Source organism: Variovorax nitratireducens (assembly GCF_051216545.1).
In the GTDB taxonomy this organism is placed as follows: Bacteria; Pseudomonadota; Gammaproteobacteria; order Burkholderiales; family Burkholderiaceae_C; genus Variovorax.
Genome location: NZ_JBPJZO010000002.1, coordinates 498247 through 553059, shown reverse-complemented (window position 1 = coordinate 553059; position 54813 = coordinate 498247). Strand labels below are relative to the sequence as shown.

The following is a 54813-nucleotide window of genomic DNA, read 5'->3' as shown; positions in this document are numbered from 1 at the left end:
ATCGACGACCAGCTGTTCGACCGCTACATCGACTCGACCGACTTCATCCAGCAGTACATCTTTCCCGGCGGCTGCCTGCCCTGTCCGCGCGAGTTCCGGCGCGAGGCGGCGGTGGCCGGGCTCGAGGTGGTGGACGAATTCGCATTCGGCGCCGACTACGCCGAGACACTGCGGCGCTGGCGCGAGAGCTTTCTCGCGCAACGAGGCCAGATCCTGCAACTTGGATTCGATGAAAGGTTCATGCGCATATGGGAGTTCTATCTCGCTTACTGCGAAGCGGCGTTCGCCGGGGCCAACATCGACGTGGTGCAGTACACGCTGCAAAAACGATAGGCGCTCACGCCCTGCTGGCTGGCGCTGCGGCCCTATTTGGTTTGAATGCGGTGGCACAGGCGAGCGTCCAGCCGGGTGCCGAGGTCAGCGCGGCGCTGCCCGGCGCACAGCGCGCGGGCGCGAGCCGGCTCACCGTATGGGGCTTTGAGATCTACGACGCCAGCCTGTGGGTGGCGCCAGGCTTCAGCTCGGCCGAGTGGGCCGGCAAGCCGCTCGCGCTCGAGCTGCAGTACCTGCGCCGGTTCGATGGCGACGACATCGCACGGCGTTCGCTCGACGAGATGCGCCGCGCCGGGCCAATCGCACCGGAGCAGGCCGCGCTGTGGCTGCGCGCGATGACCCAGGCCTTCCCCGATGTGAAGAAGGGCGACCGCTTGACCGGCATCTACGAGCCAGGCGCCGGCGTGCGCTTTCTCCACAACGGGCGCACCACGGCCAACGTGCGGGATCCGCAGTTCGCGCAGCGCTTCTTCGGCATCTGGCTCGGGCCGCAAAGCTCGGAGCCGGCGCTGCGCGAGGCGTTGCTCGGCAAATGACCACCACGCCGTTCAGCCGCCTCGACGGACTGCGTTACGGACTGCTCGGGCTGCCGCTGGCTTTCGTCGCGCTGCCGCTGTACGTGCTGCTGCCGAACCACTACGCACGCAACTTCGGCGTGCCGCTGGCGGCGCTCGGCCTGGTACTGCTCGGCGCGCGCCTGGTGGACGCGCTGATCGACCCGCTGCTCGGGCGCCTGAGCGACCGGCTTCACGCACGTGCCCCTTCGGCCGTGCTTGCCTTCGCGGCGGGTGCCGCGGTGTTGCTCGCGCTCGGCTTCGGCCTGTTGTTCTTTCCGCAACTGCTGGTCGACACCTCGCGGCACGGCCTGCTGCTGGGCACGGCCGCTGTGCTGTTGATGCTGAGCTACGCGGGCTACAGCGCGCTCAGCATCACCCACCAGGCCTGGGGCGCGATGCTGGGTGGCGATGCCGTGCAGCGCAGCCGCATCGTCGGCTGGCGCGAGGGGCTGGGGCTGGCCGGCGTGGTGGTTGCATCGGTGGTGCCCACGCTCGCGGGCTTGCCGGCCATGGTCGGCCTGTTCGTTCTCCTGCTTGCGGCCGGATGGGCGCTGTGGACGCGCGCGCCGCGGCCGCGCACGCCCGCCGGTCACGCGGCGGCCGATTTGCGGCTGCCGTTCCGGCGGCCTGCGTTTCGCCGGCTGCTCGCAGTGTTCGTGCTGAACGGCATCGCAAGTGCAATCCCGGCAACGCTGGTGTTGTTCTTCGTACAGGATCGCCTGCAGGCGCCCGAGTCGCTGCAGCCCGCGTTCCTTGGCAGCTACTTCGTCTGCGCAGCCTTGTCGATTCCGTTCTGGCTGCGCATCGTGCCGCGGCTCGGCCTGGCGCGCACCTGGCTGGCCGGCATGGCGCTGGCCATCGCGGTTTTCGCGGCCGCCAGCGGCATGGGTGCGGGCGACGCGATGCCGTTTCTCGTGGTGTGCGCGCTTTCGGGTGTCGCGCTCGGCTCCGACCTCGTGCTGCCCGGCGCACTGCTGGCCGGCGTGCTGGCCGATGCCGGCGAGCCCCAGCATGCCGGTGCCTACTTCGGCTGGTGGAACTTCGCCACCAAGCTCAATCTGGCGCTGGCCGCGGGGCTGGCGCTGCCGCTGCTGGGCCTGGCGGGCTACACACCCGGCGCGCGCGATGCCGGCGCATTGCAGGCACTCACCGTCGCCTACTGCCTGCTGCCCTGCCTGCTGAAGCTGCTGGCCGCTGCGGCCCTGTGGCAGTTGCTGATCCGCGGCACACCCCATTCCCTGCCCCTGAAAGTCTCTCCATGACAAGAAGAAGCTTCTTCGCTGCTGCCGCGGCCGTGGCGCTGGCTGCCGCACTTACCGGCTGTGCCGCGCCACAACCTTCGGACTACGCGGCCGAGCGCCCGGTGCTCTCGCTGCAGCGCTATTTCAACGGCAAGCTCGAAGCGCACGGCATGTTCCAGGATCGCAGCGGCAAGGTGGTGAAGCGTTTCGTGGTGCAGATGGACTGCCGCTGGAATGGCGACGAAGGCGTGCTCGACGAAGCCTTCACCTACAGCGACGGAAGCACCGGCCGCCGTGTGTGGAAGCTCAAGGCGTTGCCGGACGGCCGCTTCACCGGCACGGCCGACGACGTTGTCGGCGTGGCGCAGGGCGAGCAGCGCGGCAACGCCTTCCACTGGAACTACACCCTCCGGCAACCCGTCGGCGACAAGGTCTACGAAGTGCAGATGGACGACTGGATGATTCTGGTCGACGACCGCGTGATGCTGAACCGCGCCGAGATGAGCAAGTTCGGCGTCACGCTCGGTGCGGTCACGCTTTCGTTCACCCGGCGATGAGGCTGCTCGCCGCTTTCAACCCGCCGCTGGAGGACTGGCGCGGCAAGACGGCGTGGATCGTCGGCGCGTCCTCGGGCATTGGCCGCGCGACCGCGTCGGCGCTGCTCGCCCGCGGCGCCTGCGTGGCGGTGTCGGCGCGCAACGGCGAGGCGCTCGAAGCACTGGCCGCGGAGCACCGCGTCGCACCGGGCGAGCGCGCCCGCGTGCAGGTGCTGCCGCTCGATGTGCGCGATGCCGCAGCGGTGCATTCAACGCACGCGCAACTCGCCGCCCAGGGGCCGGTCGACCTGGTGCTGTATTGCGCCGGCACCTACCGATCGCTGCGCGCCGATGCGTTCGATCTCGACGTGATGCTGGCACACCAGCAGACCAACTACGTGGGCGCACTCAACGTGCTGGCAGCGATCCTGCCCGATGCGATTGCCCGCGGCAGCGGCCACATCGCGCTGACGGCCAGCGTGGCCGGCTTCCGCGGCCTGCCGCAAAGCCTGGCTTACGGGCCGACCAAGGCCGCGCTGACCAATCTGGCGGAAGTGCTGTACGCCGATCTGCACGATCGCGGCATCGGCATCAGCGTGATCCAGCCGGGCTTCGTGGAAACGCCGTTGACGGCGCAGAACGATTTCGAGATGCCGGCGCTGATCGCACCCGCCAAGGCGGCCGACGAGATCCTGAAAGGCTGGGCCCGCGGCGACTTCGAGATTCACTTTCCGAAGCGCTTCACCGGCTGGATGAAGCTGCTGCGGGTGCTGCCGTACCGGCTCTACTTTCCGGCGGTACGGCGCTTCACCGGGCTCTGACGGCGCAGGTCAGCCCGGTTGCGTGTCGGCGAAGCTGGGGCGCGTCAGCAGCTTGTCGTGCAGCCGCGCCAGATTGCTGTGCTTGGCGTGCCAGTCGATGTCGGGGAAGCGGAACGCGATCCAGCCCAGCGCGCAGCCGACTGCGATGTCCGACAGGCTCAGGTGGATGCCACTGCAGAACGGCTTGTCGCCCAGGCCCTTGGCCATGGCGGCGATGCCGGCGTCGACCTTGGCGCGCTGGCGATCCATCCAGGCCTGGCTGCGCTCGCCCTCGCCCCGGCCGGCCCAGCTGGCTTCGAGGCGCCAGAGAATGCCCGCATCCATCACACCATCGGCCAGCGCCTCCCAGGTCTTGACCTCGGCGCGCTCGCGACTCTGCTGCGGAATGAGTTTGCCGACCGGCGACAGGGTATCCAGGTATTCGACGATCACGCGCGAGTCGAACATCGCCTCGCTGCCTTCCATCACCAGGCAGGGCACCTTGCCCAGGGGGTTCGACTGACCGATCGTCGTGGCGTCCGACCAGACGTCTTCCTTGACGAACTGGTAGTCCAGCCGCTTTTCGGCCATGACCACGCGCACTTTGCGCACGTATGGACTGGCGGCAGATCCGATCAATTTCATTCGGGCTCTTCCCTCGGGTAACTTCGTTATAGCGCTTTGATTCTAGGGGAACCGCCCCCGGCCCGGCCGGCTCCGGCGCGCCGACGAGGGGGAAACGCCACAGCCGGCACCTAAAATTGAAAAATGAGCTTCTCCACCGTTTCCGCCCTTTCCCCACTTGATGGCCGCTACGCCTCCAAGCTTGGCGCGCTGCGCCCCCTGATGAGCGAGCAGGGCTACATGCACCGGCGCGTGCAGGTCGAGGTGGCCTGGTTCATCGCGCTGTCGGACGCCGGTTTTGCCGAGTTCAAGCCGCTCACCGGCGGCGCGCGCAAGTACCTGATGGGCCTGGTGTCCAACTTTTCCGAGGCCGACGCGCTTGCGATCAAGGAGATCGAGAAGACCACCAACCACGACGTGAAGGCGGTCGAGTACTGGATCAAGTCGAAGTTCGACGCCCGGCCCGAGTTGCTCGCGGCCTCCGAGTTCGTGCACTTCGCCTGCACCAGCGAAGACATCAACAACACCAGCCACGCGCTGCAGATCCAGTCGGCGCGCGACAAGGTGATGCTGCCCGCGCTCGACGGCATCATCGCCACGCTGCGCGATATGGCGGGCAAATTCGCCGAAGTGCCGATGCTGGCCCGCACCCACGGCCAGACCGCCAGCCCGACCACGGTCGGCAAGGAAATCGCCAACGTCGCGGTGCGACTCGCCAAGGCGCGCACGACCATCGCCGCAGTGGCGCTGCTGGGCAAGATGAACGGCGCGGTCGGCAACTACAACGCGCACCTTGCCGCCTGGCCCGAATTCGACTGGGAAAGCTTCAGCCGCAAGGTGATCGAGACGCCGGCGCCGCTGGGCCTGGGCCTGACCTTCCAGCCCTACAGCATCCAGATCGAGCCGCACGACTACATGGCCGAGCTGTTCGACGCGTTCGCGCGCACCAACACCATCCTGATCGACTTCTCGCGCGACATCTGGGGTTATGTGAGCCTGGGCTACTTCAAGCAGCGGCTGAAGAAGGGCGAGATCGGCTCGTCGACCATGCCGCACAAGGTCAACCCGATCGATTTCGAGAATGCCGAGGGCAATCTCGGCCTGGCCAACGCCGTGCTGCGGCACCTGAGCGAGAAGCTGCCGATCAGCCGCTGGCAGCGCGACCTGACCGACAGCACGGTATTGCGCAACATCGGCGTGGCCTTCGGCTACACCGCGCTGGCCTACGCGAGCCTGGCCACCGGTCTCGGCAAGCTCGAGCTCAACGAGCAGGCGCTGGCCGACGACCTCGACCGTTCGTGGGAGGTGCTGGCGGAACCGATCCAGACCGTGATGCGCCGCTTCGGCGTGCAGGGCGCCTACGAGCAGTTGAAGGAAGTGACGCGCGGCAAGACCGTGACGGCCGAGGCACTGCACGGCCTGATCCGCTCGCTCGAGATTCCCGAGGCCGAAAAAGAGCGCCTGCTCGCAATGACACCCGGCAGCTACACCGGCAAGGCGGCCGAGCTGGCTCGGCGGGCCTGATGGCGCTCAAATCGACGATCTTCAAGGCCAACCTCGCCGTTGCCGACATCGACCACGGCTACTACGCCGACCATGCGCTGACGCTGGCGCGGCACCCGAGCGAGAACGACGAGCGGATGATGATCCGGCTCGTCGCGCTGGCGCTCAACGCCTACAAGCTGCAGGACGTGGTGCAGGGCGACGGCACGCTCGCTTTCGGCGCCGGCCTCTCGAACGTCGACGAGCCCGACGTCTGGCTGCGCGATTTCACCGGCGAAGTGAAACTCTGGATCGAGGTCGGCCAGCCCGAAGACAAGCCGATCACCAAAGCCTGCGGCAAGGCCGACCAGGTGATCGTCTACTGCTTCAGCCACGCTGCCGGCATCTGGTGGAAGGGCATCGAGAACAAGCTGACGCGGCCGCAGAACCTGCAGGTGTGGCGCGTGCCGAGCGAGATCTCGCAGGCGGTGGCCGCGCTCGCCGAGCGCAGCATGCAACTGCAGGCGACGATTCAGGAAAACACGCTGACGCTCGGCAACGGCGCCGAGAGCATCGACATCGAGCTGGTGAAGCTCAAGTAGGCAGCTCGGGCTCCGACGCGGCCTCGTCGTCCGGCCAGGTCTGCTCCGCCTCGCGGGCGCGCTCCGCGTACTTGTTGAAGCGCCAGGCTGTGTCTTCCATCGTGATGCGCCGCCAGGTGCTGCGCTTCTCGGCCGGCGACATCGCGGGCCAATGCTGCACCTCGTCGAAGCTGCGTCCGCAGCCCTTGCATTCGTTGTCGCCCTGGCTGGTCGAGCAGATCGCGATGCAGGGCGTGTCGGGGGTGGTCTGGTACCAGGCCAGCCACGCGGCCCAGGCTTCGGCCGGAAACCCGACTTCGTCGACCTCGTCTTCGCGGTGGTAGACCATCAACGCGTAGACCTCGGCCAGCGCGCGGATCTCGGGCGCAAGCGTGATGCCGTCGGGCGACGGCTTCTGTTCGCGCCAGAAATTGATGGCGGCCTCGATATCGGTAATGTGGATGGCGGCCATGAACAGGGTTGAGCAGCGGACGGGCATCATAGTCCGCACAAGTCCCGATGAATTCAAAGGTCATTGACGCTATTAAAAACATAGCACCAAATGCCCGCTGGCTGGATCCTTCCGCCGTTTTTTCTTTGTAAAAAAGGGAAAACCCACTGTTGCCATACACGACGGGCCGATGCTTTAATCCGCGCACGAAGGGGAGTAGCTCCCGTCCGTTGCGTGAGGCAGCGGGTATCGCCAGGTCGTCAATACGAAGCAAAACACTTCCGGCCTGCCGGGCAATGCGCTGCGCGCGTTGTTGAGCAAGACCTTCGATTTGAACCTGCGCAGGTTAGATCGAAGCGATTGCAAGTCCCCGGAACTTTCCGGTCCTCAGTCAGCCGCTTCGTCCACCTGCACCGGATGAATCGAAACGAACAGAGGAACGTATGGAACAGTTCATGACCCCAGAATTCTGGGTCGCAGTCGGTCAGATCATCATGATCGACATCCTGCTTGGTGGCGACAACGCCGTGGTGATCGCGCTGGCATGCCGCAAGCTGCCGCCGGCGCAACGCACCAAGGGCATTCTGTGGGGCACCGCCGGCGCAATCGTGCTGCGCGTGATCCTGATCTTCTTTGCGCTGACACTGTTGGCCATCCCGTTCCTCAAACTGGTCGGCGCCATCCTGCTGCTGTGGATCGGCGTCAAGCTGCTCGCCCCGGAGCACGATGACCCGCACGGCAACATCCAGGGCAGCGACAAGCTGTGGGCCGCCGTCAAGACCGTGATCGTGGCCGACCTGGTGATGAGCGTGGACAACGTGATCGCGATCGCCGGGGCTGCGCAGGGCGCGGGCCAGGGGCATCAGATGCCGCTGGTGATCTTCGGCCTGCTGGTCAGCATTCCGATCATTGTCTGGGGCAGCCAGCTGGTCATCAAGCTGATGGACCGTTTCCCGATCATCATCACGGCCGGCGGCATGCTGCTGGGCTGGATCGCGGGCACCATGGCGGTGTCGGATCCGGCGTTGTCGAACCCGGCTGCCTGGACTTGGGTGCCGAAGGTTCCGCAAACCGACACGGTGAAGTACGCTGCCGGCATCGGCGGTGCGGTACTGGTGCTGTTGATCGGCAAATGGGTCGTCGCGCGCCGCCCAAAGCCCGAACCCACGGCTGCGGCCTGATATCGTTAACCACCCGAGGAGCGCATCATGGAAAAGATCATCGTGTACGTGGACGACGCGGCTTATGCGCGCGAGCACATCGCGAAGCTCCTGCCCGCCGAGTTCGCCGCCAGCGGTGCGCACCACTGGGTTCTGGTGGCCTGCCCGCCCCGCATGACGCACCGCATCAGCAAGTGGGTGAGCCACAGCGCGCGCGAGAACTGGCGCGCCAAGTGGTTCAGCAAGGCGCTGAGCGAAATCACGCCGACCCTGTGCCGGCCGGGCGACCAGCTCACGCCGTTGCTGGCAAAGGGCCGGCTGACCGAGCTCACGCAGCAGCTGAAGCTCGAACATGGCGCGGCCAAGGTGATCGATGCACGCCGGCCCAAGATCGGTGTGGACATGGAGCCGGTGGCGCCGGATGTTCCGCCGGCCGGCAATTCCGGCTGGGCCCTGCCGGGTGCGGTGATCGGGATGGGCGCGCTGCTGGTCATGGCCAACGAGCTGACCGAGTAATAGACATAAACAACAGTCCACGAAAACGGGCGCCTCAGGCGCCCGTTTTGCTAAGCTGCTGCCGATGCGACTGATCCTCAAATGGCTGCTGAGCGCGCTGGCGCTGCTGGCAGTCACCTATCTCTACAGCGGCGTTCAGGTGAGCAGCTTTACCTCGGCGCTGATCGCGGCCGCGGTGATCGGCCTGTTGAACATGATCGTGCGGCCGGTGCTGGTAGTGCTGACGCTGCCTGTCACCGTCGTCACGCTCGGGCTGTTCCTGTTCGTCATCAACGCGCTGATGTTCTGGGCCGCCTCGGGGCTGCTGCAGGGCTTTAACGTGACCGGCTTTACGGCTGCGCTGATCGGCTCGCTGATCTACTCGCTGCTGGGCCTGATCATCGAAACCGCGCTCGGCGGCGTGTTCAAAGCCAGCTGAGTCCGCGCTTCAGTACAGCGGCTTCTTGTCTTCCGCCAGCTGCTCGCGTACCCGCTGATCGATCTCACGCGCCCGGCTGTCGATGATCGAGGCCTCGTAGTGGTCGACCGGGGTTCCCGGCAGGCGCATCAAGTCCTGCGCCGCCTTGAAGCGGTCGCGCGCGCCCGGGTAGTCCAGGATCGCAACGTTCGCCTCGGCATCGGAACGGATCGCGCGCACCGGCTCGTTCTGCGCGTTGTAGAGGCTGCCCAGCATGCGCCAGACCCCAGCGTCGCGCGGGTGCGTGGCAACCCAGTCGCGCACCGGCGCCACCATGGGCGCCGCATTGCGCGTGGCAATGGCGGTTTGGGCCGACAGCATCATCTCGGGCCGGTCTTTGGCCTTGGCATCGAGCAGCGCCACGGCGCGCGCCGGCTGACCGGACGCGAGTTCGATCTCGGCAGCCAGCAGCCGGGCCAGCCGCGCAGCCGGGGCGTCAGACGCAGTGCGCTCGCGCAGGCGCACCGCCAGCTCGCGGGCCGGGCCGAGGTCGCGCAAATGGGTGGCCGAGAGCGCGGCCGCGTAAAGCGTGGCCGCCTGCTGCGCGGGCGCGCTTTTGGCGAAATCGCCGGAACCCGCGGCCTGCACCCAGAGGCGCAACACGTCGACACCGGGGCGCGACAGCACCCGGGCCCGGGCCGAGACCATGGCGTGATCCATCACCAGCGGCATGGCGACATCGGTGCCGGGCTGCAGTTGAAAGCGGCCCTGCATGTCGGCAATGCGCTCGCTATTGAGCGGATGGCTGCGCAGGTAGGGGTAGGAGCCGTTGTCGTTAAGGCGGGCCGCGTACTGCAGCTTGTCGAACAGGGCGGCGGCGCCTTGCGGCGCAAAGCCAGCCTGGGTCATCACGCCGAAGCCGACACGGTCGGCCTCGCGCTCCATGTCGCGCGAGAAGTTGAGCTGGTTCTGCACTGCCAGCGCCTGGGTGCCCATCACCATCGCCTGGCCGACATCGCCGTTCTTGCTTTTCGCGGCGGCCAGCATGCCGAGCACCATGGCCGCGATCAGCACCGGCATGTCGCGCGACTGCTTGCCCAGCATGCGCGCGATGTGGCGCTGGGTGACATGCGACAGCTCATGGCCGAGCACGGTGGCCAGTTCGTCGCGGCTGCCAATCACGCCGACCAGCCCGAGGTTGACACCCAGGTAGCCGCCCGGCAGAGCAAAGGCATTGATGTTGCGATCCCGGCCGAGCAGCACCGTCCAGGCGAAGCGCTCGTCGAGTTCGGGGGTGAGGTCGCCGCGCACGCGGGCGGCGGCCAGCAGCTTTTGCCAGACGTCGTTCACGTACTCGACCAGCACCGGGTCGTCGATGTAGTCGGTGTCGCGGTAGAGCTCGCGCACGATGCGGTCGCCAAGCAGGCGCTCGGCACTGGCCGTCATTTCACCGTCGCCCATGCCGGGCAACAACTGGGCTTGCGCCGGTGGCGGCACCAACACCTGCGCCGCTATCAAAACAGTAGCACACAGCGACCGCAGGACGGGCGCCCTGGCTCGATTTAGCTTGGAATCGTGGATCAAGCGCGACACTCCTCGTCAGTGGCTCGGCCCCGTATGATGCGCGAGACTTCACAATGTTCAAGCATTAGCCGGCGGGCCGCTCCCCGGACGAACACCGGATCGGATCGCGCGGAGATTTCCCCATGAGCTCACTCACCCATTTCGACAGCCAAGGCCAGGCCCATATGGTCGACGTGGCCGCCAAGGCGGCCACCCACCGCGTCGCGGTCGCCAGCGGGCGCATCGAAATGCTGGCCAGCACGCTGGCGCTGATCGAATCCGGCAGCGCGAAGAAGGGCGACGTGCTCGGCATCGCGCGCATCGCCGGCATACAGGCAGCCAAGAAGACCAGCGACCTGATTCCGCTGTGCCACCCGCTCGCGCTGACGCGCGTGGCGGTGGCTTTTGCGGTGGCCAGCGGCGGCGTCCCGTACGTGGCCTGCACCGCCACGGTGGAGACGGTCGGGCCGACCGGCGTCGAAATGGAAGCCCTGACCGCCGTTCAGGTCGCCCTGCTCACGATCTACGACATGTGCAAGGCGGTGGATCGCGGCATGACCATCACCGATGTGCGGCTGCTTGAAAAGCACGGCGGCAAGTCGGGCAGCTTCACGGCGCCGGTGGTGCATCCGCCGGCTGGCCTCTGAGCCAGATCATTGCCTGGCATGCGGCCGGTCATGTCGCAGCCCGCGTTGCACCGGTGGTGCTGCGACTGCGCGCTACTTCATGCACTTCGAGGGGTTATTGCCCGTGGAAGTTAATGAACCTGTACTCGTCTTGACATACGAGCCGCAGACATCGCCACTCATCGCGCCGGTCGGTGCCGCAGTTATGGTGTAGGTGGCAGCGGTGACCGCCAGCGTGATGTTGTAACGCGCAGTGCCGCCCGCAGGTACGGTCGTAAATATGGCCGAGAACGCTGAGTTTGTCGTGCCAGTAACTGTGCCGCTGTAACGGTTGTTCTCGGTGTAGTAACGCTCAAGCCAGCCCTCCGCCTTGAGCATTTCAGCACGCGCTTCCGCACGATTCGAGCGCTTCACATATTCACCGTATCCCGGCAATGCAATCGCCGCGAGAATCGCGACGACCGCCACCACGATCATCAGCTCGATCAAGGTGAAGCCAGTTTGTCGCCCCGACACATTTGGATGGGAGTGCATGGCGTTGTTCAACGGTTACGGAAAATTTCGCGCCAGGTCAGGCGTCCATCGGTACAGGCGCCACAGCGCTCGACTGTCTTCAGCGTGCCATCTCCTGCCGAAATGATGGAACGGAACAGGCACTGGCCCGAACAGGCAGGGGGCGGCGGCGTCGGTGGTCCGCCCGGAACTGGAATCGCAGGGGTGGACGCAGGCACTCTGAATTGCCCGCCGCTGGAGCCTTCGAAATAGTTCAGGTTGCTCATGCCGATTGCACCGCTCGTCGTGACGCCCGGTACGGCGTTTGGAATCGGCGTGCCGTTGATGGGGTTGATCGCCATGTCGAAAGATGTTCCGTCAAAACGGCATCCATCCGATGTTGCCGAAGGCGCCAGCGAACGGATATTGACGCGGTTGGTATCTTCCGCAAAGGGATTGAAGACAACGCCTTCCGAACTCACCGGCAAGTTCGCATACCACCCGAGCGCACCTCCGGTATAGCTCACCGGATTGGATGTGAGATACCGAACTCCAGACACGGTGGTGATGGTCTGCTGCACCAAGCCCGTCTTGCCGGTAGTCAGCGTCGATGTGGTGCCCGGTTTGTCGTAGATGCCATAGATCGTATTGGTGTAGACCGACGACATCGGATAGTCATTGCTCTCCAGTGCCTTGCCAGTTGCGAAGAGCAATTGATAGCCGCCCTGCGGATGCGGGAACGGCACCACGGGCGTCGTGATCGGCTGTGACACGGTCGTCGTGCCCACAACCGTGGTGGCCTTGTAAAGCGGAACGCCCACACCACCGGTGGTGTTGGCAATCCTCCAGTTGGCCGGGTCTGCATCGCTGACATCGAACTTCCAGACATTGCCCTTCAGGTCGCCGGCGTAGATACGATCGATCACACCATCATTGTTCGTGTCGATGGCGGTCGGCGCCGCGAGGCCGTTGTCAGCCCCGTCACCAGCGACCACGGGCGTCAGAATCTTGATGTACTGAGTGCCTGCAGTCCACGTGGTCGATGCTGCCGACGTCGGACCATCCGCAAACAAGATGAACAAGGCCGCTCTGCCACCGGTGCTGTTGTAGCCGTTTCCATAGATGGCGGCCCACTTGCCATTGGCCATGTAGCCAGACTGGAATGGCTGCCCGTTCGACCGCCCATTGGAACGGCCCGTGATGTATCCCATGTCACTGTCCGCGGCATCGGTGAACTCCCACTTCACCACGCTTGAAGCGGTTGCCTCCGTCACGGTGTGCGGCGTGGTCACGTTGAGCGCGTACACACCCTTCGCGCCGCGACCGAACGCGCCGAACAAATAGGTCGACCAAGTGGTGCCGATCTTCACGTCGGCGGCCATAACGCTGCCGTCCATCGTGAGCCGAGTCGTCGCCTCGCCCAAATTGAAGTCTTTGGCAGTGATGGCGGCCAATTTTGAATAAGGCGCCGCAGTGTCCGTTGTGTAGAAGGCTCGAGGCACATAGGCAAAGAGCTCTCTACCGTCTGTGCCGTCAAACGCGTGCAGCATGCCGTCGTTCGCCCCCACGAACACCGCAGTGCGGTTATTGTTGCCATTGGCTGCAACAATGCCGGTTCGGAACGCGCCGTAGCCACCGCCGTACTGCGCATTGGTATAGCCCGCCGCAGGCGCGCCCACATACCAAGGCGTGGAGTTGATGATGGCGCCGAGCTTGGTGGCCGGGCGGATCCTCAAGCCACCGGATACCGTCTCGTTCGAGCTGTCGCCGCGCAGCCAGTTAAGTCGCCTCTGACCAATCGTCACCGTACTACTGGTTCCATTGGCCGGATTTGTCCTCAACGCATCTTGCTGCGCCGTGCTCAAACTCGCCCAACGAAACGCAATCGGCGCTGTAGCAGACAACGACAATATCTTGCGGGTCGAATTCCAGCCTGAACCACCGCTGTCAACCGTCAGACGCGCGCCAGCGTCCCAGTCGGAGGTGCTGTTGACCAGCCCGTTCGCGTCAAAGCTGTAGCGTAGAAACTGTCCGCTCGCATCGGCATCGACGTCGCTGCCAACAACCTTGGCCTTGATGCTGTGGGTGCTTGCATAAACATAGCCCCCTGATTGCGTTCTGGAGGTGGTCGCGGCCGCGGGAGCCGCCCCGCCTGCACGCAGGATCGTTGAGAAAATGTTGTTCAACGACCGCTCGAGTTCGGCGGGATCGATGGCGTAGAAGTAATTGTCCGGAACACCGTCGCTGCCCAAGGTGCCGTCTGACTTTTTCGAATCCCAGGCAGCGGCAGGAAGCACGGTACCCGTGGCGTAGCTGGGAACAACCGTGCGGTCGAAGCCGCCGTATTTGGCCGCATACCACATTGGATCCTGCAGGGCTTCGCCCGAGATGCCGACCATGTTGTAAACAGCACTTGTCGCGGCCTGCTGATCCTGGCATCCGCTGCAACCACCCGTGGAGTCAACCCTCGTCGATGGCGTCACCGTGATACCGACCGGATCCGTAAAGTTGGCGCCGTTGATGCCCGAATGGAAGTGGACGCCGTCTTTGTTGCTGCCCGCGATTGCGTAACCGAAACCGAGCACATAGGGCGTCGACTTGAACGCTGCATAAGTGGTGATTGTGATACTGCCGGTCGCGCTGTTGACTGCATATTCCAGCGTGCCCCACATGTCCTGGTCGTAGTCGCCGCCTTGCTCCGAGTCTTCCCACTGAACCACGAACTTGCCAGCCGTTGGCGTCTGGCTCACGACCCGGAAATCGACCAATGCTCCCGCGCCGCCTGTGCCAGAAAAAAGCCGCATGGCCGGTTGAACGACGACGAACTTGCCGGCCTGGTTTGGCACCGGGACCTTGATGCGCGGAGTGCTGGTCGCCAAGGCGACGCCGTAGGTGTCGACCTTGAACGCCCGCAGATTCGACGCGGCAACCACCGGGCTCGTGTCCCTGATGCGATTGGTGTGCGCGTACTGCGCGGCGCCGGCCATCAGAAAACTGCCGTAACCGGTCGGTGCCTCGGGGCAGAGGCCGACGCTCGTAGCAAGCGCGCTCATGGATTTGTCGCTGCACAGATTGTTGGTATCGGCCGCGGTTCGGCCGATCGTCCACTTCTTGCCAGTTGCGTACAAGCCTTCTGCGGAGCCGATGTCGTTTGTGCGCGTGCTCACCAGTGCCGACGAAAGACCCTGCACATCGCTGGCGCTGTCCCACTGGTCGTTGTCGTAAGAACTCACGCTCGCGTTGAAGTTGATCACGCTGGAACGACGGCAGGTGACATCGCCAAAGGTCGGAACCGTCGATGAAGCGAACGGATCGGTCCAGCTGGCAACGGTGAGGTCCAATGCGCCGTCCTTGCCACCGGTGGTGGCGAAGGCGGTCGTGGGCCCGGAGGCGCCGGCGAGGTAACGCAGTGATTCGAGGTACATCTCGCCGAGCGGATTTCCCCAACTTGCGCATTGCCCTTCCGTGAGCCCGATCAGGCCGAAATTGCACTGGTCGCTGCTGCCGGTATAGGTTCCGACGGTGTAGTCATAGCCGTAGATGCGCAGCTTGTTCAACGTGGACACGATACCGTCGACGCCTGTAAAAATCCCACTGTCTGTGTTGACCTCTGGCGTAAACGAAGAGACATTTTTTCTTAGCACCCCACCCGATATGTTTTTGGTGTAGCTGCCCGTGATCAAGCCGAATGCTGCTTCGTTGCGCTCACCGTATTTCTGCAGCAAACCCACTGGTTTGTAGTTGCCCGAGGGGTAAAGCTTGCAGCGGCTGTTCTCGTCATTGGTGAACGAGGCAACGCCGGTAGCCGCACCGTCAAGCCCCGTTTTGCAGACCTCCACTCGAACGGTGTAAGTACCTTTGCCGAGACCACTCCCGCCCACCCCGAGTCCATTTGTCTCCTGGGAGGGATTGCTGCTCGCAGCGCTCAGCCCGGTCACCGCAGACCGATTTCCGTTGCTAGCACCCTTCGTTTCTGACCAATAGCACTGCCACCGCTCATTAGCGTTCCAGAGCGAGTAGTTTCCACTGGCCACCAGCATGGCCGGCGGCCCAGCGGCATTGTGCGAGTACTGCAATGCGCCATTCTTGAACGTCGCGTTGCATATGGTGATCTCGTTGGTGCCCGAAAACGGAGTGAGTCGGGCGACATCGGTGTTGTTGTAGTACTTCGCAAATGCGTGCGCATCTGTCGGCAGATGGGCCCGCTCCAATACAGTGGTCGTGCTATCGGTGCTTCGGAACCCGCCGTACAGAATGCGCCGGATCACGTCCATCCGGGTCATGGTGGCCCAGTTCAGAAAGTTTCCACTCCACTCGCCGGTAATCGCGCCGCCGTAGTTGCAATAGCGAGACGTCGTATCGACCTTTCTGGACGGCACATACACGTTACTGGCGGTGTCGTAGATGTAGCAACGCTCATTGTCGAAGTAGCCGTAGTAGCTGTACGCGTGGCTGTACTGGGTTTCGATGGTGCCATCGCCATCGAGGTCGGAAAACTCGTTGTAGGCCTTGTATGAAAGCTGATGGTCGCGCGACAGGTTCAGCATCACCATTGGAGAGCCCTTCGTCTCCGTCAGGTAGGGTGGCAAGGGCGTGAGGTTCACCGCGAATGCAGACGTTGCAAGCAGGCTTGCCGCAAGAAGCACCCCCGCGGCAGCGGCACGGGCAAGCCATCTGTGCACAGTGGATGCAATCATTTCAATGCCTTCACGGAAGTTTGTAGCAAGACTTGTGTCGAGCTGTTGGCGCCATAGCCGGTAGCCGAGACGCGATAAACGAAAGACTCGCCGAGCTTGAAAAACTCGATGAGATATTGGGGTTGCTGCGAAACGACCGGCAACGCGGTTGCGCCGGTGTACGTGCCATACACCGTTGCGCGTCCGGTCGTAGTCCAGTTGGCCTTGACCTCCCACACCGGCGTTGTGGCATTGGGCAGGCAAAGCCCCAGCGCGCAAGTGGCTCCAAAGATATCGGCAGTTTCTGGAGCGATAGGCGTGGCTCGGCAGTTGCTGGTGCAAACACCGGCAATGTCTTTCTCGGCGTCTCTCAACGCCGACTCTGCTGCCTGGAATGCGAGCGTTCGATCAGCTTCGTTGCCGGCTATGCGGGCCGACAGGCTGGAACTCTGGATTGCCGTGACGCCTAGGATGCTCAAGATGACGAGGAACATCATCACGAGGAAAAGCGAGATGCCGCGTTGCCGGTGCAGACCATGCGGCACCGAAAGCCTGAATGGGCGCTGGACTTTCATAGTGAGGCCGTGTTTCGCAACGCCACCGTGGAGCGAATGGTGCGATAGGTTTCTGTTGGAACGGCAGCGATCGCCGTGCCGTAGCAGTCTGTGTATCCGGTTCCGGTGTCGTTGCCGGACGACTGGATGCTTCTTGCAAGAACGCACAGGTCAATTGCGGCGACGTCTTTCCATCCCGCTGCGGTGGTTGGAACCGGTACAACCTGGCCCGCGGCCGAGATGTAGCTGATTGCCAGCTGTTCGATTCCGGGCACCAGCGGTTGCGCCTGCAGTGCGACCGTGCCGAGCACGCCGTTGACTATGGGTGTTGTGTCAGACACACAACTGAGCTGCCCCATGGACTTGGTTCCATAAGGCGTCTGGGCAACCACCTGCGAAACAAAAAAATACGATCGAACTTCGTAGGTTTGCACGCCCCCCGACAACAGCTTGCTTGCGGCGGCGGCGTTTGTGCAATCGAACCCTTGCTGCTTGCCCGCAGACGAGGCGTATGCGTCGGTTTCATAGCGCGTCGAGATGGACGCTGAAGGGCGCGCGCCGGTCGGCGTTGCCGTACGGCAGGCCAAATCGCTGAGCGTCGTCGGCGCCGCCGCGTTGGCGTAGCCATAGGCACAGCCCGCGAGCTTGTCTTCAAGAGGAAGGGTGGGGCCGGGCGCCGTCGGATCCACCATCGCAAAGCCGGCGCTCTGGATGTATTTGGTAAGCAAGTCGATCGCAAACCGGCCGTTTTCTTCCATCTGCGAATTTTCGGAAACGGCGTTGTACGACTGCTTGGAATACAGATAGACAACCGAAGCAATGATGATGAGGATCAAGCCGATCGTCAGCCCGACCATCAATTCGATCAGTGTGGCGCCGCGGGTGAATCTGCGGGCGGAGAGACGGGAGTACATGGTCTGCGCCGACTTCATTCAAGGGATGATCGAAAACCGGCGGCAGCGAACGCCGGCGGGCGCTGAGGCGGCCGAGGGGCAACAGTTGCGCCAATCAATGCCAGTGGTGCTTGCTGCGCAGGTCGGGGCCGACTGCAAGGCGCCTGAGGAATCCACGAATTCCTTGTCCATGTACATGGACGTGACGACAAGCCCATTGGCGATTGTTCCGGTGATCTGCATCGACCCCTGTGGCAGCGACGCTTGCGCCTTCAGCAGCAGATCGGCCAGGTCGTCAGCCGCCACCTGCGCTGGCGTACATGTACCACTTGTACGGCAATTGAGCTTGGTGGGCACCGCGGCCTTTCCGGTCGCGTAGTTGGTGGTGTATTGGTAGTCTGCGTCGACCGCCTTGGGGTTGGCCCGAACCCGCTCCGCGATGTCGCTTGTGATCTCTGCCACGCGATGAGTCGACCATGCGGACTTCTGAAAAGCTAGCGCGCTAACCTGTAGTCCGGCGATGCCGAGCAGTCCAAAGGACATGACGAGCATCGCCACGAGCGCCTCGATCAAAGTTGCGCCGCGTTGTGCGTGAAGATTGCGAGTTCTCCGCATGGTCATGTCTGTAGTCTCTAGAAATCGGGACAGGATGTGACGCCGTACGCCGCGACGCGCACCCGGCCGATCTTGCTGACGCAAACGGTCCGCCCGAACCTCGCTTGATAGTCGGCATCAGACGATTTCGTATAGATCTTGAAAAACTGTGCACTGCGCGCAAAGCCAGCGCTACCGAAAATGAGCGTGCCGTCAGCCGAGCGGTCGAAGCCCGTCTGTGTGTTGTCCGGATCGACCGCTACCTGCGTTTTAAGCAGGATGTCGCCAGCCCCTCGCTCCCCGTCGCCGTCCACGTCGACGAAGACCTGGACGTCATTGGTGTTCCATGCAGTGTTGGTGGAAACACAGGCGACCGTGCTGGCATTTTTGGGGCAAACGATCACGTCCTGGTTTCTGACGATGGCTTCGCTTCGAGCGTAGTTAACGAGCCCTATGAAGCCATTCACGTTGGAGGAAAGCCGATTCCCCACCAGAAAGTCGCGCATGCTTGGCAAGCCAAAAGCCATGATCACCCCAAGCACGGTGATTGTGACAAGGAGTTCCAACAGGGTGACGCCGCGGATACAAGCTGCATTCACGCTGGGCCGAGACACAAGAGGGGGACACATGTGTCTAATTGTGAACGAATGTCCCCGTGACGCGATCACCGTTCGGTAGGAAAGGCTGGCCGTTCGTCGCCAGGATGGCACGACCAAGCCGCCGCGAGTTATGTCGTCACGCTCGCAGTTGCGGTTGTTGACGGATGCGCCGACCGATCCGCCCCGTCAACAGCGAGCGGCTGCCCGCGCTCTTGGGCTCAATCCGGCGCCCCCTAAGCCATCCAATTCGAGCGTCCCATCGGTACACTTTGACACTGGCGATCCTCGGTTGAAACTAGTGTCAGATCGCCGATGTCACCGCGCTCAAGTACGAGAGCCTCCTCTACCGGCGAAATATCCGGATTCTTTTAAATTAAATGCGAGCGAGCATTCAAAAATCAAGGCAAATCGATCAAAAAGAATGAAAAAAGGCACGAGGCCACATTTTTACTGATCGAAAAAAGATTGGCGAAATTCAAGGAAGTCAATAAACTGAATATCTACACGAAAGCGCAACTTGGCAGCGCCTTCAAATATGCGCTACTCGACAAAGGTTACGATCAGGAATTCTCGGAAAAAACGACAACCTGGCTTCTTCTCAAGTGCAAGTAGCATGTTTAATTCTCTGAAGAGATTTTTGCGAATTGACCGCGGCGAGGCAAACGGTGATTGATGCGGCGGCATCTGCCAAAGGAGGGCCTGGATGCCGCAGCCGACGAGAAGGCGTATCTTAAAAGAGGAAATTCGGCCATAGAGAATGATAACTACGCCGAGGCGATCGACTATTATCGTGGAGCGATTTCTATTCAACCGGACAGTCGCGCCGGGCATATCGGTTTAGGGTTCGCGCTTCTACAAGCCCGAGATTTTACCGCGGCAATCAGTACTTTGAAGAAGGCGGTAGCATTCGATTCAATGAGCGCCGATGGCTACTATATGCTGGGCAAGGCCTACGCCGAGACGCACGAAACAGATGCTGCAGAAGAGGCATGGCGCAGGGCTCTCGCGCTCCCGCCAAAGTTGGAGCATATTTATTGCGATTTTTGCCTGTTGCTGTTTAACAAGGGCCCGAAAACCCTGATTTCTATTTCTACCTAGGCAACCTGCTGTCAGAAGAAGGAAGCCACTCGGAAGCTGTCGGCATGTATAAGAAAGCAACGGCGCTAAACCCCGAATCGCCACACGCTTTCCAGCTACGCAAACTCGCTCCGACAAACTGACGACCTCGACAGATCTATTGAGATGCTGAAGAGGGCGTTTGCGCAAGAGCCTGAAGCAGCCCCTATTTTTAGCAATTATCTTTTGGGGATACAGTACAGCTCAAATTTTTCCAAGCAGGAAAAATTCGACGCGCATCGCGGATTTTCCCTGCAATTTGAGGCGCCGCTGAGAAACCATTGGGAAGCCCACACCAATGAGACCACCTCGGATCGAAGGCTAAAAATAGGATATGTATCCGGAGATTTTCGCAATCACTCGCTAGTCTTTTTTATAGAACCAATTATCAAAAACCACGATCACGCGAAGTTTGAGATCCACTGTTATTACTCGCATCCCACTCACGATATGATCACACAACGCATCAGGGGTCTGGCTGATCGCTGGATCGACTGCGCAGGAATGTCGGATGATGAGATGGCAAAACAAATTCGCGCCGACGGAATTGATATCCTGGTAGATCTCTCAGGGCATACCGGACATAATCGGCTGCTCACTTTTGCACGGAAACCCGCGCCTATACAAATGACCTGGCTTGGCTACCAGGCAACGACCGGGCTCAGTGCCATCGATTTTTGTTCAGGGCAAACTCGGTACAACACCTGCAATTCATGATGCGGGAACCAATTGCCCAGCTTTTGAAAATTTCCGGGAAAATAGCGGGCGTGATTCAACAAAAATCCGGTATCTGCGGCAAAACTTGAAGCCGAAAGTTGGGCCATATCCACGAAAGTGCGATGTGTATCATCGATGCGGAACCCCGCTTGTCCCGGTACGATGACCAGCACCTGCTCAACGCCCCGGCTTCTGGCGGCAAGCATCAGTTTTCGCAGCACTTCAACCGGATGTTCCAGATGTTCCAGTACATGGCTTATCACCATCGACTGGAATCGCGCTCCAACCGGCAATGCACTCATCGCCCAGTCATCGCGGAATCCATCATAAGCATCCACGGCCAGCCCGGCTGCGCGGCAAAAATCGACGGTTGCCTCGTTGTATTCCAACCCGCGAGACCCTGCGGGCAGCCTTCGCAGCAGCTCTCCGATGCCACAACCAAAATCTAGCGTGGGGCCTTGCAACTGCGCAGCAGCACTTCGCAAATAAATGCGGCGCACCAGCTTGCGCAGCAGGCTCCTATTGCTTTGATATTCGGTGTATCGCGCGTCGAATTTCATGTTCATTCACCACCGCCGGACATGCCGCGCCTGCCCGTCAGCAAACGATGCACCGCCCGGCGCGGTACCGATGCAATGTCATAGGCCAAAAATCCCAGCAATAACTGGATCGCCACGATCACCTGTAAAGCCACCAGCATCACGCTGCCTGCCGACGCGGTGATGCCAGTCTGCGCCGACTCTATCCAGAACAACACGCCCATTACGGAGCCGGTCAGCAGGAATCCCATGCCCACCAGCAATTCCAGCGATGCCAATGACAGGTCGCGAAGGAAATAGTTGTAGAAAATGCGCTTGAACATATTGCGGGCGTGCTTGTACGAGAAATCGAACATCACCCTGGAAATGCTCAGGTTGCTGACCTCAGCGCCATAGCGCGCGTCCATCGGCACATCCACCACCACCGCACGGATGATATTGAGGCGAAACAGCATGTCGCTTTCGAAAAAGTAACGGTTGCTGATTTTCTCCAATTGCAGCTTGGGCACGATGCGGCAGTGCAGCGCGGTATAGCCGTTGGTTGGGTCGAACAAATCCCAGTAACCCGACGAAATCTTGGTCATGAACGACAGTGCCGCATTGCCCAATATGCGCATGCGCGGCATGCGCCAGATCTGGGTCAAGTCGTAGAAACGGTTGCCCTTGGCATAATCCGCCTCGCCGCGCACGATAGGGCCGACCAGTTCCGGCAACGCCGCCGGATCCATCTGCCCGTCGCCGTCCATCTTCACCACGATGTCCATGCCGTCTTCCAAGGCCAGGCAGTAGCCCGCCATCACCGCGCCGCCAACGCCCAAATTCACCGCATTGCGATGCACGCGCACGCGCGGGTCGTTGCATTGCGCTTCGACCAACGCGCCACTGCCCTCCGGGCAGGCGTCATCGACGACGTAGATGCGCTCGACCAGCGCCGGAATGCCCGCGATCACCTCCAGCAGATGCGCTTTCACGCGATAGCTGGGGATCACCACAGCAATCCGCGGCGAACCGGTTGGCTGCACGCCCAGGCCGGTGCCGTAAGGATCGACGATGCTGCGCTCTTGCAAAATACTCATGCGTCTGGCCCGGCTTCGTAAGACAAGGCGTAGGCACGTGACAGCACAGCGGCAACCGAGGCCGGCCACAGCTTGCCGAACATCAGCCGGTCTTCACGGGCGCGCACACCAGCGCGGATGCCGCTGCTGGTTTCGCTGCCGGTGTGTATGCGGTGCAGCATCGAAACCCGCTTCACCCGCGCGAAAGCACCAGGCTGATCGGCCAATCGCAGCCACGCATCCCAATCCAGGTTCAGCCGCAGGTCTTCGGAGAACTGCGGGGCCTTCGGCGCCAATCGCAGCGTGACCGACGGACACGGAATCGCACAGCCAAAGCGCAGCAGCCGGCGCTTCGCGCTGCGCGACCGGATCGCATCGCGGCCCAGAAAGGCCAGCTCTTGCAACAGGCACTTGATGGCCAGCATCGGCGTGAAGGTTCTCGCCCGCTCCCCGGCCCATTCGCCGTAGCCGGTCATTACCAGGCTGGCATCCGGGTGACGGACCGTCCACGCCAGCGTTGCCTCGGCAAAATGGGGCAGGTAAACATCGTCCTGATGCGCCAGCGTGGCCCACTGCGCATCGGCGCAGCGCAGCGCCATGTTCCAGTCATGGCCAATGCCCGCACTGGGCGAATGCACAACCAGACGCGCATCGAATTCCGCCGCCAGCGGCTCCAGACCCTCGTGCGGCGTGGACGTGGAAATGATGACTGGTGAAGGGCGTGTCTGTCGGCGCAAAGACGCCAGGCAATCCCGCAAATGCGCGGAGTGACCGTAGGCAGGCACGATAAATACATGCTGTTGCATAACGTGCAATGACCTGTTCTTATTTCAACAGCGAGATCATCAGCACGCCGACCGAGATCAGCACAAGGCCAATCCACTGGCCGGCGGCCAATTTGTCCCCGTACAGCCACCAGCCCAGCAGCGCCAGCAGCACATAGAAGACCGATCCGGAGATGGCGAAAGCGACCCCCAGCTTGACCCGACTCACCACCACGACCCAAACCGCAAAGCCAATGCCCTGGATCACCACTGCCGCCAATACGCCGGGCGACAGCAAGGCCGCCAGCATCCAGTGCCAGCCCGCCAGTGCTGGCTCGCGCGCCGCGATTTGGGTCACTGCGTGTTTAACCAGCAACTGGCTGCCCAGCGTGGAACAGGTCACGAACACGATCATCAAGATTTCGTGGATCATTTGGGCAACGCCTTGCCGTGCTCCTCCGCCAACAACTGCTTCAGATCAGCAAGTTCCGCCATTCCGGATTTTTCATAAGGTCGGACGATTTTTTCAACTTCGCTGATCGCCTGCTGCATGCACTCCAGATCACCTTCGTGCAGGCAGACTTTGGCAAGGAATGCACCGGTTTTCAGGTCGCGCCCGCCATGCCACGCCAACTCGATGTTTTTGCGTGCGTCCTGCCACTGGCCATTACTGGCGTACAGATTGGCCAAGTAATAGCGGGCTGCGTACTTCGGACTGGCGGATTCCGGCTGCGATGCCGCCGAATCCACAATCTGCTGGAATGCGTCAATTATTTCGCCGCGCGTTAAGGGGCTGCAATCATGGGTGTCGCTGATGATCTGCATTCTTCCGAAGGCTTGGGACTCATAGACTGTCAGTCGGGGCAGATTGGCCGAGGCCGCCTGTCGGAGCAAGGCAGGGCTGTCTGCATTTTCGCCGCGCGTGCAGTTGATGGCGACCAGACTCAACTGCCCCATCTGCCGGTTTCTGGGGTTGTCACTGGCCATGAGGCGATTCATGGCAGCAATGGCCGTTGGATAGTCCTTGCGCCAAACCGCCCAGTATGAAACATCGAACTGCGCGCGCATCGATTCCGGGTGCGTGGCCGCGCCCAGTTGCGCGATGGTGCCGATATCGCGCCACACCAAGGCGCGGGCATGCGTGGCCAAGGCGAACACCAGCGCTAGCCCGCCAACGGCCAGCAGACCCAGTTTGCGCGGGGCCAGCATGTTGGTCTTGAAGGCGGGCACCAGTGCCAGCAGGCCGGCCACGGCCAGAAACAAACCGAATGCGGGCAGGTAATTGCGGTGCTCGTAATACAGCTCCAGCGGTAGAAATCCCGATTCCACGAAGTGGGCCACCAGAAAGAAGAACCAGCCCGCAAACACGCTCGGCGCTCGCTTACGCAACACGACGGCCAGCACACTGATTCCCGCCAGCACCAAAATGCACCACAGCGTGGACGGCGGCGAAAACAGGCCATGCGACACCGCGAAATCGTCGGTGTACAACCCCATTTGCGGGCCGCGTGGCAGCAGCAGCATGCCCAGGTAGTCGACCAGTGCGCGCGGCTGGGTCAGTAATCTTTCGGCCAGGGTGAAGTCCCATTCGTCATACGTGGCCAGCAATCTCCGGGGGGCCAGCAGCAAAATGCCGGCAACGGCCAAGGCCGGCAAGGCCAGAAAGGCGGTAAAAAAGTTGCGCGCCGTGGCGCCGGGCCGGGTGTTCTTGTCGAAATAGGCCAGTTCCAGCGCCAGACAGATGGCGGGAGCGACGGCGGCGTTCTGTTTGCTCAATACCCCCAGCACCACCAGCGCAGGGAAGCACACGAACAAATTGAATTGCGCAGCGCGCGTGCGACCATCGACCAGTTGCTGCCGCGCAAAAAGGTAGACCCATACCGCCGCCAGCGTGAACAGCGCGCTCAGCTGCGCCATGCGCTGCACCGCATACAGCACGGTGCTGGCGTGCAATGGGTGCAGTAACCAGATGGCGGCAACCAAGGCTGCCAGAAGGGCCGCATGAGGGGCCAGCCGCCCATCCAGCCGCAAAGCGCGGCGCAACATCGCGTAACCCAATACACCGCAGGCCAAGTGCACCAACAGATTGCCCAGCTTAAAGCCAAAGCCGCTGTCGCCAAATACCAGGGCGTTCAGCACAAAACTGGCCATGGCCACAGGGCGCGAGTAGATCACCGATGGCTGCGGCAGTATCGCCTCTGTCAGCCAAACTTTGCCCGTCAGCCAAAGCCGAATGATCTCCAAGTTGCCGGGATCGTCGAGCAAGAAGGGCCCGTTCAGCCCCGTCCAGTACACCGCGGCGGTAGCCAGCAAGGCAAGCAGAAGAACGACGCGTGACAGCATGTGCGGAGGTATTTAACCGGAGTGGCGCGGCAGGCTGGGCCTGTCCCCGCCGGAACGAAAAACCCCGGCCGGGGCCGGGGCTCTAGACAGCGTGTCAGGCGCTTATGCAGGGCGGCACTCGGACGGCAGGTACTTGGGGGCGATGCTGGCGCTGCTGCAAGCCCATTTCAGTTGACCCGTCGCCGTGCCGACTTCGGTCGGGGTCAGGACGATGGTGCCGGCCGCATTCGGCACGGTCGAGGTGGCCGTCACCAAACCGCTCGAACCGGTGATAGCGATGCCGCTGACGTACTTGGTAGTGCCCGGGAAAACGTAGCCAGTGTTGGTGGAGGTAACCGAACCCAGAGCACCGAGCGACGAGACGGTTTCGGCCACGGCCAGCTTGGCCGGGGAAGCCATCACGATGACTTCGGAGATCTTGGCGCGGGTGGTGTAGTCCTGGTATGCCGGCAGAGCGACAGCAGCCAAAATACCGATGATCGCCACAACGATCATCAACTCGATCAGGGTGAAACCCTTTTGCACATTGCGTGCGATAGAACGACGGTTCATTTCAGAAACTCCAGGTTGGTTGATAGAGCCCGGAGATCCTCCCCGGCGCGCTGCTCTATCCGCAGCATCTGTGCCACCTGGCCCGGAGATCCTTTTCACCGCGTTTAGTGTGGATTTGTTCACATCCGTGTTACAGCGTGTGACAGAACTTGTTGCGATAACCGAGGTTGTCGTGACAAATTTGTCACGCCGCCCAAAATCTGTCGGGCCTCAAAGCGTCAGAACCGCCGCCGCCTGCAGCCAGCGGATGTCCCTCGGCTCTAGCCCCCGCATCTGCCAGCCATCAGCAAAGGCGTCGATCTGGCTCATTATTTCTTCGGTCTCGGCGGGCTTGGTGTGGGTGATGTAGATCGGGTAGTGCTTGCCGGGGCCGATCTGGGCCAGTTCGTCTGCCAGGGTGGCGGGTGACAGGTGCAGGCTGCGCTGGGCCAGCGCCTGCTCGCGGTTGCTGAAGGCCGTTTCGATCACCAGCATGCCCACGTCGAGCTGGTTCACGCGCTGCCAGAAGGGGCCGTTGCGCTCGGTGTCGCCGCTGAAAACCCAGTGGGGGCCGCCTTCGGCGCAGCGGATGGCGAAGCCGCAGGCGGGCACGGTGTGAACGGCGGGCAATACTTCAAGGTGCTTGGGCTCGCGGCTGCCGACTTGCAGGGTCTGGCCCACGGCCACGTCGTGAAAGGTGACGAACGGAGCTTCGGCGCTGGGGATGTTGGCGAAATCGGGCCAGATCACGTTGTTGAACACGTGGGCACGCAGGGCCTTGTTTGTGGCGTGCAGCGCATGCACGCGCAGGGGCCGGCTGCGGCGGCTGGCCACGGCGTCGATCATCAGGGGCAGGGCGGCGATGTGGTCGAGGTGCGAATGGGTCAGCACCACGTCGTCGATGGCGGCCATTTCGTCAAGGCTGAGGTCGCCCACGCCGGTGCCGGCGTCGACCAGCAGGTCGGTGTCGACCAGAAACGAGGTCGTGCGACAGTCTTTGGCAATGGCGCCCGAGCAGCCCAGCACACGCACCTGCATCTTTGCGAAACCCTCTTGGTCAATCACTTTGTTTCGAACCGGGTTGCGCCGTCCCAGTTCCGGAGCTTGGGCTGCAACGCCATCGAGGCTAAACGTTCCGTATACAACCGGTAAAGGAATTTTTTGGCAGACCGCGCCAGCAGCGGGGCCAGTGCCGCCTTGGCAGCCATCAGATCCTGCGCGCGATAGGCCAGCAGGAATGCGGCCCAGGCTTCCAGCTCTTCGCGCAGCGCCGCGGTCTGTTGTTCGGCGGCGGCCAGCGGCGTGAAGATCGTGACCACCTGCTCCTTGCCCTTGACCTGCACCTGGTCCAGCTCCTGCCAGATGTAAGCGAGCGCTGACTGCTGCGTGGTGCGATTGGCGACGATCTCCACGCCGTAGTGCCCGCTCAGGCCTTCGAGCCGGGCGGCCAGGTTGACCGCATCGCCGACCACGGTGTAGCTGCGCCGCACGGCGGAGCCCATGTCGCCCACGCTCATGACGCCGGTGTTGAGCCCGATGCCGACGCTGATGCCCGGCAGGCCTCTGGCCAGATGCGCCGCGTTGATCTCCCGCACCGCCGCTGCCATTTCGACGGCGGCCTGCACCGCGAGGGCGGCGTGGTTCGGCATGCTGACCGGTGCGCCCCAGAAGGCCATGACGCAATCGCCCATGTATTTGTCGATGGTGCCGCGGCGCAGGCTGATGATTTCGGTCAACCGGCTGAAGACCTCGTTCAAAAAGGCCTGGAGTTCAACCGGCGCCATTTGCTCCGACAAACGGGTGAAGCCGCGCATGTCGCAGAACATCACGGTCAGTTCCTTGCTTTCGGCCCGCATGCTGTAGAGGTGCGGGTGCTCGAGCATTTCATCGACCAGCTGGGGCGGCACGTAGGTTCCGAACAGGCGCGCCAGCCCGCGCCGGCCGCGTTCTTCCACAAAGTAGCCCCAGCTCATGTTGATGCCGAAGGCCAGGCTGACCATCAGCATCGCGGCCGCCAGCGGCATGACCAGGCGGGCCTCGGCATGCAGCCAGGCATTGAGCCCGACCAGCACGGCAGCCGTGGCGATGGCCAGCAGCGCGGCCGGGGGCGCTGAAAGCAGGTTCAGGCCAATGGCCAATACCGCCCCGGCCACGACCAACATGGCCACGTCGTAGCCCGGCGCGTAGTCGGGCACGGTGAGCATGCGGCCGTCGAGCAGCCCCGACACCACGTTGGCATGCACTTCGACTCCGGGGTAGGTGGCGCTGACCGGCGTGGCCCGAAGATCCTGCAGCCCGGGTGCGGTGGCCCCGACCAGCACGATCTTGCCGCGCAGCTCGGCCGGCGCCAGTCGTCCAGCCAGCACATCGCCCGCCGGGATGTAGCGAAACGACCCGCCGCCCGGCCCGCCGTTGCCCCGAAACGGCACCAGCACGCCGGCTTGCGAGTCGACCGGCACCACGATTCGACCGGCACCATGGCCAACCACCAGCGCTTCGAGCGGCGGGGGCGGCTTTCCCCCGCGCGCGAGCACCGGCCGCACCGCGTCGGCGCCGCTCGCAAGCCGGTAAACCGCGAGCGACAACGACTCGTAGTAGCCCGACGGGGCGCCGTCCGAAGCCGTGTCGGGCGCGTCGTAGCGCGCCAGCAGCGGCGTGGCACGGATCACGCCGTCGTCGTTGGCCTCGATCACCGAATTGATGAAACCGGCGCGCGGCGCTGCGGCGGCGAGCGCCTCCAGGTTGGCGCCGTAGCCGTTCCACTGCGTGGCGTACATCCCGTTGGGTGGCAACGCGTCCGGCGGGAGCAGCGGCGTGGGCAACCTGCCTTTGGCGCGCGGCGCTTCGGTTCGGGTGAAGTAGTAGCCGAGCGCGACGGGTTGCCCGGCCAATGCGCGTGCAAATGCGGCGTCCCGGTCCAGCGCCGGTGCCAGCCGCTGCAGTTCGGTCTCGAACCCGGTGTTCCCGCGCAATGGCCCGCGCGCCAGCTGCTGCAGGGTTTCAAGGCCGCCGCTGTGGTCGGCTTCGGCGAACACCACATCGAAACCGACCACCGCCGCCTGCTGGCGTGTGGTGAGCTCGGTAGTGAGTGTGGCCAGCTTGTCGCGGCTCCAGGGCCATTGGCCCCATTGCTGCAGGCTGACGTCGTCGATGTCGACGATGACGATGCGCGAGTCCAGCGTGCCCGGCATGGCGGCTCGCAAGCGGGCGTCGTAGACAAAGTGGTCGAGCCGCTCGATCAGCGGCAGGCGCCACACGCCGGTGGCGTGCAACAGCGCCAGCAAGACCGGCAACAACGTGACGGCGATGCGCGCGCGGTGGCGGCGCAGCCGCGTCATCGCGCCCAGAGCCACCGCTCAGGCGTGGACGAACTGCATCCGGGTACCGCCGAGTTCGAGCACGTCGCCGTCCTGCAGGGCGACCGCTTCGGCACCGAGCGGTTCGCCGTTGAGCACGGTGCCGCCGTCGATCGGTGCCACCACGTAGCCTTGCAGGCGACGCGTGACGGCTGCAACGGCCACGCCGGGCTTGCCGATGGTGGTGACGACCTTCTGCAGGGAGAGTTCGCGGCCGGCGCCCGCGCCCGACAGCACGCGGATGACGGCAACACCGCCGGGCGCGATGAGGGGTGCGTTTTCGGTGGGTGCGGAAGACAGGGGAATGGGCATCGGCGGCGAAGCGATGTAGCTTCGCACCATGCTGGCACCTTCGGGCGCGGTGCCCCCCGCCAGGTAGCGGATCTTGTACTTGCCGACTTCGATGATGTCGTTGTGCTCGAGCGCCTGCTTCTTGATGGCCTGCGCGTTGACGTAAGTGCCGTTGGTGCTGTTGAGATCTTCAAGATAGACGTCGCTGCCGATCATGTGCAAGACGGCATGCTCACCGCTGATCGCCAGATTGTCGATCACGATGTCGTTGTAAGGCCGCCGTCCGAGCGTGGTGCGGTCCTTGGCGAGCGTCACTTCCTTGATGACAACCCCGTCGATCGAAACGATCATTTTCGGCATGGCCGACTCCTGCATCTCAATGTGTTTTTGTACAGCCGGGCTCCACTGAACTAGCGTCCCCTTCCTGAGCCCCCATCATGCGGCGACATCGGATGCAGAAATGCTGTTGGCGCGAGCAAGAACAACGGAAATATTGTCCCGGCCTCCATTCTCGTTCGCAATTGCAACCAAAAGTGTTGCTTTTTCTGAAAGCCCGATATCTTGTAACAAAAGCGTGAAAAGCTGCCCCTCGGCAACCATCTCGCTCAAGCCGTCCGAACATAGCAGGTAGAGGTCGTTCGGGCGAACGTTGTGTTCGTGCATTTCGAGGCCGACGTGCCGCTCGATGCCTAAAGCGCGGGTGACCAGGTTGCGGTGCGGCGACTGGGCAGCCTGCTCGGCGGTGATGGCGCCCGAGTCGAGTTGCTCCTGCAGCAGGGAATGGTCGCGCGTCAGCTGCTCGAGCTTGCCGTCGCGCAACCGGTAACAACGCGAGTCGCCGATGTGGCCAACGGTGACCCGCTGCGGCCCGAAGGCGGCCACTACGAGCGTGGTGCCCATGCCCTGAAGTTGCAGATTGGCCACACCGGCTTCCAGGATGGCGTCATTGGCCTCGTCGACCCCCGCCTGCAAGGCTCGGCGGATCGCCCGCACCGGGGCGCGCGGCCCCGCATGGGCCAGCCAGCGGCCAAAGCTGGCCTGCAGCAATGCGATTGCCATGCCGCTGGCCACCTCGCCGCCGTTGTAGCCACCCATGCCGTCGGCCAGGATGGCAAGGCCGAGCGCGGGGTCGAATGCGATCGCGTCCTCGTTGTTGGCGCGCACCCGCCCGGAGTCGGTGAGTGCCGCGAAATCCCAAGGCAACGCCACGGCCCCGTGGACGGGTGCGACGTTCGAAATTGCCATAGAGGGATTCGCTCTCGTTCAGTGCGCCGCGTGCGCGCGTTTTTGGAACATGCGGCCGAGGGCCACGACAAACGCCGCGCCGGCCGCCGCCGCCGCGTAGTGCAGCCAGGGCGTGGCCGCCAGTACCTCGCGCAGCGACACGTCGCTCACGATGGTTTCGCCGCCGACCCATCCGATCAGCGCGGCGCCCACCATGACGATGATCGGGAAGCGCTCCATCAGCTTGATCATCAAGGTGCTCCCGAAGATCACCAGGGGAATGCTGATCGCCAGGCCGAGGATCAGCAACACCATGCTGCCCTGCGCCGCCGCTGCCACCGCGATCACGTTGTCCAGGCTCATCACCAAGTCGGCGATCAGGATGGTTTGTACCGCGGCCATCAGGGTTCCGTACTCCTTGGCCCCGCCGTCGTCTTCGTCTTCGTCGCCGAACAGCTGGACGCCGATGTAGAGCAACAGCAGGCCGCCGGCGATCTGCAGGTAAGGCAGCGCCAGCAGTTTGGCGGCCACCACGGTGAGCACGATACGCAGCACCACGGCGGCGCCCGACCCGAACAGCACCGCTTTCTGCTGCTGGTGCGGGGGCAGGGAGCGGGCGGCCATCGCGATCACCACCGCGTTGTCGCCCGAAAGAATGATGTTGATCCAGACAATCTTGACCAGTCCGATCCAGAAATCAGCGCTTTGCAGCATTTCCACTTGTCTTCACCACGTCTGTTATGAATTGAAAAAGCGCCCGCACCCATCGGGTTGCGAGCGCTTCTCTTTTTTTGTGGGGAGTCTTCGATCGCTAAAGCCGGTTCTACAACCGCGCCTTCAGCAGCTTGCCCAACTCCGAGAAGTTGCGCGTCACGGTAAACCCGCACTCTTCCATGATGGCGAGCTTGGCTTCGGCCGTGTCGGCACCGCCGGAGATCAGCGCGCCGGCATGGCCCATGCGCTTGCCCGGGGGCGCTGTGACACCTGCGATGAAGCCGACGATCGGCTTCTTCATGTTGTCCTTGCACCAGCGGGCCGCGTCGGCTTCGTCGGGGCCGCCGATTTCGCCGATCATGATCACGGCGTCGGTGTCGGGGTCTTCATTGAAGGCCTTCATCACATCGATGTGCTTCAGCCCGTTGATCGGGTCGCCGCCGATGCCGACCGCGCTCGACTGGCCGAGGCCGATTTCGGTGAGTTGCGCCACGGCTTCATACGTGAGCGTGCCCGAGCGCGAGACCACGCCGATGCGGCCCTTGCGGTGGATGTGGCCGGGCATGATGCCGATCTTGATTTCGTCGGGCGTGATCAGGCCGGGGCAGTTCGGGCCGAGCAGTAAGGTCTTCTTGCCGCCGGCGGCTTCCTTGGCCTTCATCTTGTTGCGCACTTCGAGCATGTCGCGCACCGGGATGCCTTCGGTGATGCAGATCGCCATGTCGAGGTCGGCTTCGACGGCTTCCCAGATCGCGGCGGCAGCACCCGGCGGCGGCACGTAGATCACCGACACGGTGGCGCCGGTCTGCTTGGCCGCCTCTTTGACCGAACCGAAGATCGGGATGTTGAAGATCGACTCGCCGGCCTTCTTCGGGTTCACGCCAGCGACGAAGCAGTTCTTGCCGTTCGCGTATTCCTGGCACTTTTCGGTGTGGAACTGGCCGGTCTTGCCCGTGATGCCCTGCGTGATGACCTTGGTGTCTTTGTTGATGTAGATGGACATGGCGTTTCCTTAGGCTTTCTTGACTGCTGCCACGACCTTCTGGGCCGCGTCCGCCATGGTGTCGGCGCTGATGATCGGCAGGCCCGAATCGGCCAGCAGCTTCTTGCCTTCGACTTCGTTGGTGCCCTTCATGCGCACCACCAGCGGCACCTGCAGGTTCACGGCCTTGCAGGCCGCGATCACGCCGGTGGCGATGGTGTCGCACTTCATGATGCCGCCGAAGATGTTGACGAGGATGGCCTCGACATTCTTGTTCTTCAGCATGATCTTGAAGGCTTCGGTCACCTTCTCGGGGGTGGCGCCGCCGCCCACGTCGAGAAAGTTTGCCGGCTCGCCGCCGAACAGCTTGATGGTGTCCATCGTGGCCATGGCCAGGCCGGCGCCGTTCACGAGGCAGCCGATGTTGCCGTCGAGGCTGATGTAGGCCAGGTCGAACTTGGAAGCCTCGACTTCGGCCGCGTCTTCTTCGTCGAGGTCGCGAAAGGCGACGATTTCGGTGTGGCGGAACAACGCGTTCGGGTCGAAGTTGAACTTCGCGTCGAGCGCCTTGATGTTGCCGTTGCCTTCAAGGATCAGCGGGTTGATTTCCACCAGGGACGCATCGGTCTCCATGTAGATCTTGTAGAGCTTCTGCATCACGTCGACCGCTTGCGCCTGCGACGCTTCGGGGACGCCGATGCCGGCTGCCAGCTTCGTGCCTTGCGCGTCGGTCAGGCCAACGGCCGGATCGACGAAGTCGGTGATGATCTTTTCGGGCGTGTCGTGGGCCACGCCCTCGATGTCCATGCCGCCTTCGCTCGAGACGATGAACGCCACGCGCTGGGTGGCGCGGTCGGTCACGGCCGAGACGTAATACTCTTTCTTGATGTCGGCGCCGTCTTCGATCAGCAGGCGACGCACCTTCTGGCCTTCGGGGCCGGTCTGGTGCGTGATGAGCTGCATGCCGAGGATCTCGCCGGCCAGCTTCTTCACCTCGTCGATCGAGCGGGCCAGCTTGACGCCGCCGCCCTTGCCGCGGCCACCGGCGTGGATCTGGGCCTTGACCACCCACACGGGGCCGCCAAGTTTTTGGGCGGCTTCGACCGCCTCCTGAACCGTATATGCCGGGATGCCGCGCGGCACCGGCACACCGAACTTGGCAAGGATTTCCTTGCCCTGGTACTCGTGAATCTTCATGAGGATGTCTCTCGGAAGCGGAAGTGGGTCGGGAGAAGAGGGCTGTTGTCCGGGGGCCACGGCGCACAACGGGGCGGGCCGGCGAACAACCGGGGAATGTATCATGGTGCGCTGCACCAACCGCGGGCACCGCCTGTGGTCAATACGTAGTTTCTCCAGCCTCATACTTCAAATGGTCAAGGTCTTCATCGACGGCGAGGCCGGCACCACCGGCCTGCAAATCCGCGAGCGGCTCGCAACGATGCCCAGCATCGAGGTGGTCAGCATCGCGCCCGAGTTGCGCAAGGACGCGGCCGCCAAGCGCGAGCTGATGGCCGGTGTCGACCTTGTGGTGCTGTGCCTGCACGACGATGCCGCGATCGAATCGGTCGCGCTGATCGACCAGCTCAACGGCAAGAAACCCAAGATCATCGACGCCTCGACCGCGCACCGCACCAACCCGGGCTGGGCTTTCGGATTTCCGGAGCTGGTTGCCGGCCACTGGGAGCTGGTGGCCAATGCCGACCGCGTGGCCAACCCCGGCTGCTACGCCACCGGCGCCATCGCCATCGTCCGCCCGCTGGTCGATGCCGGACTGCTGCCGGCCGACTTCCCCATCGCGCTGCCGTCGGTCAGCGGCTATTCCGGCGGCGGCCGCACCATGATCGAGGCCTACGAAAAAGGCGAGGCGCCGCTGTTCGAGACCTACGCGCTCGGCCTCAAGCACAAGCACATCCCGGAAATCATGAAGTACACCGGCCTCACGCGCCGGCCCGTCTTCATTCCTTCCGTCGGCAACTTCAAACAGGGCATGCTGGTGCAGTTGCCGCTGCATCTGGACGACCTGCCGGGCAAGCCGAAGGCGGCCGACCTGCACGATGCGCTGGCCGCACATTACGCCAGGAGCAACACGCCGGCCAAGTTCGTGAAAGTGCTGCCGCCCACCGAGGGCGGCAAGATCGATCCGCTCGCGCTCAACGACACGAACGAGCTCGAGATTCGCGTGTTTCCGAACGAGGACCACCGCCACGCGGTCGTCATTGCCCGGCTCGACAACCTCGGCAAGGGCGCCAGCGGCGCCGCGGTGCAGAACCTGCAGTTGATGCTGGGGCTCTGAGCGCCGGGCCGAGCAGCAGCGGCTGCGACCTCTTTGCTACACATTTGATAGCTGGCCCGCTATCATCTGCGCCCAACAAACGAGGAGAAGTCATGGCCGCCAAATTCCAGAAACCCACCGGTGCGTTCGTCGCCGCGTCGTGGACTGCGCTGTTCATTGGCGCCATCGTGTACCTCGTCGGGCTGTGGAACGCCTCGATGCAGCTCAACGAAAAGGGCTACTACTTCACCATCCTGATGTACGGCCTGTTCGCCGCGGTTTCGCTGCAGAAGTCGGTGCGCGACCGGCTCGAGGGCATCAACGTCACGGGCATCTACTACAGTCTGTGCTGGGTGTCGCTGCTGCTGTCGATCGCGCTGCTGGCGGTCGGCCTCTTCAATGCCACGCTGGCCAACAGCGAGAAGGGCTTCTACGCGATGGCCTTCCTGCTGGCCCTGTTCGGCGCGGTCGCGGTGCAGAAGAACGTGCGCGACATCGGCTCCGACAAAGCCGAAGCGGCGCTCGAGGGTGCCACGACCGACGAAGCCTGAGCGACCCTCGCCGGATCAGCGCAGCATCGCTGACATCGCCGAGCAGCAGTTCAGCATGCGCACCGCGGCTTCGACCGTCGGCGCGCCAAAGCGCAATTCGGTCGGCGCGACGCGCTCGAAGGCTGGCCACTGGCAGAACAGGTCGGCCAGCGCCGGTGACTGGGTGTGCAACGTCACGGCAAGCGGCGTCGGCCATACCAGCGGGGCCGCGTTGCCCCGGCTTTCCAGCGCCGACACCACCCCTGCGCGGATGGCCGCGCAGGACTGCGCCGGCGACAGCGAGATGCCGCTGGTCTGGCCCGTGGCCCGCTTGGTCTGCACGAACACGGCCTGCGGAAAAAGCGCGCGGTTCTCGGCAATGAACACATCGTCGCCGCTGCCCATCAGCACCGGCGCGCCGTACTCGCCAGCCAACGCGCCGTAGAGGCCGGCTTCGCTCATCGGTTGGCCATCGAATGCGATGCCGGCAAAGGCAAAGCTGTTGATGGTGTGGGCCAGGATGCCCGCACCCTGCGCACGCGAGTGGTAGCCGACCATGCAGACGCCATCCACACCGAGATCGACGCCGGCCACCATGCTGAGGTAGCGCGGCTTGCCCTGGATGACTTGCGCGCGCGCGTCGAGCACATCGGGCAGCAGGTTGCGGAAGTCCCCGTGCGAATCGTTGACGTAGACCTCGGAGGCGCCGCCTTCGAAGGCGCCGGCGATCGCGGCGTTGGCTTCGTCGGTCATCCACCGGCGGGCGCGCTCGTACTCGGAATTGCCGGCACGCACCTGCTGCGAGTGAAAGACGCCGGCCACGCCTTCGATGTCGACGGAGATCAGGATTTTCATGGCGTCTCAGAGGCGGTCTATCTTGGGGTCGAGCGCGTCGCGCAACCCGTCGCCCAGCAGGTTGAAGGCCAGCACGGTGAAGAAAATGGCCAGCGACGGGAACAGCGCCACGTGCGGTGCGTTGACCATGTCGGCGCGCGCCTCGTTCAGCATCGCGCCCCACTCGGGCGTGGGCGGCTGCGCGCCCATGCCGAGGAACGACAGGCTGGCCGCCGTGATGATCGACGTGCCCAGCCGCATCGTGAAGTACACGACGATGGCCGAGATGGTGCCCGGCAGGATGTGCCGCAGCAGGATGGTCCGGTCGCTCGCGCCGATGCTGCGCGTGGCCTCGATGTAGGTCAGGTTCTTCAGCACCAGCGTATTGCCGCGCACGAGTCGCGCGAAGGCCGGCACGCTGAACACCGACACGGCGATCACGACGTTGACCATGCTGCTGCCCAGGATCGCGACCACGCCGATGGCGAGCAGGATGCCGGGGAAGGCGAAGAGCACGTCGGAGATGCGCATCACGATGCGGTCCCACCAGCCGCCGTAGAAGCCCGCCAGCAGGCCCAGCACGGTACCGATGATGGCGCCCAGCACCACCGACATGAAGCCGGCCGCCAGCGAGATGCGCGCACCCATCAGGATGCGGCTGAAGATGTCGCGCCCGAGCGGGTCGACGCCGAACCAGTGCGCCATCGACGGCGGCGAGTTGAGACGGTCGTAGTCGAAGAAGGTCTCGGCGTCGTAGGGCACGATCCACGGCGCGAGGATCGCCACCAGCACCAGCAGCAGCACGAACAGCAGCGCACCGAAGGCCACGTGCTGCATGCGGAACTTGCGCCAGAACTCGCTCCAGGGCGTGCGCACCGCAGACGCAACTTCGGTGGTGTGGCTTTCGCTCATCTCACCCCCTCTCGCCCCAACGTCGCGTGGCGCGGAACACCGCGGAACGGGCTCCGCCCGGCCGCCGGTGTTGCCCCCGGCAGGGGGTTGGCGTAGCGACACGAAGTGCGCGAAGACTGGGGGCGAGCTTCACTTGTATCGAATGGTGGGATTGATGAAGCCATAGAGCACGTCGACCACAAGGTTGATCAGGATGAACTCGAGCGAAAAGAGCAGCACGAGCGTCTGGATGATGGGGTAGTCGCGCATGTCGACCGCATCGACCAGCAGGCGGCCCAGGCCGGGCCAGTTGAACACCGCCTCGACCACGATCGAGCCGCCCAGCAGGAAGCCGAACTGCAGCCCCATCATCGTGACGACGGGTATCAGCGCATTGCGCAGGCAATGCTTCAGTACCACGAGGTTCTCGGGCACGCCCTTGGCGCGCGCGGTGCGCACGAAGTCCTCCTGGATCACCTCGATGAACGATGCGCGCGTGAAGCGCGCCATCACGGCCGCCACGGCGGCGCCGAGCGTGATCGACGGCAGGACGTAGTGGCGCCACGAGTCCGCGCCCACTGTCGGCAGCCAGCCGAGCTGCACCGAGAACACCTGCATCAGCAGCATGCCCAGCGCGAAGGCCGGGAACGAGATGCCGGACACGGCCAGCGTCATGCCGATGCGGTCGGGCCACTTGTTGCGGTACACCGCCGAGGTTATGCCGATCGCCATGCCGAACAGCACCGCCCACGCCATGCTGGTGAGCGTGAGCAGCAGGGTGGGCATGAAGCGCTCGGCGATTTCGGTCGACACCGGGCGCCGCGAGCGCAGCGAATGTCCAAAGTCGCCCTGCAGCATGTTCCCGAAGAAGCTCAGGAACTGCTGCGGCAGCGGCTTGTCCAGACCCAGCTCCTGCCGCACCAGGGCGATCGTCTCGGGCCCGGCGTCCGGCCCTGCGGCGAGCCGTGCCGGATCGCCGGGCAGCATGTGCACGAACAGGAACACCAGCACCGCGACGATGAAGAGCGTCGGCAGCAGACCCAGCAGCCGCTTGATGACGTAGTGGGTCATGGTCGAAGCGCCAGGATCACTTCAGGTCGACTTCATCGAAGTTGAAACTGCCGTCCGGGATCATGTAGAAGCCCGCCAGGTTGCGCGCGCGCACCGACAGCAACTGCTCGGTCACCAGGAAGGCCCAGGGTGCGTCCTTCCAGATGCGTTGCTGCGCATCGGCGTAGATCTTCGCCTTGGCGGCCGGGTCGGTGGTGATGAGCGCCTTCTTGATGTCGGCATCGACTTCGGCGTTCTTGTAGTACGCGGTGTTGAAGAGCTTCGGCGGGAACGATTCGGACGCCAGCAGCGGACGCATCGCCCAGTCGGCCTCGCCGGTGGACGACGACCAGCCGACGTAGTACATGCGCACCGGCGCGGTGGCCGGATCCTGCGCGCTTTCGACGCGCTCGACGCGCTGGCCCGCTTCGAGTGCCAGCACCTGCACCTTGACGCCGACCTGCGCCAGCTGCTGCTGCACGAACTGGATCACCTTCTGCGCGGTTGTGTAGTTGTAGGCAGACCAGAGCGTGGTCTCGAAGCCGTTCGGGTATCCGGCTTCCTTCAGCAGCTCCTTGGCCTTGGCCGGGTTGTAGGGCCAGGGGCCGAGCTTGGTCGCGCCGTCCACGCCCTTGGGCAGCACGCCCTCGGCAGGAATCGCGTAGCCCGAGAAGGCAACCTTGACCAGGGCGTCCTTGTTGATCGCGTAGTTGATGGCCTCGCGCACCTTCGGGTTGTCGAAAGGCTTCTGCGTCGTGTTCATCGAGATGTACCGCTGGATGATCGACGGCGCGGCGGTCACCTCGAGGCTCGGCTTGTCCTTGAGGGTCTGCGCGGCTTCGGGCGGCATCGGGAACGCGAAGTGCGCCTCGTTGGTCTGCATCATGGCCGCGCGCGTGTTGTTGTCGACCACCGGACGCCAGGTGATGGTGTCGACCTTCGGATAGCCCTTGCGCCAGTAGCCATCGAACTTGGCGACCTTGAGGTAGTCGGTGGCCTTCCACTCGACGAATTTGAACGGGCCGGTGCCGACCGGATTCTGTGCAATGCCCTTGCTGCCGTACTTGGCGAGCGCGGCCGGCGAGATGATCACGCCCGACGGATGCGCCAGCGTGTTGATGAAGGGCGAGAAGGGCTCGGTGAGCGTGAAGCGCACCGTCGTCGCGTCCACCGCCTCGGTCTTGGCGATGTTCTTGTACAGGTTGTAGCGCTTGAGCTTGTTGTCGGGGTTGGTCACGCGGTCGAAGGTGACCTTCACCGCTTCGGCGTTGAAGGGCGTGCCATCGTGGAACTGGATGCCCGTCTTGAGCTTGACGGTGTAGACCAGCCCGTCCTTGCTCACCGTGTAGCCGGTGGCGAGCACCGGCGCCATCTTCATGTCCTTGTCGAAGCCGTAGAGGCCCTGGTAGAAAGACTTGGCAACGGCCTGCGACAGCGTGTCGTTGGCATCGTACGGGTCGGTGGTCGTGAAGTTCGACTGCACCGCGACCACCACGTCCTTGGCGGCGTGGGCAGACAGCGCGAAACCAGCCAGTGCCAGCGCACCTGCGATGTGGGAGAGGCGTTTGTTAAGCATGCAAGGACTCCTTTGAAGTCGGTTGGGGTGGGAATCGGGGAAGAAGAAAGCTAGAAAAGTGGGCGTCAGGAGACCGGGTGCAGCGCGACGAAGTGGCCCGGGCCGACCTCGACCAGCGGCTTCACGTCGGGCTCGTAGCCAGCCGGGTGCACCGGGCTCGGTATCTCGCCCTTGAGCAAGGTGCGGCCAATGTTGCGGCGGGTCGGGTCGGCCACCGGCACCGCGGCCATCAGGCGCCGCGTGTACGCATGCTGCGGGTTCTCGAAGATGGCGCGGCGCGGGCCGATCTCCACGATCTGGCCCAGATACATCACGGCCACGCGGTGGCTCACGCGCTCGACCACGGCCATGTCGTGCGAGATGAAGAGAAAGGCCACGCCCAGCTCGCGCTGCAGGTCGAGCAGCAGGTTGATGATCTGCGCCTGGATCGACACGTCCAGCGCCGACACCGATTCGTCGGCCACCACCACCTTGGGGTTGAGCGCCAGCGCGCGTGCGATCGCGATGCGCTGGCGCTGGCCGCCCGAGAACTCGTGCGGGTAGCGTTGCGCATGGTCGGACGGCAGGCCGACTTTTTCGAGCAGCCAGCGCACCCGCGCCTGCGCCGCTTCGCCGCTCGCGATGCGATGCACCAGCAGCGGCTCCATGATCGAGTAGCCGACCGTCACGCGCGGATCGAGCGAGGCGAACGGATCCTGGAAGATGAACTGGATGTCGCGCCGCAGCGTCTGCACCTCCTTGGTCGGCAGCGCGAGGATGTCGCGGCCGTTGAACTCGATCGCGCCGCGCTGGCTCTCGACCAGGCGCAGCAACGACCGCCCGGTGGTCGACTTGCCGCAGCCGGATTCGCCGACCAGCGCCAGTGTCTCGCCGGCGTGCAGGTCGAAGCTCACCTTCTCGACCGCATGCACCTGGCGCGTGACGCGGCCGAACAGGCCGCTGCGCAACTCGAAGCGGGTGACCAGATCCTTCACGCGCAGGATCGGCGGCACATCGCGGCGCACGGTGTCGTGCGGCAGCGGGGCGGCGACGTGCACGCCGGTGGCATCGACGTGCAGCAGTTCGAACTTGGCCGGCAGGTCGGTGCCGTGCATCGCGCCGAGCTGCGGCACGGCCGACAGCAGGGCGCGCGTGTAGGCGTGGCGCGGGTCGGCGAACACCTGCTTCGACGCGCCCGCCTCGACCTTGTCGCCGCGGTACATCACCAGCACGCGGTCGGCCACCTCGGCCACCACCCCCATGTCGTGCGTGATGAAGAGCACGCCCATCTGCATCTCGGTCTGCAGCTCGCGCACGAGCTGGAGGATCTGCGCCTGAATGGTCACGTCGAGCGCGGTGGTCGGCTCGTCGGCGATCAGCAGCGACGGCCGGCACGAGAGCGCCATCGCGATCATCACGCGCTGGCGCATGCCGCCCGACAGCTGATGCGGATAGCGGTCGAGCACGCTCTTCGCTTCGGGGATGCGCACGAGTTCCAGCATGCGCAGGGCCTCGGCGCGCGCGGCCGCGCGATCCTTGGCCTGGTGGATCGCGATGGCCTCGGCGATCTGGTCACCGGCCGTGAACACCGGGTTCAGCGAGGTCATCGGCTCCTGGAAGATCATCGCGATGTCGGCACCGCGGATGGTGCGCATGGCGGCATCCGAAGCGCGCGCCAGATCGAGCACCTGCCCGCTGCGGCGCCGGAAGTCCATGCGCCCATCGACGATGCGGCCACCGCCCCACTCCACCAGCCGCATCAGCGCGAGCGAAGTGACGGACTTGCCCGAGCCGGATTCGCCGACGATGGCCAGCGTCTCGCCGCGCTCGACATGGAACGACAGCTGGCGCACCGCATCCACCACGCGTTCCGAGGTGGAAAAACGCACGGTAAGGTTCTCCACCGCAAGCACGTGCCCTTCGGGCAGCGCTGGCGCAGAGACGGTTGGTGGCGGATCGGCGAGGACGGCAGACATGGCAATCCGTTTTTTCAGCGGTGGATGGCAGTTTGCGGCAGTTCGGCGCCGCGGGCATGGGCGCGGTACATGCCCTCGGTATTGAACGGCAGGCAGACATTGCCGAGCCGGTCGACTGCGATCAGCCCGCCGCGGCCGCCGATGGCCGGCAGCGTGTGCATGACGACCGCGTCAGTGGCCTGCTGCAGCGACTGGCCGGCATAGTGCATGCGCGCGCAGATATCGTAGGCCGCAACGGTGCGCATGAACATCTCGCCGCTGCCGGTGCAGGACACGGCGGCGCTGCGGTCATCGGCATAGGTGCCGGCGCCGATCAGCGGCGAATCGCCGACGCGGCCGACGCGCTTGTTGGTCATGCCGCCGGTCGAGGTGGCGGCGGCCAGGTGGCCATGCAGGTCGAGCGCGACCGCGCCCACCGTGCCGAACTTGCTGCCCTCGACCAGCGGCGCGCCGTCGTGGTCGAGCGCCACGCGGTTGGCCGCGAGCGCCTGGTGCAGCTGCTTGCGGCGTGCCTCGGTCGAGAAGTACGAGGGGTCGACCATCTCCAGCCCGCGCTCGCGGGCGAAGGCGTCGGCGCCCGCACCGGCCAGCAGCACGTGCGCACCCTCCTCCATCACCGCGCGCGCCGCGCGCACCGGCCGGCGAACGCGGGTCGTGCCGGCCACCGCGCCCGCACGCAGGCTGGCGCCGTCCATCACGGCGGCGTCGAGCTCATGGGTTTCATCGTGCGTGAACACCGCACCGCGGCCGGCGTTGAACAGCGGGCAGTCTTCAAGCATCTCGACCGCGAGGCAGACGGCGTCGAGCGCACTGGCGCCGCCCAGCAGTGCCGCCTGTGCGGCGGACACGATGGCATGCAGCGCATCGCGGTAAGGCTGCGCGGCGGTCGAATCGGCCGATGCCGCAGCGATCGTGCCGGCGCCCCCGTGGATGGCGATGACGGGTATGGAGGTCATGGATCCTGTGAAGTTCGTGAGGTCTCGCGCAGACCCTGGCCGCCGTGGAGCCAGGGCATGACCGACTCGACCACCTTGCCGGCGAGCTGGAAAGCACCCGGCGTGCACAGTGCGACGGCACTGGTCAGCGCCTCGATCACGGCCAGCGCGCTGGTTTCGCAGTTGGGGCGGTAGCGGGTTCCGGTCTGCGCGTAGAGGGCCACGTCGGCGAGCGGGGCGAGCGGTGAGCTGGGCTTGTCGGTCAGCGCGAGCACGCGCACGCCCTGTGCGCGCGCGATGCCCGCGAGCGTGACGGTATCGGTCAGGTAGCGCGGAAAGCCGATCGCCACCAGCAGGTCGCCGGGCTTGCCGCGCGACAGCGTGCGGGCACCGTGCGTCACGCCGCCGACCCCGGGCAAGAGGCGCACATCCGGGCAGTACGCGTCCAGCCCGTGCTGCAGCAGGCCGGCTAGCCAGGCGCTGGCACCGTAGCCGACGATGTAGATGGTGTTGGCATCCCGCACGGACTGCACCGCTTCTTCGCAGGCGCCGTGGTCGAGCGCGCGCCGCGTCGCCTCGATGTTGCGGTGGCTCTCTTCCAGCGCCGTGGCGAACACCTCGGCCACGGTCGAAGGCCGGGCCAGGTTCCCGCGCAATTGCTCCACCGGCGCCAGCAAGGGTTCGAAGCCGCGCACCAACTCCGCGCGAAAGGTGGCATAGCCCTCGAAGCCGAGCGCCCGCGCGAAGCGGTTGGCGGTGGCGACGGACACGCCGACGGTGGCCGCCAGTTCGTCGATCGGCAGGGTCGCGACCTGCAGCGGATGCGCCAGCACGTGGTCGGCGACCTGGCGATGCGATCGGGTCAGCCGCGGCAGCGCCTGCGCAATGCGCTGCGCCACGGTGGTGCCGGCGGCGGGGGAAACAACGGGGGTCATGCCTCGGTGGGTGCGCGTTTCACGGGCAAAAAGTAAATTTGATTACAAATATACCCATGCAAAGAAAATTTTTGGTCATTTCTTTGCGTGATGCAAATTCCAGACCACCGGGCGGCGGTCGGCCGGTCACGGCGCGCAGGCCCCGTTGAAAGCTTCAGCGCCCGTCGGCTTCGAGCAACTGCCGCAAGGCCTCGAGATCCGCCGCGATCCAGGCGCTGTCGCGCGCAGAGGCCGCGTCGTCCATGCCGGGCTGGCGCAGCAAGCGCGAAGCAATGGTTTCAGTCGTCATCGGAGTTGCCTCTCAAGACCTTCGCGACCACCGCGCCCGAAAATCCCCGCGCCAATAGAAAGCGCACCTGCCGCGCACGCTCGGTGGCATCGCCGGGCGGCGCGTCGAAGCGCCGGCGCCAGACTTCGCGGGCACGCAGCAGCTCGGTGTCGCGCAGGCCGGCAATGGCCTCGGCGATGGCTTCGGGCGCGATGCCCTTGTGCGCCAGCTCCTGCTTCACGCGCGCGGCACCCATGCGCGGCGCGCGCTGGTGCAGCACCGACTGAACCACGCGCGCCTCGCTGATGAAGTCCTTGGCGACCAGTTCGTCGAGCGCTCTGGCGAGCGAACCGGGCTCTTCCTCGTGGCGCGCCAGCTTGCGCTCCAGCTCGACGCGCGAGTGCTCGCGCTGGCTCAGCAGGCGCAGCGCACGGCCTTTGAGGGAGGGGGCAGCGAACGCCATTCTTGGTAGCGGTACTGGACGGCCATCGGCTCAGACCCGTTGCGCAGGCGCTGGCCGAGGCCGATCCGGTGCTTACTTTTCAGCCTTGTCCGCCTTGTCCGCCTTGTCTGCCTTGTCCGCCTTCGCGGGCTTGGCCTCGGCGGTTTCGGCGCCCGCATCTGCGGCCAGCAGCGGGATGCCGAGCGACTCGCGCACCTTGTTCTCGATCTCGCGCGACAGTTCGGGGTTCTCGCGCAGGAACTCGCGCGCGTTGTCGCGGCCCTGGCCGATCTTCTCGCCGTTGTAGGCATACCAGGCGCCCGACTTGTCGACGATCTTGGCGACCACACCCATGTCGATGATCTCGCCCTCGCGGCTGATGCCCTCGCCGAACAGGATGTCGAACTCGGCGGTCTTGAACGGCGGGCTGACCTTGTTCTTCACCACCTTGACCTTGGTTTCGTTGCCGATCGCCTCGTCGCCCTTCTTGATGGTGCCGATGCGGCGGATATCGAGGCGCACCGAGGCGTAGAACTTGAGCGCGTTGCCGCCAGTGGTGGTTTCGGGCGAGCCGAACATCACGCCGATCTTCATGCGGATCTGGTTGATGAAGATGACCATGCAGTTGGTCTTCTTGATGGTGGCGGTCAGCTTGCGCAGCGCCTGGCTCATCAGGCGGGCCTGCAGGCCGGGCAGCGAGTCGCCCATTTCGCCTTCGATTTCGGCCTTGGGCGTGAGTGCGGCAACCGAGTCGATCACGATCAGGTCGACGGCGCCCGAGCGCACCAGCGAATCGACGATTTCGAGCGCCTGCTCGCCGGTGTCGGGCTGGCTGATCAGCAGGTCGGACAGGTTCACGCCGAGCTTCTGGGCGTACTGCACGTCGAGTGCGTGCTCGGCGTCGACAAAGGCGCAGGTGCCGGCCTGGCGCTGCATTTCGGCGATGACCTGCAGCGTGAGGGTGGTCTTGCCCGACGATTCCGGGCCGTAGATTTCGATGACGCGACCGCGCGGCAGGCCGCCGACGCCCAGCGCGATGTCCAGGCCCAGCGAGCCGGTGGAGACCACCTGGATGTCTTCCAGCGCCTCGCCTTCACCGAGCCGCATGATCGTGCCCTTGCCAAACTGCTTTTCGATCTGGGCCAGCGCGGCCTGCAAGGCCTTGGCTTTTTCGCTGCCTGCGACCGAAATGCTGGTGCCTTTGACGAGTGCGTCCATCTGGAAATCTCCTTGAATATCAACGGGTTGGTACTTGTTGTACCCAGTCTGCTTTTAATCACAGGCTGGATGCTTGAACAGTAGTGTAGCGAGGCATGGGTTGAAGTAAACCCAAATTTTGGTCAGTTTGATTTACTATCGAGCTGTGGTTGACGATGCACTTACACATGCCGACGACTGGCGCCAGGTTCACCTCGGCCGGCTGCTCGGCCACGCGATGCGCCGCTTCGACGAGCGCGTGCTGGCCCTGATGGCGCACGACGTCGATGTGCCGCTGGCGCTCTCCAATCTTGCCGCGCGGCAACAGGTCAGCGCCGCGCACATCCACATCACCCGCCACCTCGCGCGCAACGGCTCACGCCTGACCGAACTGGCCGAGCGCGCCGGCATGACCAAGCAGGCGATGGGCACGCTGGTCGACCAGTGCGAGGCCTGGGGCCTGGTCACGCGCGGGCCCGACCCGCTCGATGCGCGCGCGCGCCGCGTGCTGTTCACCGCCGACGGACTGGCCTGGCTCGAAGCCTTCCGGCGCGCCGTGGCACAGGCCGAACACGAGTTTCGCGCCAGCGTCGGCGACGAGATCGCCACCGTGGTGACGATCGGCCTCGAAGCCTACGCTGCGGCCTAAAATTCGCGCCGAACAGCCGGAGAAGGCCCATGCGAATCCTGATTGCCGAAGATGACCAGGTGCTGGCCGATGCCCTGCTGCGCAGCCTGCGCACGTCGGGCGCGGCTTGCGACCATGTCGCGACCGGCTCGCAGGCCGATGCGGCGCTGATGACCAACAGCGAATTCGACCTGCTGATCCTCGACCTCGGCCTGCCCAAGATGCACGGCCTCGAGATCCTGAAGCGGCTGCGTGCACGCGGCTCCACGCTGCCGGTGCTGGTGCTGACCGCGGCCGACAGCGTGGAAGAACGCGTCAAGGGCCTCGACCATGGCGCCGACGACTACATGGCCAAGCCGTTCAGCCTGCAGGAGCTCGAAGCGCGCGTGCGCGCCCTCACGCGGCGCGGCATGGGCAGCACCAGCAACGCGATCAAGCATGGCCCGCTCACGTACGACCAGGCCGGCCGCGTTGCCACCATCGACGGCAAGATGGTCGAGCTCTCGGCCCGCGAACTTGGCCTGCTCGAAGTGCTGCTGCAGCGCGCCGGCCGGCTCGTCAGCAAGGATCAGCTGGTCGAGCGGCTCTGCGAATGGGGCGAGGAAGTGAGCCTCAACGCGATCGAGGTCTACATCCACCGCCTGCGCAAGAAGATAGAGAAGGGCCCGATCCGCATCGCCACGGTACGCGGCCTCGGCTACTGTCTGGAAAAGATCAACTGATGGGCCCCCACGCGCATCACTGCGTGCATTCGCTGCCGCCCGAGGGAGCGCAGGCCATCCTTGGGGCGGCCCGGCGGACGGCTCTGTGATTCGCCTGTTCCAGCACGGACAGCGCTCGCTGTTCGGCGAGATCCTGGACTGGATGCTCACGCCGCTGCTGCTGCTGGTGCCGGTGAGCATCGGGGTCACGTGGCTGGTGGCGCAGGGCATTGCCAACCGGCCGTTCGACCGCGCGCTCGAACACAACGTGCAGACACTGGCCGCGCTGGTCACGGTGCAGGACAAGCGCGTGCGCTTCTACCTGCCGCAGCCCTCGCGCGACATCCTCCGGGGCGACGACACCGACCGCGTCTACTACCAGGTGCGTGGGGCCGAAGGCGATCTGCTCGGCGGCGACGCCGACCTGCCGCTGCCGCCCGACGACGAGGTGCCCACGGACGAGCGCGTGTTCATCCGCACCGAACGCATGCGCGACGAGCCGGTACGCGTGGCCTACACCTGGGTGCAGCCCGCACTGACGGGGTCGGGGCTGGTATTGGTGCAGGTGGGTGAAACGCGCGAAAAACAGAAGGTGCTCGCCACCGAGATCATCAAGGGCGTGCTGCTGCCGCAGTTTGCGATCCTTCCGCTCGCGATCCTGCTGATCTGGCTGGCGCTGGTGCGTGGCATCAAGCCCCTGTCGGAGCTTGAAGACCGCATTCGCGAGCGCAAGCCCGACGACCTGAGCCCGCTCGACGACAGCGCGGTGCCAGTCGAGGTGGCGCCGCTGGTCATGTCCGTCAACGGGCTGTTGACCAAGCTGCAGGTCTCAATCGCGATCCAGAGGCGCTTTCTGGCCGATGCCGCGCACCAGCTCAAGACGCCGCTGGCCGGGCTGCGCATGCAGGCCGATCTGGCCCAGCGCCAGGGCGCGAGCGCCGATGATCTGAAGCAGTCGCTGCAGCAGATCGGCCGGGCCAGCGTTCGCGCCACCCACACCGTGAACCAGCTGCTGGCGCTGGCGCGGGCCGAAGGCGGGGCCGGCGCGCGCGCCTGGCAGCGCTGCGACCTGGCGCGGCTGACCATCGACGTCGTCCGCGAAGCGGTGCCCCGTGCCATCGAAAAGCGCATCGACCTCGGCTACGACGGTGCCGAGCCGGGCGCGCTCGGCGTGATGTTCGACGGCAACCTCACCCTGCTGAAGGAGATGGTGCGCAACCTGGTCGACAACGCGATCAACTACACGCCCTCGTCAGACGAAAGGCCGGGCGTGATCACGGCGCGCGTGCTGGCCGACCCGTTCGGCCACGTGGTGCTGCTGCAGGTGGAGGACTCGGGGCCCGGCATTCCGGAGCACGAGCGCGAACTGGTGTTCGAACCCTTTTACCGCGTGCTCGGCAACGAGGCCGACGGCTCCGGCCTGGGGCTGCCGATCGTGCTGGAGATCGCGCGGCAGCACAAAGCCACGGTGCATCTCGAAGACGCGCGGCCCGGCAGGCAACCGCCCGGCGTGCGCTTCAGCGTGCGCTTCGAAACCGTTTGAACCGAAGCGCCAGCGGCTGCCGGATCACTGCGTCGACGCAGGAGGCTCCGCTACCGGCTCGGCGGGCGCCGCGGACACGGGCGCGGGCGCCGCTGCCGCTTCGTTGCGGATCTGCAGTGCGCCGGGTCGGATCTGTTGCGTCATGCGCTGCGGCTCGTGCTCTGCGAAGGCGGCCGGCACCGCGCCGAACATGGCCAGGCCGCCCTGCGTCCATGCGAAGTAAACCAGGTTGGCCAGCAGGAGCGCCGCCAGCAGAAGGCGGGGTTTGCTCATGACGCCACCCCGCCCGACGGGCGCACGCTGACCTCGGCGCTGGTGACCGACTGCAGGCCGGCCGCCGTCTGCACGCGCAGTTCCCCGGCCGACCCCACGCCTTCGCAATGGCCTTCGGTCCCGTCGCTCAGGCGCACGTCGCGCCCGCGCAGTGCATCGCGCGCTGCAAAACCTTCTGCAAAGGCCGCGAAGCCGTGTTCGGCGAACCCCAGCACGCTGCGCACCAGGGGCGGCACGATGTCGGCCAGCACCTGCGGCGCCTGTGCGCCGGGGCAATACTCACGCAGCCAGGCCGGTGCCGTGCCCAGCCCGGCGGCCTCGCGCGGCCCGATGTTGAGCCCGATGCCGATCACCAGGTAGCGCTGCGCAGCGGCGGCCTGCGGCAGCGCGGTTTCGATCAGGATGCCGCCGAGCTTGCGATCCTCCACCGTCCAGAGATCGTTCGGCCACTTCAGGCGCAACTGGCTGCCCTCCGGATCCAGACTTTCGGCCACGCTGACGCCGACCGCGAGCGACAGGCCCGACCAGTCCTGCGGTGCGAGCGGCAGCCCGATCGAAAAGGTCAGTGATTCGTCGGGCGCAGCAGCCCCGCCGTCCGCGGTGCTTTGCCAGGGCCGGCCGAGCCGGCCGCGCCCGGCGGTCTGGCGCTCGGCCACCAGCAGCACCGGCACGCCCCCCCCGGCACGCGCGCGGCGCATGAGCTCGGTGTTGGTCGAGTCGATCTCGGCCACCACCTCGACCGCGAAGCCCGGCACCAGCGCGTCGAGTGCGGCACGCAGTTCGGCGACAGGCCAGCGGTTTGTCACTCCTTGCCGGCCTTCCTGGTTTTTTTGGCCTTCTTCGCCTCTTTCTCGGCCTTCTTCTTTTTCTTCGCCTTTTTCTTCTTCTTTTCGGCCTTCGCCTGCTCGTCGTTGTCCTTGGGGGAGAGCAGCGTGCCGCGGCAGGTCTCGGCGCCGCACCAGCAAGGGAACTCGGCCAGCAGTTCGGGCGTGTAGGGCTCGTCGATGATCAGGCCGTAGTCGTAGTTGAGTTCTTCGCCGGCGGCGATGTCGCGCAGCGCCTTGATGAAGACACGGCCGTCCTGCTCGTCGGCCTCGCAGTTGGGTTCGCAGGCATGGTTGATCCACTTGGCGGCGTTGCCGTTGACCTTGCCGTCGATCACATGCTTGTCATCGATGTGGAAGTAGAAGGTGTGGTTTGGCTGGGCCGGGTCGTGCGGATGGCGGCGCAGGGCCTCTTTCCAGCTGATGACCTCGCCCTTGTATTCGATCAGCGTTTCGCCCTTGGCGATGTCCTGCACTGCGAAGACGCCGTTGCCGTGGATGCCGGAGCGGCGCGTCTGGATGCGGCGACCTGTGTTCGAAGGGGTTTTGGAGGGCATCGCCGAAGTCTGTTAGTTTGAATATGCACACGTATGCGCGTGCGCGCGTACGCACGCGAGAAGCGGCAGATTGTAGATAGAGAGAAAAGATGACGAAGACTTTGGTGATTGCAGAGAAGCCCTCGGTGGCACAGGACATCGTCCGTGCCCTCACGCCGGTGGCCGGCAAGTTCGACAAGCACGACGAGCATTTCGAGAACGAAAGCTACGTCGTGACCAGCGCCGTGGGGCACCTGGTCGAGATCCAGGCGCCCGAAGAATTCGACGTGAAGCGCGGCAAGTGGAGCTTTGCCAACCTGCCGGTGATCCCGCCGCACTTCGACCTGAAACCGGTCGACAAGACCAGGACGCGCCTGAACGCCGTGGTCAAGCAGGCCAAGCGCAAGGACGTGACGCAGCTCATCAACGCCTGCGACGCGGGCCGCGAGGGCGAGTTGATCTTCCGCCTGATCGAGCAATATGCCGGCGGCAAGGCCCCGCTGGGCAAGCCGGTGCGGCGCCTGTGGCTGCAGTCGATGACGCCGCAGGCGATTCGCGACGGCTTCGAAACGCTGCGCACCGAAAAGCAGATGCAGGGCCTGGCCGACGCCGCGCGCTCGCGCTCCGAGGCCGACTGGCTGGTGGGCATCAACGGCACGCGCGCCATGACCGCGTTCAATTCGCGCGATGGCGGCTTCTTCCTCACGACCGTGGGCCGGGTGCAGACGCCGACACTGTCGGTGGTGGTCGAGCGCGAGGAGCAGATCCGCAAGTTCGTGAGCCGCGACTACTGGGAAATCCACGCGAGCTTTGCCGCCGAAGCCGGAAAGTATCCGGGCAAGTGGTTCGACGCGAACTGGAAGAAGGGCAACGCGCCCACGCTGCCCAACGGCGAACCCGATGCCGAGCAGCGCGCGGACCGGGTGTGGAACGAGCGCGACGCGCGCGAGATCGCCGACGCCGCGCGCAGCAAGCCGGCCACCGTCACCGAAGAGTCGAAGCCCACCTCCCAGGCTTCGCCGGCCCTGTTCGACCTGACCTCCCTGCAGCGTGAAGCCAACGGCCGCTTCGGCTTCTCGGCCAAGACCACGCTGGCGCTGGCGCAGAGCCTCTACGAGCGCCACAAGGCACTCACCTATCCCCGGACGGACTCGCGCGCGTTGCCCGAAGACTACCTGCCCGTGGTGAAGAACACGATGGAGATGCTGGCCAACAGCGGCATGAAGCACCTGGCGCCCTTTGCCAAGCAGGCCGTCGACGGCAACTACGTCAAGCCGAACAAGCGCATCTTCGACAACGCCAAGGTGTCGGATCACTTCGCGATCATCCCCACGCTGCAGGCGCCCAGCGGCCTGAGCGACGCCGAGCAGAAGCTGTACGACTTCGTCGTGCGGCGCTTTCTGTCGGTGTTCTTTCCGAGCGCCGAGCACCAGGTCACCACGCGCATCAGCACGGTCGAGCAGGGCGGCAGGAAGTACCCGTTCCGCAGCGACGGCAAGGTGCTGGTCAAGCCGGGCTGGCTCGCGATCTACGGCAAGGAAGCCGTGTCCGACGACGACGAGAAGGACGGCAAGAACCTGGTGCCGGTGAAGCAGGGCGAAATCGTCAACACCGAATCGGCCGACACCAAGGGCCTGAAGACGCGCCCGCCCGCGCGCTACTCGGAAGCCACGCTGCTCGGCGCCATGGAAGGCGCCGGCAAGACCATCGACGACGACGAGCTGCGCGAAGCGATGCAGGAAAAGGGCCTCGGCACGCCCGCCACACGCGCCGCCACCATCGAAGGCCTGATCGCCGAGAAGTACATGCTGCGCGAAGGCCGCGAGCTGATTCCGACGGCCAAGGCGTTTCAGCTCATGACGCTGCTGCGCGGCCTCGGCGTGGAGGAACTCTCCAAGGCCGAACTCACCGGCGACTGGGAATACAAGCTCGCGCAAATGGAGAAGGGGCAGCTCAGCCGCGACACCTTCATGCGGGAGATTGCCGCAATGACCGAGCACATCGTCAAGAAGGCCAAGGAGTACGACCGCGACACCGTGCCCGGCGACTACGCCACGCTCTCGACGCCCTGCCCCAACTGCGGCGGCGTGGTGAAGGAAAACTACCGCCGCTACACCTGCACCGGCAAGACGGGGCAGCAGCCCTGCGGCTTCTCGTTCGGCAAGTCGCCGGCCGGCCGCACCTTCGAGGTGGTGGAGGCCGAGGCATTGCTGCGCGACAAGCACATCGGCCCGATCGACGGCTTCCGCTCCAAGGCCGGCTGGCCCTTCACGGCGGAGATCGTGCTCAAGTTCGACGAAGAAGAAACGAAGAACTGGAAACTCGAGTTCGACTTCGGCGACGACAAGAACGCCGACACCGGCGAGATCGTCGACTTTAGCCAGCAGGACACGGTGGGCCCGTGCCCGATCTGTGGAGCGCCGGTGTTCGAGCACGGCAGCAACTACGTCTGCGAGAAGTCGGTGCCGACGAACGAGCAGCCCACGCCGAGCTGCACCTTCAAGACCGGCAAGATCATCCTGCAGCAGCCGGTGGAACGCGCGCAGATGGAAAAGCTGCTGGCCACCGGCAAGACCGACCTGCTCGACAAGTTCGTCTCGATGCGCACGCGCCGCGCGTTCAAGGCCTTCCTGGCCTGGAACAAGGAAGAGGGCAAGGTCACCTTCGAGTTCGAGCCACGCACGAGCAAGTTCCCGCCGCGCAAGACCTTCAGCAAGGCCGCGCCGGCCGCCGCCAAGAAAACCGCGGCGGGCACTGCAGCCAAAAAGGCGCCGGCCGCAAAAAAGGCGGCGGCGAAGAAAGTCGCCGCGCCCAAGGCGCCGCGCAAGCCGGGTGCCGGCCTGAAGCCGAGCGAGGCGCTGGCCGCGGTGATCGGCGCCGAGCCGGTGGCCCGCACCGAGGTCATCAAGAAGCTGTGGGACTACATCAAGGCCAACGGCCTGCAGGACGCCACCAACAAGCGCGCGATCAATGCCGACGCGAAGCTCAAGCCGGTGTTCGGCAAGGACCAGGTCACGATGTTCGAGCTGGCCGGCATCGTCGGGAAGCACCTGAGCGCGTGAGCGCCTGCTTGCGACGCACTGCCGCGGTCAGCGCCGCAGCAGCGCCTGCCGCAGCAGCCGGGCCGCACGGTCGCGGATCTGGCCGGGCATGCGGTGGCGCCAGCGCTGCGGCTGGCGCTTCGCGGCGGCGCAGGCGGCCAGGAAGTCGTCGAGGATCGGCGTGTCGTCCACCGTGGTGATCTCGCTGCCCGACTTGTGGAACTCCGGGTGCCACTGCGTGGCCGCGATGTACCCCTGGCTGCCGTGGCCGTTGTGGCGGCCGACACGGCGGATCGCCTCGGGCACACGATCCGGATAGCTCCAGGCCTCGACCTCGAAGCCCGGCGCCAGATCCTTGATGCCCTGGTGGTGGATGCTGTTGACGCGCGTGTGCATCACGCCCGGGTACATCTGCGACAGCCGCGTGCCCTCGACCAGCACCAGGTCGTGGTAATTCCTGTCGTAACTCACCGGATCGCGGTGCGTGAGCGCGTTGGCATGCTGCGTTTCGATGTCCTGGTACAACGTGCCGCCGAAGGCGACGTTGATCAGCTGCAGCCCGCGGCAGACGCCGAAGATCGGCTTGCCGACCTGCTCGAAAGCCTCGACCAACGCCAGGTCATAGAGGTCGCGGACGCGGTCGCCGACCCACGCGTCCTTCAGTGGCGTCTCGCCATAGCTGCCGGGCCAGACATCGGCGCCGCCGTGCATCACCACGCCGTCAAGCCACTCGGCATAGTGCGAGAGCTTGGTGTCGCCGCGCGCCGTTTCGCCAGTGGGGCAGGGCACCATCACGACCATCGCGCCGGCCGACATGAGCCAGTGCGCGATCGACTGCTCGACGTACTGCAGGGTCTTGTTGGTGAACAGCGATCGCGTCGGATCGGCGTGCTGGAAACAGGCAGAGAGGCCGATCTTGAGGCGGCCGGCAACGTTCTGGGACATGGTGGGCGAGCGGTTCTGGGCGATGGCCTCATTGTGCCGACACCACCGTCACCATGGGGTCGGACGACACCCCAGCTGTCAGATTCCCTCGGGCTTGCGCAGAGTCTGCATGCGGTCGATGGCGCGAAACCGGATCTTGCGCACCACCTCGCCCTGCTGCACCGTGAGTTCGATCTCGTCGTCGGGCTCGGCATGCGTCCAGAGCTGTTTGTAGAGCGCCTCCGGCGTCGCGACCTTGGCGCCGTCGATCTCCAGCACCACGTCGCCGGGTCGCAGGCCTGCTGCTTCGGCCGGACTTTCGCGGCTCACGCGCAGCACCTGCAGGCGGCCATCCTGGGCGCCGGACGAGAGGCCGAGCCAGGGGCGCCGGCTGGCGCGGGAGCTGCCGGTGGCCTGCAGCTCGGCCAGCACCGGCTTGAGCAGGTCGACCGGCACGAACATGTTGCCCGGCAAGCTGCGCGGACCCGTGCCTGCCGCGTCGGTGGTGAACAGGCTGCCGATGCCGAGCAGTTCGCCCTGCAGGTTGAACAGCGGGGCGCCGCTGTGGTTGGGCGCGGGCGGGCTGGTGAAGAAGGCCTGGTCGAGGTGGTACTCCCAATAGCCCGAAAACGCGCGTTTGCTCACGAGTTGCGTCATGCCGATGCCACCCGCGCGGCCGCCTATGCCCACAAGCATCCGGTCGCCCGTCGACGGCGTCGCCGGGCTGCCCAGGGCGACGGATTGCACGCCGCGCAGCGGCACCAGCGGCCGGATCAGGCCGAAGCCGGTTGCGAGGTCGTACGCAACGGCGCGCGCGGGCACACTGCGGCCGTCATGCGTGCCGACCTCGATCGACTGCGCCTCGAGCACGAGGTAGCCGATGGTCAGGATCAGCCCGTCGTCGCCGATCACCACGCCGGAGCCGGAGCGCGACTGGCCCAGGCTCTCGACCGAATGCGCGCCCGGGATCGCCTCGACGCGCAGGCTCACCAGCGCGGTGTTGACCCGCTGCAGCATCTCGTGGGAGGCGATCGGCGGCGCCCTGCTGGCAGGCATCGCGGCCAGCGCGGCGGTCGCGATGGCCGCGACGACGGTGAGTGACAGAAGCCGAAGACAAGACACGAAATCGCGCGACATGGCCTTGCTCCTCG

The 54813-nt window shown here is 64.6% G+C and carries 56 protein-coding genes (1 of these 56 only partly in view); 19 read left to right on the top strand and 37 right to left on the bottom strand.

Annotated elements, in window-relative coordinates; all coding sequences use genetic code 11:
• The 5 genes in view from ACSFA8_RS07995 to ACSFA8_RS07975 are tightly spaced (at most 50 nt apart) and all read left to right on the top strand, a layout consistent with a single transcriptional unit that may run on beyond the window.
• Nucleotides 1-333, top strand: partial view of a class I SAM-dependent methyltransferase gene (locus ACSFA8_RS07995; protein WP_435478955.1) — the final stretch only. Its footprint begins 882 nt before the window's first position; only the last 333 of its 1215 coding nucleotides appear in the window; its start codon lies beyond the left edge, outside the window; its stop codon occupies nt 331-333.
• 50 nt (nt 334-383) lie between these two features.
• A complete protein-coding gene (locus ACSFA8_RS07990; RefSeq protein ID WP_435478954.1) occupies nt 384-869 on the top strand; it encodes a chalcone isomerase family protein in 486 nt (161 codons plus the stop codon).
• Complete coding sequence (locus ACSFA8_RS07985) at nt 866-2152, top strand: MFS transporter (protein WP_435478953.1); 1287 nt, start codon at nt 866-868, stop codon at nt 2150-2152. Before ACSFA8_RS07990 ends, ACSFA8_RS07985 begins: the two co-directional genes overlap by 4 nt.
• Entirely contained in the window at nt 2149-2688 is a 540-nt protein-coding gene (locus ACSFA8_RS07980; RefSeq protein WP_435478952.1) for a DUF3833 domain-containing protein, read from the top strand. The genes ACSFA8_RS07985 and ACSFA8_RS07980 overlap by 4 nt, the downstream gene beginning before the upstream one ends.
• On the top strand, nt 2685-3488 hold the full coding sequence (locus tag ACSFA8_RS07975) for an SDR family NAD(P)-dependent oxidoreductase (protein WP_435478951.1): 804 nt from the start codon (nt 2685-2687) through the stop codon (nt 3486-3488). The genes ACSFA8_RS07980 and ACSFA8_RS07975 overlap by 4 nt, the downstream gene beginning before the upstream one ends.
• A gap of 9 nt (nt 3489-3497) precedes the next feature.
• On the opposite strand, the gene ACSFA8_RS07970 is transcribed toward ACSFA8_RS07975, so the two are convergent.
• Nucleotides 3498-4112, bottom strand: coding sequence for a glutathione S-transferase N-terminal domain-containing protein (locus ACSFA8_RS07970; RefSeq protein WP_435478950.1), 615 nt, complete (start codon nt 4110-4112; stop codon nt 3498-3500).
• Nucleotides 4113-4235: 123 nt separating this feature from the next.
• Between ACSFA8_RS07970 and purB the strand changes: the two genes are divergently transcribed.
• Both purB and ACSFA8_RS07960 read left to right on the top strand, forming a co-directional pair.
• Entirely contained in the window at nt 4236-5615 is a 1380-nt protein-coding gene (gene purB, locus ACSFA8_RS07965) for an adenylosuccinate lyase (RefSeq protein WP_435478949.1), read from the top strand.
• A complete protein-coding gene (locus ACSFA8_RS07960; RefSeq protein WP_435478948.1) occupies nt 5615-6175 on the top strand; it encodes a YaeQ family protein in 561 nt (186 codons plus the stop codon). The genes purB and ACSFA8_RS07960 overlap by 1 nt, the downstream gene beginning before the upstream one ends.
• Here the strand turns inward: ACSFA8_RS07960 and ACSFA8_RS07955 are convergent.
• Nucleotides 6168-6626, bottom strand: coding sequence for a DUF3717 domain-containing protein (locus ACSFA8_RS07955; RefSeq protein ID WP_435478947.1), 459 nt, complete (start codon nt 6624-6626; stop codon nt 6168-6170). The two genes, ACSFA8_RS07960 and ACSFA8_RS07955, sit on opposite strands and share 8 nt — an antisense overlap.
• Nucleotides 6627-7048: 422 nt before the next feature.
• Here ACSFA8_RS07955 and ACSFA8_RS07950 point away from each other — a divergent pair, with 422 nt between their 5' ends.
• The 3 genes from ACSFA8_RS07950 to ACSFA8_RS07940 all read left to right on the top strand — a co-directional run bounded on the left by ACSFA8_RS07950 (nt 7049) and on the right by ACSFA8_RS07940 (nt 8699).
• Nucleotides 7049-7786 (top strand): TerC family protein, encoded by a 738-nt coding sequence (locus ACSFA8_RS07950; protein WP_435478946.1) that lies wholly within the window; start codon nt 7049-7051, stop codon nt 7784-7786.
• Between the two features lie 27 nt (nt 7787-7813).
• The gene (locus tag ACSFA8_RS07945) at nt 7814-8281 is read left to right on the top strand and encodes a hypothetical protein (protein WP_435478945.1); all 468 of its coding nucleotides are present in this window, start codon (nt 7814-7816) and stop codon (nt 8279-8281) included.
• A gap of 64 nt (nt 8282-8345) precedes the next feature.
• The gene (locus ACSFA8_RS07940) at nt 8346-8699 is read left to right on the top strand and encodes a phage holin family protein (RefSeq protein ID WP_435478944.1); all 354 of its coding nucleotides are present in this window, start codon (nt 8346-8348) and stop codon (nt 8697-8699) included.
• Between the two features lie 9 nt (nt 8700-8708).
• On the opposite strand, the gene ACSFA8_RS07935 is transcribed toward ACSFA8_RS07940, so the two are convergent.
• Nucleotides 8709-10271, bottom strand: coding sequence for a M48 family metalloprotease (locus ACSFA8_RS07935; protein ID WP_435478943.1), 1563 nt, complete (start codon nt 10269-10271; stop codon nt 8709-8711).
• 113 nt (nt 10272-10384) lie between these two features.
• Here ACSFA8_RS07935 and moaC point away from each other — a divergent pair, with 113 nt between their 5' ends.
• Nucleotides 10385-10888 (top strand): cyclic pyranopterin monophosphate synthase MoaC, encoded by a 504-nt coding sequence (gene moaC, locus ACSFA8_RS07930; RefSeq protein WP_435478942.1) that lies wholly within the window; start codon nt 10385-10387, stop codon nt 10886-10888.
• Between the two features lie 72 nt (nt 10889-10960).
• Here the strand turns inward: moaC and ACSFA8_RS07925 are convergent, their stop codons facing one another.
• The 6 genes from ACSFA8_RS07925 to ACSFA8_RS07900 are packed head-to-tail and all read right to left on the bottom strand — an operon-like array spanning nt 10961 to nt 18705.
• On the bottom strand, nt 10961-11401 hold the full coding sequence (locus tag ACSFA8_RS07925; RefSeq protein WP_435479212.1) for a type IV pilin protein: 441 nt from the start codon (nt 11399-11401) through the stop codon (nt 10961-10963).
• 8 nt (nt 11402-11409) lie between these two features.
• Nucleotides 11410-16056 carry a pilus assembly protein gene (locus ACSFA8_RS07920; protein ID WP_435478941.1) on the bottom strand — a complete coding sequence of 1549 codons (4647 nt, stop codon included), beginning with the start codon at nt 16054-16056 and terminating at the stop codon, nt 11410-11412.
• On the bottom strand, nt 16053-16610 hold the full coding sequence (locus ACSFA8_RS07915) for a pilus assembly PilX family protein (RefSeq protein WP_435478940.1): 558 nt from the start codon (nt 16608-16610) through the stop codon (nt 16053-16055). Before ACSFA8_RS07915 ends, ACSFA8_RS07920 begins: the two co-directional genes overlap by 4 nt.
• A complete protein-coding gene (locus tag ACSFA8_RS07910; protein ID WP_435478939.1) occupies nt 16607-17521 on the bottom strand; it encodes a PilW family protein in 915 nt (304 codons plus the stop codon). Before ACSFA8_RS07910 ends, ACSFA8_RS07915 begins: the two co-directional genes overlap by 4 nt.
• Nucleotides 17522-18103: a type IV pilus modification protein PilV gene (gene pilV, locus ACSFA8_RS07905; RefSeq protein ID WP_435478938.1), complete on the bottom strand. Its 582-nt coding sequence runs from the start codon at nt 18101-18103 to the stop codon at nt 17522-17524.
• An 11-nt stretch (nt 18104-18114) separates the two neighbouring features.
• A complete protein-coding gene (locus ACSFA8_RS07900; protein ID WP_435478937.1) occupies nt 18115-18705 on the bottom strand; it encodes a GspH/FimT family pseudopilin in 591 nt (196 codons plus the stop codon).
• 642 nt (nt 18706-19347) lie between these two features.
• On the opposite strand from ACSFA8_RS07900, the gene ACSFA8_RS07895 reads away from it, so the two are divergent.
• Both ACSFA8_RS07895 and ACSFA8_RS07890 read left to right on the top strand, forming a co-directional pair.
• On the top strand, nt 19348-19773 hold the full coding sequence (locus ACSFA8_RS07895) for a tetratricopeptide repeat protein (protein ID WP_435478936.1): 426 nt from the start codon (nt 19348-19350) through the stop codon (nt 19771-19773).
• Between the two features lie 144 nt (nt 19774-19917).
• Entirely contained in the window at nt 19918-20508 is a 591-nt protein-coding gene (locus ACSFA8_RS07890) for an O-linked N-acetylglucosamine transferase family protein (protein ID WP_435478935.1), read from the top strand.
• Here the strand turns inward: ACSFA8_RS07890 and ACSFA8_RS07885 are convergent.
• The 13 genes from ACSFA8_RS07885 to sucC form a co-directional block, all read right to left on the bottom strand.
• On the bottom strand, nt 20433-21074 hold the full coding sequence (locus tag ACSFA8_RS07885) for a class I SAM-dependent methyltransferase (protein ID WP_435478934.1): 642 nt from the start codon (nt 21072-21074) through the stop codon (nt 20433-20435). The genes ACSFA8_RS07890 and ACSFA8_RS07885 overlap by 76 nt on opposite strands.
• Nucleotides 21071-22123 (bottom strand): glycosyltransferase family 2 protein, encoded by a 1053-nt coding sequence (locus tag ACSFA8_RS07880; protein WP_435478933.1) that lies wholly within the window; start codon nt 22121-22123, stop codon nt 21071-21073. Before ACSFA8_RS07880 ends, ACSFA8_RS07885 begins: the two co-directional genes overlap by 4 nt.
• Nucleotides 22120-22908, bottom strand: coding sequence for a glycosyltransferase family A protein (locus ACSFA8_RS07875; RefSeq protein WP_435478932.1), 789 nt, complete (start codon nt 22906-22908; stop codon nt 22120-22122). Before ACSFA8_RS07875 ends, ACSFA8_RS07880 begins: the two co-directional genes overlap by 4 nt.
• A 19-nt stretch (nt 22909-22927) precedes the next feature.
• Complete coding sequence (locus ACSFA8_RS07870; protein ID WP_435478931.1) at nt 22928-23299, bottom strand: DMT family transporter; 372 nt, start codon at nt 23297-23299, stop codon at nt 22928-22930.
• Nucleotides 23296-25209 (bottom strand): hypothetical protein, encoded by a 1914-nt coding sequence (locus tag ACSFA8_RS07865; RefSeq protein ID WP_435478930.1) that lies wholly within the window; start codon nt 25207-25209, stop codon nt 23296-23298. Before ACSFA8_RS07865 ends, ACSFA8_RS07870 begins: the two co-directional genes overlap by 4 nt.
• Before the next feature lie 102 nt (nt 25210-25311).
• Nucleotides 25312-25761, bottom strand: coding sequence for a pilin (locus tag ACSFA8_RS07860; RefSeq protein ID WP_435478929.1), 450 nt, complete (start codon nt 25759-25761; stop codon nt 25312-25314).
• Between the two features lie 210 nt (nt 25762-25971).
• Nucleotides 25972-26778: a 3',5'-cyclic-nucleotide phosphodiesterase gene (locus tag ACSFA8_RS07855; protein ID WP_435479211.1), complete on the bottom strand. Its 807-nt coding sequence runs from the start codon at nt 26776-26778 to the stop codon at nt 25972-25974.
• Nucleotides 26779-26801: 23 nt separating this feature from the next.
• Nucleotides 26802-29078 carry a CHASE2 domain-containing protein gene (locus tag ACSFA8_RS07850; protein ID WP_435478928.1) on the bottom strand — a complete coding sequence of 759 codons (2277 nt, stop codon included), beginning with the start codon at nt 29076-29078 and terminating at the stop codon, nt 26802-26804.
• Nucleotides 29079-29096: 18 nt separating this feature from the next.
• A complete protein-coding gene (locus ACSFA8_RS07845; RefSeq protein ID WP_435478927.1) occupies nt 29097-29747 on the bottom strand; it encodes an FHA domain-containing protein in 651 nt (216 codons plus the stop codon).
• A gap of 75 nt (nt 29748-29822) precedes the next feature.
• Nucleotides 29823-30632 carry a Stp1/IreP family PP2C-type Ser/Thr phosphatase gene (locus ACSFA8_RS07840; protein ID WP_435478926.1) on the bottom strand — a complete coding sequence of 270 codons (810 nt, stop codon included), beginning with the start codon at nt 30630-30632 and terminating at the stop codon, nt 29823-29825.
• An 18-nt stretch (nt 30633-30650) separates the two neighbouring features.
• Complete coding sequence (locus ACSFA8_RS07835) at nt 30651-31331, bottom strand: TerC family protein (RefSeq protein ID WP_435478925.1); 681 nt, start codon at nt 31329-31331, stop codon at nt 30651-30653.
• A 103-nt stretch (nt 31332-31434) separates the two neighbouring features.
• A complete protein-coding gene (gene sucD / locus ACSFA8_RS07830; protein ID WP_435478924.1) occupies nt 31435-32328 on the bottom strand; it encodes a succinate--CoA ligase subunit alpha in 894 nt (297 codons plus the stop codon).
• A 9-nt stretch (nt 32329-32337) separates the two neighbouring features.
• Nucleotides 32338-33504 (bottom strand): ADP-forming succinate--CoA ligase subunit beta, encoded by a 1167-nt coding sequence (gene sucC / locus ACSFA8_RS07825; RefSeq protein ID WP_435478923.1) that lies wholly within the window; start codon nt 33502-33504, stop codon nt 32338-32340.
• Between the two features lie 172 nt (nt 33505-33676).
• Between sucC and argC the strand changes: the two genes are divergently transcribed.
• Both argC and yiaA read left to right on the top strand, forming a co-directional pair.
• A complete protein-coding gene (argC, locus tag ACSFA8_RS07820) occupies nt 33677-34600 on the top strand; it encodes an N-acetyl-gamma-glutamyl-phosphate reductase (RefSeq protein ID WP_286540242.1) in 924 nt (307 codons plus the stop codon).
• A gap of 92 nt (nt 34601-34692) precedes the next feature.
• A complete protein-coding gene (gene yiaA / locus ACSFA8_RS07815; protein ID WP_435478922.1) occupies nt 34693-35130 on the top strand; it encodes an inner membrane protein YiaA in 438 nt (145 codons plus the stop codon).
• A gap of 15 nt (nt 35131-35145) precedes the next feature.
• Here yiaA and ACSFA8_RS07810 read toward each other — a convergent pair whose 3' ends face one another.
• The 10 genes from ACSFA8_RS07810 to recA all read right to left on the bottom strand — a co-directional run bounded on the left by ACSFA8_RS07810 (nt 35146) and on the right by recA (nt 45213).
• Nucleotides 35146-35964, bottom strand: a complete 819-nt coding sequence (locus ACSFA8_RS07810) for a M55 family metallopeptidase (RefSeq protein WP_435478921.1) — start codon at nt 35962-35964, stop codon at nt 35146-35148.
• 6 nt (nt 35965-35970) lie between these two features.
• Nucleotides 35971-36855 (bottom strand): glutathione ABC transporter permease GsiD, encoded by an 885-nt coding sequence (gene gsiD / locus ACSFA8_RS07805; RefSeq protein WP_435478920.1) that lies wholly within the window; start codon nt 36853-36855, stop codon nt 35971-35973.
• 129 nt (nt 36856-36984) lie between these two features.
• The gene (gene gsiC / locus ACSFA8_RS07800) at nt 36985-37905 is read right to left on the bottom strand and encodes a glutathione ABC transporter permease GsiC (RefSeq protein WP_435478919.1); all 921 of its coding nucleotides are present in this window, start codon (nt 37903-37905) and stop codon (nt 36985-36987) included.
• Nucleotides 37906-37921: 16 nt separating this feature from the next.
• Nucleotides 37922-39460, bottom strand: coding sequence for a glutathione ABC transporter substrate-binding protein GsiB (gsiB, locus tag ACSFA8_RS07795; RefSeq protein ID WP_435478918.1), 1539 nt, complete (start codon nt 39458-39460; stop codon nt 37922-37924).
• A 65-nt stretch (nt 39461-39525) separates the two neighbouring features.
• On the bottom strand, nt 39526-41415 hold the full coding sequence (locus tag ACSFA8_RS07790) for a dipeptide ABC transporter ATP-binding protein (RefSeq protein WP_435478917.1): 1890 nt from the start codon (nt 41413-41415) through the stop codon (nt 39526-39528).
• Between the two features lie 14 nt (nt 41416-41429).
• Nucleotides 41430-42371, bottom strand: a complete 942-nt coding sequence (locus ACSFA8_RS07785; RefSeq protein ID WP_435478916.1) for an isoaspartyl peptidase/L-asparaginase family protein — start codon at nt 42369-42371, stop codon at nt 41430-41432.
• On the bottom strand, nt 42368-43285 hold the full coding sequence (locus tag ACSFA8_RS07780; RefSeq protein ID WP_435478915.1) for a MurR/RpiR family transcriptional regulator: 918 nt from the start codon (nt 43283-43285) through the stop codon (nt 42368-42370). Before ACSFA8_RS07780 ends, ACSFA8_RS07785 begins: the two co-directional genes overlap by 4 nt.
• 154 nt (nt 43286-43439) lie before the next feature.
• A complete protein-coding gene (locus ACSFA8_RS07775; protein WP_435478914.1) occupies nt 43440-43574 on the bottom strand; it encodes a hypothetical protein in 135 nt (44 codons plus the stop codon).
• Nucleotides 43564-44016, bottom strand: coding sequence for a recombination regulator RecX (gene recX / locus ACSFA8_RS07770; RefSeq protein WP_435478913.1), 453 nt, complete (start codon nt 44014-44016; stop codon nt 43564-43566). The genes ACSFA8_RS07775 and recX overlap by 11 nt, the downstream gene beginning before the upstream one ends.
• A 72-nt stretch (nt 44017-44088) precedes the next feature.
• A complete protein-coding gene (gene recA / locus ACSFA8_RS07765) occupies nt 44089-45213 on the bottom strand; it encodes a recombinase RecA (RefSeq protein ID WP_435478912.1) in 1125 nt (374 codons plus the stop codon).
• Between the two features lie 145 nt (nt 45214-45358).
• On the opposite strand from recA, the gene ACSFA8_RS07760 reads away from it, so the two are divergent.
• The 3 genes from ACSFA8_RS07760 to ACSFA8_RS07750 all read left to right on the top strand — a co-directional run bounded on the left by ACSFA8_RS07760 (nt 45359) and on the right by ACSFA8_RS07750 (nt 48064).
• Entirely contained in the window at nt 45359-45841 is a 483-nt protein-coding gene (locus tag ACSFA8_RS07760; protein ID WP_435478911.1) for a MarR family winged helix-turn-helix transcriptional regulator, read from the top strand.
• Nucleotides 45842-45870: 29 nt separating this feature from the next.
• Complete coding sequence (locus tag ACSFA8_RS07755) at nt 45871-46542, top strand: response regulator (RefSeq protein WP_286540261.1); 672 nt, start codon at nt 45871-45873, stop codon at nt 46540-46542.
• 88 nt (nt 46543-46630) lie between these two features.
• Entirely contained in the window at nt 46631-48064 is a 1434-nt protein-coding gene (locus tag ACSFA8_RS07750) for a sensor histidine kinase (protein ID WP_435479210.1), read from the top strand.
• A 24-nt stretch (nt 48065-48088) separates the two neighbouring features.
• Here ACSFA8_RS07750 and ACSFA8_RS07745 read toward each other — a convergent pair whose 3' ends face one another.
• The 3 genes from ACSFA8_RS07745 to ACSFA8_RS07735 are packed head-to-tail and all read right to left on the bottom strand — an operon-like array spanning nt 48089 to nt 49718.
• The gene (locus ACSFA8_RS07745) at nt 48089-48337 is read right to left on the bottom strand and encodes a sporulation protein (RefSeq protein WP_435478910.1); all 249 of its coding nucleotides are present in this window, start codon (nt 48335-48337) and stop codon (nt 48089-48091) included.
• Nucleotides 48334-49143 carry a biotin--[acetyl-CoA-carboxylase] ligase gene (locus tag ACSFA8_RS07740; protein ID WP_435478909.1) on the bottom strand — a complete coding sequence of 270 codons (810 nt, stop codon included), beginning with the start codon at nt 49141-49143 and terminating at the stop codon, nt 48334-48336. Before ACSFA8_RS07740 ends, ACSFA8_RS07745 begins: the two co-directional genes overlap by 4 nt.
• Nucleotides 49140-49718 carry an SET domain-containing protein gene (locus ACSFA8_RS07735; RefSeq protein WP_435478908.1) on the bottom strand — a complete coding sequence of 193 codons (579 nt, stop codon included), beginning with the start codon at nt 49716-49718 and terminating at the stop codon, nt 49140-49142. The genes ACSFA8_RS07740 and ACSFA8_RS07735 overlap by 4 nt, the downstream gene beginning before the upstream one ends.
• An 89-nt stretch (nt 49719-49807) precedes the next feature.
• On the opposite strand from ACSFA8_RS07735, the gene ACSFA8_RS07730 reads away from it, so the two are divergent.
• Nucleotides 49808-52759, top strand: coding sequence for a DNA topoisomerase III (locus ACSFA8_RS07730; protein WP_435478907.1), 2952 nt, complete (start codon nt 49808-49810; stop codon nt 52757-52759).
• A gap of 27 nt (nt 52760-52786) precedes the next feature.
• On the opposite strand, the gene ACSFA8_RS07725 is transcribed toward ACSFA8_RS07730, so the two are convergent.
• Together ACSFA8_RS07725 and ACSFA8_RS07720 are read right to left on the bottom strand one after the other, a co-directional pair.
• The gene (locus ACSFA8_RS07725) at nt 52787-53683 is read right to left on the bottom strand and encodes a gamma-glutamyl-gamma-aminobutyrate hydrolase family protein (RefSeq protein WP_435478906.1); all 897 of its coding nucleotides are present in this window, start codon (nt 53681-53683) and stop codon (nt 52787-52789) included.
• A 78-nt stretch (nt 53684-53761) separates the two neighbouring features.
• Entirely contained in the window at nt 53762-54799 is a 1038-nt protein-coding gene (locus ACSFA8_RS07720; protein WP_435478905.1) for a S1C family serine protease, read from the bottom strand.
• Nucleotides 54800-54813 lie beyond the last annotated feature (14 nt).

Excerpts from the sequence above, each read along its gene's own strand:
- ACSFA8_RS07855 (WP_435479211.1), bottom strand. The coding sequence starts at position 26,778 with ATGCAGGTGCGTGTGCTGGGCTGCTCGGGCGCCATTGCCAAAGACTGT.
- ACSFA8_RS07720 (WP_435478905.1), bottom strand. The coding sequence starts at position 54,799 with ATGTCGCGCGATTTCGTGTCTTGTCTTCGGCTTCTGTCACTCACCGTC.
- ACSFA8_RS07745 (WP_435478910.1), bottom strand. The coding sequence starts at position 48,337 with ATGAGCAAACCCCGCCTTCTGCTGGCGGCGCTCCTGCTGGCCAACCTG.
- ACSFA8_RS07880 (WP_435478933.1), bottom strand. The coding sequence starts at position 22,123 with ATGAGTATTTTGCAAGAGCGCAGCATCGTCGATCCTTACGGCACCGGC.
- ACSFA8_RS07850 (WP_435478928.1), bottom strand. The coding sequence starts at position 29,078 with ATGACGCGGCTGCGCCGCCACCGCGCGCGCATCGCCGTCACGTTGTTG.
- ACSFA8_RS07975 (WP_435478951.1), top strand. The coding sequence starts at position 2,685 with ATGAGGCTGCTCGCCGCTTTCAACCCGCCGCTGGAGGACTGGCGCGGC.
- yiaA (WP_435478922.1), top strand. The coding sequence starts at position 34,693 with ATGGCCGCCAAATTCCAGAAACCCACCGGTGCGTTCGTCGCCGCGTCG.
- ACSFA8_RS07810 (WP_435478921.1), bottom strand. The coding sequence starts at position 35,964 with ATGAAAATCCTGATCTCCGTCGACATCGAAGGCGTGGCCGGCGTCTTT.
- ACSFA8_RS07940 (WP_435478944.1), top strand. The coding sequence starts at position 8,346 with ATGCGACTGATCCTCAAATGGCTGCTGAGCGCGCTGGCGCTGCTGGCA.
- ACSFA8_RS07895 (WP_435478936.1), top strand. The coding sequence starts at position 19,348 with ATGCGGCGGCATCTGCCAAAGGAGGGCCTGGATGCCGCAGCCGACGAG.
- recA (WP_435478912.1), bottom strand. The coding sequence starts at position 45,213 with ATGGACGCACTCGTCAAAGGCACCAGCATTTCGGTCGCAGGCAGCGAA.
- ACSFA8_RS07915 (WP_435478940.1), bottom strand. The coding sequence starts at position 16,610 with ATGAAAGTCCAGCGCCCATTCAGGCTTTCGGTGCCGCATGGTCTGCAC.
- recX (WP_435478913.1), bottom strand. The coding sequence starts at position 44,016 with ATGGCGTTCGCTGCCCCCTCCCTCAAAGGCCGTGCGCTGCGCCTGCTG.
- ACSFA8_RS07725 (WP_435478906.1), bottom strand. The coding sequence starts at position 53,683 with ATGTCCCAGAACGTTGCCGGCCGCCTCAAGATCGGCCTCTCTGCCTGT.
- ACSFA8_RS07985 (WP_435478953.1), top strand. The coding sequence starts at position 866 with ATGACCACCACGCCGTTCAGCCGCCTCGACGGACTGCGTTACGGACTG.
- ACSFA8_RS07785 (WP_435478916.1), bottom strand. The coding sequence starts at position 42,371 with ATGACCTCCATACCCGTCATCGCCATCCACGGGGGCGCCGGCACGATC.
- ACSFA8_RS07970 (WP_435478950.1), bottom strand. The coding sequence starts at position 4,112 with ATGAAATTGATCGGATCTGCCGCCAGTCCATACGTGCGCAAAGTGCGC.
- gsiD (WP_435478920.1), bottom strand. The coding sequence starts at position 36,855 with ATGAGCGAAAGCCACACCACCGAAGTTGCGTCTGCGGTGCGCACGCCC.
- ACSFA8_RS07955 (WP_435478947.1), bottom strand. The coding sequence starts at position 6,626 with ATGGCCGCCATCCACATTACCGATATCGAGGCCGCCATCAATTTCTGG.
- ACSFA8_RS07870 (WP_435478931.1), bottom strand. The coding sequence starts at position 23,299 with ATGATCCACGAAATCTTGATGATCGTGTTCGTGACCTGTTCCACGCTG.
- ACSFA8_RS07900 (WP_435478937.1), bottom strand. The coding sequence starts at position 18,705 with ATGTGTCCCCCTCTTGTGTCTCGGCCCAGCGTGAATGCAGCTTGTATC.
- ACSFA8_RS07920 (WP_435478941.1), bottom strand. The coding sequence starts at position 16,056 with ATGATTGCATCCACTGTGCACAGATGGCTTGCCCGTGCCGCTGCCGCG.
- ACSFA8_RS07755 (WP_286540261.1), top strand. The coding sequence starts at position 45,871 with ATGCGAATCCTGATTGCCGAAGATGACCAGGTGCTGGCCGATGCCCTG.
- ACSFA8_RS07775 (WP_435478914.1), bottom strand. The coding sequence starts at position 43,574 with ATGACGACTGAAACCATTGCTTCGCGCTTGCTGCGCCAGCCCGGCATG.
- ACSFA8_RS07885 (WP_435478934.1), bottom strand. The coding sequence starts at position 21,074 with ATGAACATGAAATTCGACGCGCGATACACCGAATATCAAAGCAATAGG.
- ACSFA8_RS07865 (WP_435478930.1), bottom strand. The coding sequence starts at position 25,209 with ATGCTGTCACGCGTCGTTCTTCTGCTTGCCTTGCTGGCTACCGCCGCG.
- ACSFA8_RS07780 (WP_435478915.1), bottom strand. The coding sequence starts at position 43,285 with ATGACCCCCGTTGTTTCCCCCGCCGCCGGCACCACCGTGGCGCAGCGC.
- gsiC (WP_435478919.1), bottom strand. The coding sequence starts at position 37,905 with ATGACCCACTACGTCATCAAGCGGCTGCTGGGTCTGCTGCCGACGCTC.
- ACSFA8_RS07950 (WP_435478946.1), top strand. The coding sequence starts at position 7,049 with ATGGAACAGTTCATGACCCCAGAATTCTGGGTCGCAGTCGGTCAGATC.
- ACSFA8_RS07730 (WP_435478907.1), top strand. The coding sequence starts at position 49,808 with ATGACGAAGACTTTGGTGATTGCAGAGAAGCCCTCGGTGGCACAGGAC.
- purB (WP_435478949.1), top strand. The coding sequence starts at position 4,236 with ATGAGCTTCTCCACCGTTTCCGCCCTTTCCCCACTTGATGGCCGCTAC.
- ACSFA8_RS07890 (WP_435478935.1), top strand. The coding sequence starts at position 19,918 with ATGCTGAAGAGGGCGTTTGCGCAAGAGCCTGAAGCAGCCCCTATTTTT.
- ACSFA8_RS07945 (WP_435478945.1), top strand. The coding sequence starts at position 7,814 with ATGGAAAAGATCATCGTGTACGTGGACGACGCGGCTTATGCGCGCGAG.
- ACSFA8_RS07735 (WP_435478908.1), bottom strand. The coding sequence starts at position 49,718 with ATGCCCTCCAAAACCCCTTCGAACACAGGTCGCCGCATCCAGACGCGC.
- sucC (WP_435478923.1), bottom strand. The coding sequence starts at position 33,504 with ATGAAGATTCACGAGTACCAGGGCAAGGAAATCCTTGCCAAGTTCGGT.
- ACSFA8_RS07860 (WP_435478929.1), bottom strand. The coding sequence starts at position 25,761 with ATGAACCGTCGTTCTATCGCACGCAATGTGCAAAAGGGTTTCACCCTG.
- ACSFA8_RS07845 (WP_435478927.1), bottom strand. The coding sequence starts at position 29,747 with ATGCCGAAAATGATCGTTTCGATCGACGGGGTTGTCATCAAGGAAGTG.
- ACSFA8_RS07875 (WP_435478932.1), bottom strand. The coding sequence starts at position 22,908 with ATGCAACAGCATGTATTTATCGTGCCTGCCTACGGTCACTCCGCGCAT.
- pilV (WP_435478938.1), bottom strand. The coding sequence starts at position 18,103 with ATGACCATGCGGAGAACTCGCAATCTTCACGCACAACGCGGCGCAACT.
- sucD (WP_435478924.1), bottom strand. The coding sequence starts at position 32,328 with ATGTCCATCTACATCAACAAAGACACCAAGGTCATCACGCAGGGCATC.
- ACSFA8_RS07925 (WP_435479212.1), bottom strand. The coding sequence starts at position 11,401 with ATGCACTCCCATCCAAATGTGTCGGGGCGACAAACTGGCTTCACCTTG.
- moaC (WP_435478942.1), top strand. The coding sequence starts at position 10,385 with ATGAGCTCACTCACCCATTTCGACAGCCAAGGCCAGGCCCATATGGTC.
- ACSFA8_RS07960 (WP_435478948.1), top strand. The coding sequence starts at position 5,615 with ATGGCGCTCAAATCGACGATCTTCAAGGCCAACCTCGCCGTTGCCGAC.
- ACSFA8_RS07980 (WP_435478952.1), top strand. The coding sequence starts at position 2,149 with ATGACAAGAAGAAGCTTCTTCGCTGCTGCCGCGGCCGTGGCGCTGGCT.
- gsiB (WP_435478918.1), bottom strand. The coding sequence starts at position 39,460 with ATGCTTAACAAACGCCTCTCCCACATCGCAGGTGCGCTGGCACTGGCT.
- ACSFA8_RS07910 (WP_435478939.1), bottom strand. The coding sequence starts at position 17,521 with ATGAAGTCGGCGCAGACCATGTACTCCCGTCTCTCCGCCCGCAGATTC.
- ACSFA8_RS07840 (WP_435478926.1), bottom strand. The coding sequence starts at position 30,632 with ATGGCAATTTCGAACGTCGCACCCGTCCACGGGGCCGTGGCGTTGCCT.
- argC (WP_286540242.1), top strand. The coding sequence starts at position 33,677 with ATGGTCAAGGTCTTCATCGACGGCGAGGCCGGCACCACCGGCCTGCAA.
- ACSFA8_RS07790 (WP_435478917.1), bottom strand. The coding sequence starts at position 41,415 with ATGTCTGCCGTCCTCGCCGATCCGCCACCAACCGTCTCTGCGCCAGCG.